The sequence below is a fragment of the Pseudomonas sp. PAMC 26793 genome, from assembly GCF_000313235.1.
Classification (GTDB): domain Bacteria; phylum Pseudomonadota; class Gammaproteobacteria; order Pseudomonadales; family Pseudomonadaceae; genus Aquipseudomonas; species Aquipseudomonas yamanorum.
This window is the reverse complement of sequence record NZ_AMXG01000049.1, coordinates 1-40,911: the sequence shown is the minus strand read 5'-3', so window position 1 is coordinate 40,911 and position 40,911 is coordinate 1. Positions and strand designations below refer to the sequence as shown.

Annotated in this window: 38 protein-coding genes, 1 tRNA gene and 1 pseudogene; 22 read left to right on the top strand and 18 right to left on the bottom strand. The window is 56.8% G+C overall.

The features are described 5' to 3' along the window. Nucleotides 1-96: 96 nt before the first annotated feature. Nucleotides 97-195 (bottom strand): annotated as a pseudogene (locus tag D109_RS1000000135375) (2-oxoadipate dioxygenase/decarboxylase family protein); the annotation flags it as partial. A 31-nt stretch (nt 196-226) separates the two neighbouring features. Between D109_RS1000000135375 and D109_RS0126520 the strand changes: the two are divergent. Next, nucleotides 227-1,048, top strand: a complete 822-nt coding sequence (locus tag D109_RS0126520; protein ID WP_017479540.1) for a DUF6602 domain-containing protein — start codon at nt 227-229, stop codon at nt 1,046-1,048. 86 nt (nt 1,049-1,134) lie between these two features. On the opposite strand, the gene D109_RS0126515 is transcribed toward D109_RS0126520, so the two are convergent. The 3 genes from D109_RS0126515 to D109_RS0126505 form a co-directional block, all read right to left on the bottom strand. Continuing rightward, nucleotides 1,135-1,518 carry a hypothetical protein gene (locus D109_RS0126515; protein ID WP_017479539.1) on the bottom strand — a complete coding sequence of 128 codons (384 nt, stop codon included), beginning with the start codon at nt 1,516-1,518 and terminating at the stop codon, nt 1,135-1,137. A 90-nt stretch (nt 1,519-1,608) separates the two neighbouring features. Next, a complete protein-coding gene (locus D109_RS0126510; protein ID WP_256219587.1) occupies nt 1,609-1,899 on the bottom strand; it encodes a hypothetical protein in 291 nt (96 codons plus the stop codon). Between the two features lie 210 nt (nt 1,900-2,109). Further along, complete coding sequence (locus D109_RS0126505) at nt 2,110-2,505, bottom strand: hypothetical protein (RefSeq protein WP_017479537.1); 396 nt, start codon at nt 2,503-2,505, stop codon at nt 2,110-2,112. Nucleotides 2,506-2,676: 171 nt separating this feature from the next. On the opposite strand from D109_RS0126505, the gene D109_RS0126500 reads away from it, so the two are divergent. Then, entirely contained in the window at nt 2,677-3,141 is a 465-nt protein-coding gene (locus D109_RS0126500; RefSeq protein ID WP_017479536.1) for a helix-turn-helix domain-containing protein, read from the top strand. Nucleotides 3,142-3,277: 136 nt separating this feature from the next. On the opposite strand, the gene D109_RS0126495 is transcribed toward D109_RS0126500, so the two are convergent. The 5 genes from D109_RS0126495 to D109_RS0126470 all read right to left on the bottom strand — a co-directional run bounded on the left by D109_RS0126495 (nt 3,278) and on the right by D109_RS0126470 (nt 9,703). Next, the gene (locus D109_RS0126495) at nt 3,278-3,931 is read right to left on the bottom strand and encodes a hypothetical protein (protein WP_152416409.1); all 654 of its coding nucleotides are present in this window, start codon (nt 3,929-3,931) and stop codon (nt 3,278-3,280) included. 4 nt (nt 3,932-3,935) lie between these two features. Further along, entirely contained in the window at nt 3,936-5,345 is a 1,410-nt protein-coding gene (locus tag D109_RS0126490; RefSeq protein WP_152416408.1) for a hypothetical protein, read from the bottom strand. 33 nt (nt 5,346-5,378) lie between these two features. Next, nucleotides 5,379-6,800 (bottom strand): hypothetical protein, encoded by a 1,422-nt coding sequence (locus tag D109_RS0126485; RefSeq protein ID WP_152416407.1) that lies wholly within the window; start codon nt 6,798-6,800, stop codon nt 5,379-5,381. A 540-nt stretch (nt 6,801-7,340) separates the two neighbouring features. After that, nucleotides 7,341-8,753 carry a site-specific integrase gene (locus D109_RS01000000132165; protein ID WP_032869068.1) on the bottom strand — a complete coding sequence of 471 codons (1,413 nt, stop codon included), beginning with the start codon at nt 8,751-8,753 and terminating at the stop codon, nt 7,341-7,343. A gap of 862 nt (nt 8,754-9,615) precedes the next feature. Continuing rightward, nucleotides 9,616-9,703: transfer RNA gene (locus D109_RS0126470), tRNA-Ser, on the bottom strand. 275 nt (nt 9,704-9,978) lie between these two features. Between D109_RS0126470 and D109_RS0126465 the strand changes: the two genes are divergently transcribed. The 7 genes from D109_RS0126465 to D109_RS0126430 all read left to right on the top strand — a co-directional run bounded on the left by D109_RS0126465 (nt 9,979) and on the right by D109_RS0126430 (nt 14,191). After that, complete coding sequence (locus D109_RS0126465) at nt 9,979-10,650, top strand: Bax inhibitor-1/YccA family protein (RefSeq protein WP_003219636.1); 672 nt, start codon at nt 9,979-9,981, stop codon at nt 10,648-10,650. An 89-nt stretch (nt 10,651-10,739) separates the two neighbouring features. Beyond that, complete coding sequence (gene tusD / locus D109_RS0126455; protein ID WP_017479530.1) at nt 10,740-11,132, top strand: sulfurtransferase complex subunit TusD; 393 nt, start codon at nt 10,740-10,742, stop codon at nt 11,130-11,132. 1 nt (nt 11,133) lies between these two features. Continuing rightward, nucleotides 11,134-11,484: a sulfurtransferase complex subunit TusC gene (gene tusC / locus D109_RS0126450; protein ID WP_017479529.1), complete on the top strand. Its 351-nt coding sequence runs from the start codon at nt 11,134-11,136 to the stop codon at nt 11,482-11,484. Continuing rightward, nucleotides 11,484-11,777 (top strand): sulfurtransferase complex subunit TusB, encoded by a 294-nt coding sequence (gene tusB / locus D109_RS0126445; protein WP_017479528.1) that lies wholly within the window; start codon nt 11,484-11,486, stop codon nt 11,775-11,777. Before tusC ends, tusB begins: the two co-directional genes overlap by 1 nt. Then, nucleotides 11,774-12,109, top strand: a complete 336-nt coding sequence (locus D109_RS0126440) for a TusE/DsrC/DsvC family sulfur relay protein (protein ID WP_017479527.1) — start codon at nt 11,774-11,776, stop codon at nt 12,107-12,109. The genes tusB and D109_RS0126440 overlap by 4 nt, the downstream gene beginning before the upstream one ends. Then, a complete protein-coding gene (locus tag D109_RS0126435) occupies nt 12,106-13,107 on the top strand; it encodes a glycosyl transferase family protein (protein WP_017479526.1) in 1,002 nt (333 codons plus the stop codon). The genes D109_RS0126440 and D109_RS0126435 overlap by 4 nt, the downstream gene beginning before the upstream one ends. A gap of 88 nt (nt 13,108-13,195) precedes the next feature. Continuing rightward, entirely contained in the window at nt 13,196-14,191 is a 996-nt protein-coding gene (locus D109_RS0126430) for a glutathione S-transferase family protein (protein ID WP_017479525.1), read from the top strand. A gap of 110 nt (nt 14,192-14,301) precedes the next feature. Here the strand turns inward: D109_RS0126430 and cysG are convergent, their stop codons facing one another. From cysG to D109_RS0126400, 6 genes are read right to left on the bottom strand one after another with little or no spacing between them, the layout of a single operon-like run. Continuing rightward, the gene (gene cysG / locus D109_RS0126425) at nt 14,302-15,696 is read right to left on the bottom strand and encodes a siroheme synthase CysG (protein WP_017479524.1); all 1,395 of its coding nucleotides are present in this window, start codon (nt 15,694-15,696) and stop codon (nt 14,302-14,304) included. After that, entirely contained in the window at nt 15,697-16,977 is a 1,281-nt protein-coding gene (gene serS / locus D109_RS0126420) for a serine--tRNA ligase (RefSeq protein WP_017479523.1), read from the bottom strand. It abuts the gene before it with no gap. A gap of 16 nt (nt 16,978-16,993) precedes the next feature. Further along, nucleotides 16,994-17,368 (bottom strand): fluoride efflux transporter CrcB, encoded by a 375-nt coding sequence (crcB, locus tag D109_RS0126415; protein ID WP_010172479.1) that lies wholly within the window; start codon nt 17,366-17,368, stop codon nt 16,994-16,996. Beyond that, nucleotides 17,368-18,690: a replication-associated recombination protein A gene (locus D109_RS0126410; protein WP_010172481.1), complete on the bottom strand. Its 1,323-nt coding sequence runs from the start codon at nt 18,688-18,690 to the stop codon at nt 17,368-17,370. Before D109_RS0126410 ends, crcB begins: the two co-directional genes overlap by 1 nt. A gap of 27 nt (nt 18,691-18,717) precedes the next feature. After that, nucleotides 18,718-19,341, bottom strand: a complete 624-nt coding sequence (gene lolA, locus D109_RS0126405) for an outer membrane lipoprotein chaperone LolA (RefSeq protein ID WP_026078226.1) — start codon at nt 19,339-19,341, stop codon at nt 18,718-18,720. Between the two features lie 57 nt (nt 19,342-19,398). Beyond that, nucleotides 19,399-21,807 (bottom strand): DNA translocase FtsK, encoded by a 2,409-nt coding sequence (locus D109_RS0126400; protein ID WP_017479520.1) that lies wholly within the window; start codon nt 21,805-21,807, stop codon nt 19,399-19,401. 487 nt (nt 21,808-22,294) lie between these two features. Here D109_RS0126400 and aat point away from each other — a divergent pair, with 487 nt between their 5' ends. The 3 genes from aat (at nt 22,295) to infA (ending at nt 24,057) form a co-directional block, all read left to right on the top strand. Further along, the gene (gene aat / locus D109_RS0126390) at nt 22,295-22,975 is read left to right on the top strand and encodes a leucyl/phenylalanyl-tRNA--protein transferase (RefSeq protein WP_017479518.1); all 681 of its coding nucleotides are present in this window, start codon (nt 22,295-22,297) and stop codon (nt 22,973-22,975) included. A 55-nt stretch (nt 22,976-23,030) separates the two neighbouring features. Continuing rightward, nucleotides 23,031-23,738, top strand: coding sequence for an arginyltransferase (locus D109_RS0126385; protein ID WP_017479517.1), 708 nt, complete (start codon nt 23,031-23,033; stop codon nt 23,736-23,738). A gap of 100 nt (nt 23,739-23,838) precedes the next feature. Next, nucleotides 23,839-24,057 carry a translation initiation factor IF-1 gene (gene infA / locus D109_RS0126380; protein WP_002553999.1) on the top strand — a complete coding sequence of 73 codons (219 nt, stop codon included), beginning with the start codon at nt 23,839-23,841 and terminating at the stop codon, nt 24,055-24,057. A gap of 154 nt (nt 24,058-24,211) precedes the next feature. On the opposite strand, the gene clpA is transcribed toward infA, so the two are convergent. Both clpA and clpS read right to left on the bottom strand, forming a co-directional pair. Next, nucleotides 24,212-26,482: an ATP-dependent Clp protease ATP-binding subunit ClpA gene (gene clpA, locus D109_RS0126375; protein ID WP_010172706.1), complete on the bottom strand. Its 2,271-nt coding sequence runs from the start codon at nt 26,480-26,482 to the stop codon at nt 24,212-24,214. A 29-nt stretch (nt 26,483-26,511) separates the two neighbouring features. Continuing rightward, on the bottom strand, nt 26,512-26,880 hold the full coding sequence (clpS, locus tag D109_RS0126370; protein ID WP_003219604.1) for an ATP-dependent Clp protease adapter ClpS: 369 nt from the start codon (nt 26,878-26,880) through the stop codon (nt 26,512-26,514). A 219-nt stretch (nt 26,881-27,099) separates the two neighbouring features. Here clpS and cspD point away from each other — a divergent pair, with 219 nt between their 5' ends. After that, nucleotides 27,100-27,366, top strand: coding sequence for a cold shock domain-containing protein CspD (gene cspD / locus D109_RS0126365; RefSeq protein WP_017479516.1), 267 nt, complete (start codon nt 27,100-27,102; stop codon nt 27,364-27,366). A gap of 71 nt (nt 27,367-27,437) precedes the next feature. On the opposite strand, the gene icd is transcribed toward cspD, so the two are convergent. Continuing rightward, nucleotides 27,438-28,694 (bottom strand): NADP-dependent isocitrate dehydrogenase, encoded by a 1,257-nt coding sequence (gene icd / locus D109_RS0126360; RefSeq protein WP_026078225.1) that lies wholly within the window; start codon nt 28,692-28,694, stop codon nt 27,438-27,440. Between the two features lie 495 nt (nt 28,695-29,189). Here icd and D109_RS0126355 point away from each other — a divergent pair, with 495 nt between their 5' ends. The 9 genes from D109_RS0126355 (at nt 29,190) to aceA (ending at nt 39,850) form a co-directional block, all read left to right on the top strand. Beyond that, a complete protein-coding gene (locus tag D109_RS0126355) occupies nt 29,190-31,415 on the top strand; it encodes an NADP-dependent isocitrate dehydrogenase (RefSeq protein WP_017479514.1) in 2,226 nt (741 codons plus the stop codon). 229 nt (nt 31,416-31,644) lie between these two features. Continuing rightward, entirely contained in the window at nt 31,645-32,091 is a 447-nt protein-coding gene (locus tag D109_RS0126350) for an NUDIX hydrolase (RefSeq protein WP_017479513.1), read from the top strand. Between the two features lie 59 nt (nt 32,092-32,150). After that, on the top strand, nt 32,151-33,275 hold the full coding sequence (mnmA, locus tag D109_RS0126345) for a tRNA 2-thiouridine(34) synthase MnmA (RefSeq protein WP_026078224.1): 1,125 nt from the start codon (nt 32,151-32,153) through the stop codon (nt 33,273-33,275). Further along, nucleotides 33,272-33,895, top strand: coding sequence for a high frequency lysogenization protein HflD (hflD, locus tag D109_RS0126340; protein WP_010172715.1), 624 nt, complete (start codon nt 33,272-33,274; stop codon nt 33,893-33,895). Before mnmA ends, hflD begins: the two co-directional genes overlap by 4 nt. A 123-nt stretch (nt 33,896-34,018) precedes the next feature. Continuing rightward, entirely contained in the window at nt 34,019-35,389 is a 1,371-nt protein-coding gene (gene purB, locus D109_RS0126335; RefSeq protein ID WP_017479511.1) for an adenylosuccinate lyase, read from the top strand. Nucleotides 35,390-35,473: 84 nt separating this feature from the next. Beyond that, nucleotides 35,474-36,640: a cupin domain-containing protein gene (locus D109_RS0126330; protein ID WP_017479510.1), complete on the top strand. Its 1,167-nt coding sequence runs from the start codon at nt 35,474-35,476 to the stop codon at nt 36,638-36,640. Beyond that, nucleotides 36,633-37,055, top strand: coding sequence for a GNAT family N-acetyltransferase (locus tag D109_RS0126325; protein WP_017479509.1), 423 nt, complete (start codon nt 36,633-36,635; stop codon nt 37,053-37,055). The genes D109_RS0126330 and D109_RS0126325 overlap by 8 nt, the downstream gene beginning before the upstream one ends. 237 nt (nt 37,056-37,292) lie before the next feature. Continuing rightward, entirely contained in the window at nt 37,293-38,030 is a 738-nt protein-coding gene (locus D109_RS0126320; RefSeq protein WP_017479508.1) for a secretin N-terminal domain-containing protein, read from the top strand. Nucleotides 38,031-38,524: 494 nt separating this feature from the next. Then, the gene (aceA, locus tag D109_RS0126315) at nt 38,525-39,850 is read left to right on the top strand and encodes an isocitrate lyase (RefSeq protein ID WP_003219577.1); all 1,326 of its coding nucleotides are present in this window, start codon (nt 38,525-38,527) and stop codon (nt 39,848-39,850) included. The last annotated feature ends 1,061 nt before the right edge of the window (nt 39,851-40,911 follow it).

Genomic DNA, 40,911 nt, shown 5'->3' with positions numbered 1-40,911 from the left:
TAAGCTTATCCACAATTGCTGGGACAAAAATCAGCAATCCGCCCTGGGTCAATTTTCAATCGGCAGGGTGGGTCAGTTTTCAATCAGCGCCAACACATCGCGGTTCGCCATCTCTGCATAACGTGCTTGAGCGTTGTCGACTAGATTGGACTGGAAGATGCCAGCCGCGCTCACGGGCAGAAAGTCTTCGTATACCTACAGACATCGAGCAACTGGAGGAGGATCAATGAGCTCATACGGTGGATACATCGAGAGATTGGCCAGGAAAGTCGAAGCGAGGCTGCAGGACATCGAGGCGATCTACAACTTTGACCTTGGGGATGAATTTGAGGTCGCCATATGCGCTTTGCTGGAGGATATTCTGCCAGCCAAGTACGGCGTGTGCCGGGGTTTTGTTGTAGCTGAAAATGGCGAAAAGGCCGGGGATGACGTCATTATTTACGACAAGATGTCCAGCCCCACCCTGCGCTCCGGTATGAGCCGCCAGTATCCGGTAAAAGAACAAATCCCTGTTGACGCGGTGTACGCCTACATCGAATGCAAGCACTCGATCTCGGATTCAGCGGTATTGGCAAAGGCGGTCAGCCAAGCCGAAGCGGTAAAGAAATTGCTGCTCACACGTCGAGGTCGTACCAACCCTGAGTATCAGGTGGATGGGCCGATCTACAACGGTAGGGTCAGAGATTGGCCCCGCACTTACCCTCCACTCAAAAACCAGCCCTTTTGTGCAGTTTTTGCACGCAAATACTCACCGGACATTTCAGTTCACAACGTCCAGGGTGAGCACGCGCCTGATTTGATGATTCTGGGTAATGATCACATCGCGACTCCTACTGTATACATGGGGGCAGACGGTATCCAATCGTCCCTCTTTTACGACACTAAGTTCGGTGCGCCGCTGTGCGTGGAAGCTGCACCTGGCAACGCCTACGGCTTGGGTCTGGTGATCCTTCTTCAGGCGTTGAGCTGGGTTGAACTGCTGCCGATTGATTGGACTGAGGCGCTGAGCACCACGTTCTTCGACAACCTGCTCAACCGCAAAACCTGACATAAGACCGTAGACTTTACGAACAACGAGCCAGTGGCAGCGACTAAGAAATTCAGACCCTTTGCACCGCATTGGACTCCAGAATATTACTGCAGCACGCGCGGAGTGAAATGGTGCTGCCCCTTTGAGACTCGCAGATAATCACGCAGGGAGGCTCGCCCATTGCCCCTCTGAAACGTTGCCAGTACGTACCGCGAGTTCTCCGTCGTCATCACCCAAAATCGCCCTTCACGTTCGACTTTCAGAACATCAGAAGTACGGATCAAGTGGCCGTCACCAAACCGCCCATACTGGTCTTTACGCTTGTGGCCAAAAACAACACCGATTCCTGCGCGCGACCTGATGGAAACACCGCAAAGGTAGGCGGTCACCGGCACATCAAAGCCTTGCTCCTGGGCTTTAATGATTCGTTTGAGATCGAAATCTGTATGGCGCTTTCCGTGAAAATTGACATCTAGGGTGTCCAGCATCGTTGGGCTCCGGTTGCGTTCTGTATGGAGTTATCAAGAATTGCACACGCAACCAGAGGCGCTGGTTTCGTGGGGAATTACTGGTAAATTTCAGGCTGATCGAATCATGCTTGAGAGAAAGACGGGCCTCAGGTTGGCCAGCCCTTCAATCTTGAAGTCTCGCTGGTGTGAGGTGTGATACACCGCTCCCTTAGCCACTTCCAGCAAGCAAACCTCAGAACCAGACCCGTCCTCCCCAACGGACACTTTGGTTAACCGCTCCATCTGCCAGCCCCCGGACTTATTCATCCAAGATGGCGTCACAGCCATAATCTCGGTGATAGCTAAATCCGCACCTTGGCTTACCAACATTTTTTGAAGCTGGTGGGTGTCGTCAATCATCACCGCGCACTCGCTGGGTCGACCCTCGTTTTCGACGCTAAGGGTTAGGTGATACCAAGGTGTTCGTAGCAGCCTTGACACTCCACGCCAATGGGACACGCCCTCCCCGAACATTCCGGGAACGCCTATCAGGTCGTTGTCTAAGGTTCTGAACATGTGTCGCCTCAAGCTGCTGGAGCACGTCAGTTGCCCAGCAGAACCGGTTGGTAATCAGAAAAGGGAAAATATCGCTTCGATAGAAGCAGACTTACGATGGCCTGGCCCGAGCAGGACGTAGACCGTGTTGCGTGTTTCGAATAGGTAGCCTTCTTTGAAAGCGGTGCCCATGCTTGAGCGCACCCAATGGCCTGGTTCGAAACGCCGCTGCTCGTCGTGCACAACTTTGTGGGCAAAAAGAAAGATTGGCTGGCAGCCTGCGGCGGTAACTTTCGCTCGCTCTTCGTCGGTGACGATGGCGTCTAGGATGATCCATTCCTCGACGGCGCAGAGGGGCATCCATTTGTAGCGCTTTCTGGCTGCATTAAGGGCCTCGTCTATAGAGAGTCTGTAGCCTTCCAGTTCAGTCCCATCATCACCCAGCAGACCATCGTCGATAAAGCTGCCCATCCACTCCTCCCTAAATTGCATGAATTGACAACGCCCCACCGACAGCAGCAGAGATTGATTGCGGCGCAATACTCATATGTCATCTCTGCCAAAGCGCCATCAGTATCAATATATAGATTTGTGTGACGCTAGGCAAACACGGCATACCGTCTACTTTTGCGGGTATGGAAAATGTCGCTGCGTAAATCCTTCGCAGCAGCGCTCAAGCTGCTTCGCACACAACGTGGTTTTTCTCAGGTTGAGATCTCCAAAACCGTTGTGCAATCCCACGTCAGTCAGCTCGAGAGTGCATTGACCACTGCTACAGTCGACGTGAGCTACGAGCTCGCCTGCGCCCTAAGTATTCAACCACTGACGTTGTTCACGCTGACACTCGCTGGACACAAGCAACAGACGGGACGCCAAATTCTTCTAGACTGCTTGGCTGAGCTCGAAAAATTAGATTTAGCGGATACGCTCCTACCAGATGAACCACCCGCAAAAATGACGCCAGCGATGGTAGAAGCTAGAAAGAAGTGGGTCGCAGTACAGGAAATGAAAGCTCAAGGTTTAACCCAAGCAGAGGTGCGCAAGCGACTAGCCCTACCTGAGCCGACAGTACGTAGGCTCTGGCATCGAGAATCGGCGGGAGACTAAGAGGACGGCAGACGAGTGGAACCTTGGATTAGATAGCTATCCATCAACCAGAAAAAGTGCTTTGAGTTGAGATATGCTAAATTGTAAAAGATTTATTTTAAATACGGAGCTACTCCATATTTTCCTGAGGTAAGTTTTATCTATTCAGTTTCTGACGCAAGCCCTCAAGCCGCAATAGGTCATCGTACGTAGCAATCAAGTCCATCGGCCCATGCAAGCCAGCAACCGTGAAATCTTTATCTTCCTCACCTGGCATTTTCGTAACAAACATCCCGCCTGCGCCACTTAATACGTCATCAAGCATACCAATAACGAACTTAAGATCGTCTGATAAGCAAGCATTATCTTTTAGCAATTTCTCGCCATCTAGACTCGATACAGAGTCGCCTGAATAAAGATTTCGGATCGTCAGTTTAAGCTGTTCAATGTGGCCCGCCAGACTAGCATTTCGTATTTTTAGCGCTTCGAAGTCCGAGGAGCTTATCGAGACTGGAACGCAAGATTCCACGTTCTGACCTAGATGCTGCTCAAGGATTTGCCGGTACTTATCATTTCTCAACAGCGTGATGTGACTGATAGGTTTAAAGAATTTAGCTTGCATCTCACTTGGCAAGCCTAAATAGTTCCTTAACTCAATTTCGGCGACGATTTTGGCAACTGCTTTAGCCAAATTAGTTATATTTTCATAGTTAGCAGATGACAAAACATCCAAGGCACTTTGGATACGTGCAATTCGAGCAGCCCTAGCCTCCTCCCTGTGTTCTTCAAATGTATCAACGCGCGATGCCAAGAGATTACCCCTCCGGTAGAATGACCCCAATTTTAGCAGACATGGATTGCACAGGCTTAGCTTCCAAGGACGGATTAGCAGCAGCGTGTCCAATTTTAACCACATCCCTCACATTCAGCACTCCGGCGGTAAGCATGCTCGCAATCTGGGAGGATAGCTGATGGCTCGGAGGCCTGGGGTCGACACGCAACAGTTCTTCAAACTTACCTTGCTGCACAAGCATCATGCCCCGCATGTAAGCAAATTTTTGATCAAGACGCGCACTGTTAACATCGGGAAAGTTTTGAACGTCGATAAGACGCTTCAGCAGGTGCTCACCTTCTGAAAGATGAATTTTCTTATAATGAGCGGTCAACCCTTTCTTGTCCGTGAGAAATAGGCTTTTGACATCCCCATCAGTAGCCATTTTGTAGAGCTGTTGTTCAATTGCTTCAAGTGCACAAGCCTCCCTAGCATGGCGGTCGTATTCGCTATTGAGCGTCTCCTCCACCTGGTGATTCCTAGAGGACGGTTTCAAGTCCTGATATTCCTTCAGCTTGTCCAAGACACCCCGCATCATTTCTTTAGACTTATCCTTCTCGGCACACACAGCTGGCAGATGGTCAACACCTCGAATTGCGTAGGGGCACAGCGCACAAGGCCTACCGAAGCCGATTTGATCCACGACTTCTTTCGGACAGTGGTTACCGAAAGGGCAAATATGACAATTATTATAGGCCAAAGTTGTATATCGCTTGGCGCGCAACACCTCAAGACCATTTTGGCCCTCCCTGACCCCAGTCAGACTCATAAGACCGTGTGTTTCAATAGCCTTAATAGGATCTTGATGAATACTGTCCCGCAACCGGGCATTCAATTGCAGAACTGCCTGCGCCAGCTCGGGTGCTTCTCCACTTTGAAGCTTATCCATATTTTTGATCATATAATCAGCAAGTAATTTCTGGTGATCTGGCATATTTTCATCGTCAAAAATAGTGTAATACCATACAAGCTCTTCGGTTTGCCCTGTCATAAACTGACCGATGATAGAAGGAGGCAAAAAGCGCATTGCATTAGTCACAAATCCAGCACGCAATCCGTGAGGTGTATAAGGGCTACTAAGTCCATCCACTGCAAGCCTGCTCAGAGACAGATCATCGTATTCTGTCATAGGTGCTCTATCATTATCTGCAGACTTAATGAAAACCAAATCTTCACCAGACTCATCTTCCATAATGACTTTGATGAAGTGTTGGAGAATCATCAAGTAAATAGGAAAGTGCCGATTATTTTTCCAGTTACTATCAGTGGTACCCGAGTTACGAAAAAGTGGTTTGTACTTACCAAACTTAGAGCCCTCTGTCATGCCATACCAGAGATCCTCTTTGTAAGATTCAGAGCTGCACGAGTCATACCATTTTTTTTGGCGATCCATAATATGGATCGCATGTCTAGCTACAATAGCCGTCTATTCGCCATGCGACTTATCTGAACTGACAAAAAGTGGAGCTAAAGGACTTTCCCAGTACCGATCCAGCACGCAATCATATTTATCCTTATTAAGCCAAATAAGGTGCTGCTGACGCAGTCCCGTCTCGCACATAAGCTGCGTCAAGCGTACTTCATTAGGAGAGACACACTTTCGCACCTCGCCTTTAATCTCGAAATCAACGACCTTATAGAAGCGAGGCAAGAAATCAAATCTATAGATTTGTTTTTCATGATAAAAAATAGGAGTATAATTTAACAAACCTTGATTTACTTGATCCATCCCCTTGACCTCACGCGAGATTAAACCTGCCCACGCATGGCTGTGCAAAAGTTCGGCCATCGACGGCTGAATCAACGTCCCTTTCATTACTCCATAGTTGATGTCTTTTTCTTCAAGCCACTCAGCCGCAGCCATAAGATTTATATGCTCCACTAGGTATTCAAGACTATAAAGAATACTAAGAAAAGTAGCGAAATATGGCCTTGGAACTGGGCGCTTAACAGTACCCGCACTACTCTGAATTACGGGATAGCAAGCGCTGGTAAAATTACATTTAAATTCATTAGCCTCAGGCAGCACGAGTCTATTCGACTCAACATACTCGCAAAAATGCTGTACGATTAAGACCCTAGAGTAATGCGTCGTATTGACCCATTCATTCGCTTTGGAAAACTCTTCCATATAACCCAAAAAAGTTCTGGGAGGCGTCTTTTCAAATTTAATCACACCATCCAAGAAAACAGATTCGCGCGTAAAATATAGCGCACATGAAAACTCATTAAAATTTGTCGGATAAGCCTCCAATGAACCATCCCGACGAATAAAGAAATTGGGTAAATAAGCCATCAAATAGCTCATAAACAAGCCAATCACAAACATATGATTACCAGATCTTTGCAATCGTTTAGACTTGAGATGAGACTTGAACACCCGATCCATATATCGTGTAAGTCGCTGAACTTCAGGAGCTGACCATTCAAAAAACGGCTGATGATCGTCTTCATCTCTAAAACCGAAAATTGAGCCAATTTTGGATGGTGTTAAATACAAACTGAAAACAATTCCAAAGTTAAAATCCTGCGCCCCCTCCGCTATCTCTTGGGCAATTTTGAATGCAATATCATGCTTTACTTGGGCGGCAGTTTTTACTTTGGGCTTCGGATTGACGCGCCCTTTATAAATCCGTACGGGCTTGGCCTTGCGCTTACACACTTCATATTGCTCAATGATCTGCTCCACCATTTGCTTTTTAGAAGGACTGGCAGCGGAGATGACCATCAAGAAATCATTAATATAATATCGACGGAGCGGGAGCTTTCCAACCCCGTATGCACCATCGAATAACGCTTTGCAGTCACTGTAGTTGACATCTTCTACCGTATAAAAAGTGGTACTCAACAGCATCCTTAGCCAGAAACTTACACGGGTGCTGGCGTTATTGAATTCAGCCCTTTTGTACACACTATTAAGCTTGGACTGTGGATGGGTACCACGAACAATAGTCAGACATTCAACGTCTAGCCTACGACATAAGCTATCAAAGCATTCCGCCTGATTGGTAACTGTCTGTATCCCTAACGGAGCGATAAAAACCTTTCGTGCCCACAGCGTAATAAACACCATGCGAAAAAACTGCGATATCGCGTTATCATATGAAGCTGGGATATGATGGAGTGAGCGATCAATATCCCCGAGACGAAGCTGCCCCCCCCCGAAACGTAGATTGCAGTAACAACTCCACATCAACCTTAGTCCAAGCTCCAAATGTGATACCCCGTATAAACGATGCACTAATCTTATAACCGGAATTGCTTCGATCAACCAAATCATAATAACTACTATACAACATCCGGGTAGTTTCAACCGACTTGCAAAACTCGTACACAACCTGATCATCAGAAACCAGCCACATCGCCTGAACTTTATCTAAATTTACCATTAATTATGCTCTACAAGCTTTAACTTTAGCTGCTCAAGCTCGCACTCCAGGTGTTGAATCTGAACCGCTACAACATTGAAATTTGAAGTAGTCATTCGCAACATATTGATGGCAGCAAACGTTACCTCAAGCATTTTTGCATCCTTACGCGCGTAACGCTCTGTTGACTTAATTGACTTATGTCCCATGAGCGTCTGTACTACCTTTAGCTCCAATCCAAACTTACCTCTACCAGCAGGATTAGGGCAATGATTGACAAGATAATATGCGTACATATGGCGTAAAGAATGAAAGCCATAGCTAGTACCGGTCACAGCGCGTGCTGCATTACTGAACCTCTCCCAGACGGCTTGATACGATAACGGCATTGCACTACCATTTCTGAGGTTACGAAAAAGAAAACGATGTAGAACCGGCCTGCGTCTTATTTTTTCCTTAGCACGCTGCTCTTCATTGTAAAGACCAAAGTTATACCAAAACATAGACGCAAATGGCTCTATAAGAAAAGTCTCAGGTTTATCTCTTCCCTTATGATCGAGCTTATTCAGCTCAGCTTCAGACATATAATCAATAAGAACATCCCGACGCGTGCCAGGGTCTATAATATATATTTTATTTCGCTCGGGATGTTCAATATCAATCTCGATATCATCCATTAGCATGGTAAGCGCTTCTGAAATTCGACAACCTGAAGCTGCGACAAGCGACCAAAGTACCTTGTCCCTAAGGCAAACCGCACTATCAATAAGAGCCTTGCACTTATCAATCGGGAACGCCTTGTCATCCCCACCAAATTCATCTGTGCGCGCCATCGATGACGGTTTAGATTTGGGCGAAAGATTTTGCATTTTGATTTTCTTAGCGCCGCCTGCAATGCACCCTGCCAACCAGCTATTAGCCTTAATGGATGCACTTATAGCTTTAGGAGCGTTAATGTGCCTAGTAATTGTAATAGGCATAATCGAAATTAAAGCTTCAGATACATATCCGCTGCGCTGCATTTGCAAAAGGCCATCTCTCATAGCTTCGCTAGCAGCGATAAATCGATTTACCGCAACAAGATGCACTCCAACTGATGCTCCAGATATGTTTCGGGAGCCCAACGCTTTCGCAGCTTCACGAGCAATCGCCGAATCACTACTCGCCCCAAATACTAAATAGCTCTCGTAGCTATCCAATGCATCATTAAGGAGAGCCGGAGTAAGGCCGCAATTTAGAATGCTAACTTGATGTATGAAGCTGAGGAAATTCTGAACCGCATAGCAGTAAGCTTTAACTGTTCTGAATTTTTTTAATTTGGCTAGTTGGTAAGCCCAGCTATCAAAAAACTCAGACATCGCTTGATCCGGGCAAAGCAAACGGAATGTAGGGATACCGTTGCGAGTAGTTTCATACAGTTCAACGTGCTTCATGACCTGACATCAGCCCTCAGTGTCTTGCTTAAGAGCGAATGGCTCCTAATTTCGGGCGCATCCTTCCACATCAAATCCGTTAACGCAATAAGATGCAATAAATTAGTTGCATCTTAGAGTATGCTCGCGGCATACCCTTTTTTAAACGCTCAATAACGGACGTTTGGAAGGAGTTAAAGTGCTCCCAATAGAGGACTAGCTATATGGGCGTAATGTTTGGTGACAAGCCAAACAGAGGCCTCTGCGCGCATCAGGTCGCGTAAGCAACTCGAACCAGCGTCTGACCTGGCGCTCGGCCTCGCTTGCCAATTTCTGGGCAGGCGCAGGCTTCGGCTAGAATAGGAGTAGGTTTAAATTTACCGCCACAACTGAGCCTTTGATGTCAGCGCAGACCTGGCTCGGATGGACATCGTCATCTCAATGGGGGTTGAACCCTAGACTGATCGCCAAAAAGGAACGGAGGGGGCTGCTCATCTCCTCTGAATGACAATCGGAAAATGAAAAAGCTCTGCGCATTAGTAGGGCATTTTCAAGAAGGCGAATTGGTCAGTCTTCCTCCCTTGAGCAAGATGAGTTCTCTCGCTCGAAACCACCCAGCGACCTCTTTCGCCCATCAAGACTCAGTCAGTGAAGGAAATTTCTGCCATAGCATGTGAACGCTGGCGAAGAACGGTGAGAATGAAAGGCTTCTTCAAACGCGCTCGGCAAGACGCCATCTGACAGCCCCAAAAGGCGCAACAGAAAAGATTGCACCTTAAATATGCAATAGCTGGCACTACCCCGTCACCGACAATTGCTAAAATAGAGAGCAAAAAAAGGGCTTAGATCTTCATCTAAGCCCTTGATTTTATTGAATTCGCGGCGGGAAACCAGGGATTCGAACCCTGGGAACGCTATTAACGTTCGCCGGTTTTCAAGACCGGTGCATTAAACCACTCTGCCAATTTCCCGTATTCCGTGATGCGTGCTACGTAAGGTGCAACTACCACCAGCCTTAGATAAGAACCCTGGAGACGCTATTAACGTCCGCCGGTTTTCAAGACCGGTGCATTCAACCACTCTGCCAATTTCCCTTGTGCAACACAGGATTAGCGTAGCCCATCCTGTGTCAGCGGGCGCCATAATACCCGAATGAAACACACTGTCAAACTCTCGCCATAGCTTGTTACAGAGCGTCTGTTATGATCCTTGCGACTGAATGTTTCAAAACTGAAGGAGTGTCGCCATGCGCGAACAAAATTACGCAGTGAATGGAAACGCGCAGGCTGAGCAGCTAGAAGTTAGCCGCGTCCTGCGCAATACATACGGCTTGCTCGCTCTCACCCTCGCTTTCAGCGGCGTGATGGCCTTCGTGGCCCAGCAAATGCGCGTCGGCTACCCGAATATCTTCGTCGTGTTGATAGGCTTCTATGGTCTGTTCTTCCTGACCAACAAGCTGCGCGACTCGGCCTGGGGCCTGGTGTCGGCGTTTGCCTTGACCGGTTTCATGGGCTTTATCCTCGGCCCGATCCTCAACCGTTACCTCGGCATGGCCGGCGGCGCGGAAGTGGTCAGCTCGGCATTTGCCATGACTGCCCTGGTATTTGGCGGCCTGTCGGCTTACGTGCTGATCTCCCGCAAGGACATGAGCTTCCTGGGTGGTTTCATCACCGCCGGTTTCTTCGTGTTGCTGGCTGCCGTGCTGGCAGGCATGTTCTTCCAGATCAGCGGCCTGCAATTGGCGATCAGCGCCGGTTTCGTGCTGTTCTCCTCGGCGTGCATCCTGTTCCAGACCAGCGCGATCATCCAGGGTGGCGAGCGTAACTACATCATGGCCACCATCAGCCTGTATGTATCGATCTACAACCTGTTTATCAGCCTGTTGCAGATCTTCGGCATCATGGGCCGCGACGACTGATCGCAGCCACATGCAAAAAGCCCGCTTCGGCGGGCTTTTTGTTGTCTGCGGCTTTATCATTGCCACAGGTTTTGCCTTCAGAGTGTTCCATGAAGTTCGCGATTGCGCTTTTTTCCGCCGCCCATGCGCCCTCCTCGCGCCGTGCCTTGCTGTTCGCCCAGGCGGCGCTGGCCGGCGGGCATGAAATTGTGCGGCTGTTTTTTTATCAGGATGGCGTCTACAGCGCATCCACCAACATTGTTGCGCCGCAGGATGAGCAGGATATCGCCCGTCAGTGGCGCGAGTTTGTCAGCGAGCATCAGCTTGATGGCGTGGTGTGCATCGCGGCGGCCCTGCGTCGTGGGGTGCTGAATGCCGAAGAGGCCACCCGCTATCAGCGCAGCGCGGTGAATCTGGAGGCGCCTTGGGCGCTGTCCGGGCTTGGGCAACTGCATGACGCCGCCCAGGCCGCTGACCGTTTGATCTGCTTTGGAGGGCCGTGACATGTCGAAATCCTTGCTGGTGATCAGCCGACAGGCACCGTGGTCCGGCCCCAGTGCCCGTGAAGCGCTGGATATCGTACTGGCTGGCGGCGCGTTTGATTTGCCGATTGGCCTGTTGTTTCTGGACGACGGCGTGTTTCAACTGGCCGCAAGCCAGGACGCCAAGGCCGTGCAGCAGAAAGACCTCAGCGCCAACCTCCAGGCCCTGGAGTTGTTTGGGGTTGAGGATGTGTTTGCCTGCAGCCATAGCCTCACCGAGCGTGGCCTGACCGCATCCGGCAACGCGCAGCCGCTGAGCAGCGAACAGATCTCACAAATGATTGACCGTTACGACCAGGTGATTACCCTCTGATGTCGACTTTGCATGTGGTCTCCCACTCCCCCTTTGCCGATAGCCGGCTGGACAGCTGCCTGCGCCTCTGTGGCGCCTCGGATGCGATCCTGCTGTGTGGCGACGGTGCCTACGCCCTGCAACCCGCCAGCGCACCCTGCCAAGCCCTGCAAGCCAAGGGCATAAAGGTGTTTGTACTGGCCGAAGACAGTCAGGCGCGCAGTCTCGCCGTGCCTGCGTGGGCCGCCAGCGTCGATTACCCGGCCTTCGTCCAGCTGTCGATCGATTACGACAAGGTCAACACCTGGCTATGAACACCCTGACCGTAGGCGAACGCACCCTCGAACTGGACAAGGACGGCTACCTCGTCGACTTGAACGCGTGGTCCAGCGACGTGGCCAACGCCCTCGCCACCGCAGAAGACCTGGAGCTGAGCCCGGAACACTGGGAAATTCTCGAACTGCTGCGAGGCTTCTATAGCGAATTCCAGCTGTCCCCCGCCACTCGCCCGCTGATCAAATACACCGCCTTGAAGCTGGGCCCGGAAAAGGGCAACAGCCTGCACCTCAACCGACTGTTCAAAGGCACTCCCGCCAAACTCGCCGCCAAGCTGGCGGGCCTGCCCAGGCCGACGAATTGCTTATGACTGATTTTGCCCCGTTGATCACTGAAGCCCCTGCCGAACATCCGTTCGCACAGTTCGTGCGCATCCTTGGCAAAGGCAAGCGCGGCGCCCGTAACCTCACCCGTGAGGAAGCCCGGGAAGCCATGGGCATGCTGCTGGACGAGAAGGTCGAAGACACCCAACTCGGCGCCTTCCTGATGCTGTTGCGGCACAAGGAAGAAAGCCCGGAAGAACTCGCCGGTTTCACCGAAGCCGTGCGCGAACGCTTGAATGCACCGTCACTCAATGTGGATGTCGACTGGCCTACCTACGCCGGTAAAAAACGCCACCTGCCGTGGTACCTGCTGGCAGCCAAGTGCCTGGCACAGAACGGCGTGCGCATCTTGATGCACGGCGGCGGCGCACATACCGCAGGCCGGCTCTACACCGAGCAATTGCTGGAAGGCTTGCAGATTCCGTTGTGCCGCAACTGGCAACAGGTCGAGGCCGCCCTTGAGCAGGGCAACCTGGCATTTATTCCCCTGGGAGATTGGGCACCGCAACTGCAGCGCATGATCGACCTGCGCAACACCCTGGGCCTGCGTTCGCCGATCCACTCCCTCGCGCGCATCCTCAACCCGTTGAGCGCCCGCTGCGGCCTGCAAAGCATCTTCCACCCGGGCTACCAGGGCGTGCACCGCGATGCCAGCGGCTTGCTCGGTGACAACACCATCGTGGTCAAGGGCGACGGCGGCGAGATCGAGATCAACCCGGACACCATCAGCCACCTGTACGGCACCACCGGCGGCGAAAGCTGGGATGAAGAGTGGCCTGCCCTCTCCGCCCAGCGCCACGTCAAACCTGCCGCCCTGGAGCCCGAGCACCTCAAGGCGCTATGGCGCGGCGACGTGCAGGACAGCTACCCGCAACTGGCATTGATCGCCACCATGGCCCTGGCCTTGCGCGGCCTCGGCCACCCGCGGGAACAGGCGTTCGAACTGGCCCAGCAGTACTGGGATGCCCGGGACAAATCGATTTAGTCGATCATTAACCCCCAGCCTTTGCGCTTTTTGTTCGAACTCAGACCTTTAGACTGCACTCCTACGCTTATTAGCCAAGGAGTCAGTCATGGGTTTGCTGATCGAAGGACGCTGGCATGACCAGTGGTACGAAAGTAGCGCAGACGGCGCCTTCCAACGGGAGCAGGCGCAACGCCGCAACTGGGTGACCGCCGATGGCGAGCCCGGCCCGACCGGCGAAGGCGGTTTCGCGGCCGAAGCCGGCCGCTACCATCTGTACGTCTCCCTCGCCTGCCCTTGGGCACACCGCACATTGATCCTGCGCAAGCTAAAAGGCCTGGAAAGCCTGATCGATGTGTCCGTGGTCAGTTGGTTAATGCTCGAGAACGGCTGGACCTTCGACAAGGCCCACGGCTCCAGCGGCGACAAACTCGACGACTTCTCCTACATGCACCAACGCTATACCGCCGACACCGCCAACTACACCGGGCGCGTCACGGTGCCGGTGTTGTGGGACAAGAAGCTCAAGCGGATTGTCAGCAATGAATCGGCGGAGATTATCCGCATGTTCAACAGTGCGTTTAATGAACTGACCGGCAATCAACTGGACTTCTATCCCGAGGCCCAGCGTTCAACCATCGATGCACTGAACGACCGGATCTATCCCGCCGTGAACAACGGTGTATACCGCGCAGGTTTTGCCACGTCGCAAAAAGCGTATGAAGCCGCATTTGATGATGCGTTTGCCGAACTGGATCACCTTGAACAGCACTTGGGTAAGCACCGTTACTTAGCGGGGGAGTACCTGACTGAAGCCGATGTAAGGCTTTTCACCACGGCGATTCGGTTTGATGCGGTGTACTACAGCCACTTCAAATGCAACCTGCGACGGATTGCGGACTATCCGAATTTGTCGAATTGGCTAAGGGAGCTGTATCAGTGGCCGGGGATTGCTGAGACGGTGGATTTTGCTCACATCAAGGGGCACTACTACGCCAGTCATCGCACGATTAATCCGACGGGGATTGTGCCGAAGGGGCCGTTGCAGACGTTTGATGTGGAGCATGACCGCGAGCGGTTGAGCGGGAAAGGTATCTTGAACTGAAACACCCTGTGGCGAGGGAGCTTGCTCCCGCTGGAGTGCGAAGCGCTCCCAGGATTTTGGGGCCGCTGCGCAGCCCAGCGGGAGCAAGCTCCCTCGCCACAGAAGATGTGTCAGACTTGCGACTGAGCGCCTTCAAACCACTTCAGCTTCTCACGCAACAGCACCACTTCTCCCACAATCACCAGTGTCGGCGCATGAACTTCATGCTCCGCCACCATGCGTGGCAGGTCAGCCAGGGTGCCGGTAAACACCCGCTGGTTGGACGTGGTGCCCTGCTGGATCAACGCCGCCGGCGTATCCGCTGAACGGCCATGCTGGATCAGCTGTTCGCAGATGATCGGCAACCCGATCAACCCCATGTAGAACACCAGGGTTTGCGACGGCCCCACCAGGTCACTCCATGGCAGGTCCGAAGTCCCGTCCTTCAAGTGCCCGGTAATGAAGCGAACCGATTGCGCATAGTCGCGGTGAGTCAACGGAATACCGGCATACGCCGCACAACCACTGGCAGCCGTAATGCCCGGCACCACCTGGAACGGGATGCCATGGGCTGCCAGTTCTTCAATCTCTTCACCACCACGCCCAAAGATGAACGGATCGCCACCTTTGAGCCGCAGCACGCGTTTGCCTTGCTTGGCCAGGTCCACCAACTGCTGGTTGATCTGGTCTTGCGGCACCGCATGATCAGCACGACGCTTGCCAACATACACCCGCTCGGCATCTCGGCGGCACAGCTCAAGAATCGCCGGCGCCACCAAGCGGTCGTACAGCACCACATCGGCCTGCTGCATCAAGCGCAACGCGCGGAAGGTCAGCAGGTCCGGATCACCCGGGCCTGCACCCACCAGGTAGACTTCGCCCGGTGCGTGAGGCGGCGCGCCGTTGATTTTCTCCACCAGCAAACGCTCGGCTTCATCACCCTGCCCGGCCAGTTGCCGGTCAGCAATCGGACCTTGAAACACGTCTTCCCAGAACGCGCGACGCTGCTGCACATCCGGAAACAAACCTTTGACCTGGCTGCGAAACCGCGCCGCCAACCCGGCCAATTGGCCGTAAGTCGACGGAATCCAGGTTTCCAGCTTGGCGCGGATCAAGCGTGCCAGCACCGGCGCATCGCCACCGCTGGACACCGCGATCACCAAGGGCGAACGGTCGACAATCGCCGGGAAGATCACGCTGCACAAGGCCGGCGCATCCACCACATTGACCGGTACGCAACGACGCCTGGCATCGCTGGACACTTGCGCATTCAACGACTCGTCGTCGGTCGCGGCGATAATCAGGGTGCAACCGTCGAGGTCGGCCTCCTGATAACCGCGCAAAATCAGTTCACCGCCACTGCCCTGTACCAGTTCACGCAACTGGTCTTCAATCTGGGGAGCAACCACCCGCAACAACGCGCCGGCGTCGGCCAGCAGCCGGGATTTGCGCAAGGCAATCTCCCCGCCACCGACGACCAACACACGACTGCCGCGCAGGTTATGAAACAGCGGCAGAAATTCCATTTAGCCGATGACCTCAACGCCCGCCATGTACGGTTTGAGCACGTCGGGTACGCGGATCGAACCATCAGCCTGCTGGTAGTTTTCCAGCACCGCCACCAGGGTACGGCCTACCGCCAGGCCCGAACCGTTGAGGGTGTGGACCAGCTCTGGCTTGCCGGTTTCCGGGTTACGGAAACGCGCCTGCATGCGACGGGCCTGAAAATCACCGCAGTTGGAGCACGACGAAATCTCGCGGTATTTGTCCTGGCTCGGCACCCACACTTCCAGGTCGTAGGTCTTCACGGCACTGAAACCCATGTCGCCGGTGCACAAGGCCAGAACGCGGTACGGCAGCTCCAGCAGTTGCAGGACGCGTTCGGCGTTGGCGGTCAGGCCTTCCAGCGCTTCCATGGAGGTCGACGGCTCGACCACCTGCACCATCTCGACCTTGTCGAACTGGTGTTGGCGGATCATACCGCGGGTGTCGCGGCCCGATGCACCGGCTTCGCTGCGGAAGCACGGCGAGTGGGCGACAAACTTGAGCGGCAGTTGCTTGGCGTCGAGGATTTCCCCGGCCACGATGTTGGTGAGAGACACTTCGGCGGTCGGGATCAGGTACAGGTCGGCTTCGCCATCACGGCTGATCTTGAACAGGTCTTCCTCGAACTTCGGCAGCTGGCTGGTGCCCATCAGCGCCGGCGCCTGAACCAGGTACGGGGTGTAAGCCTCTTCGTAGCCGTGTTCTCCGGTGTGCAGGTTGATCATGAACTGCGCCAGGGCGCGGTGCATGCGCGCGATCGGGCCGCGCAGCAAGGCAAAGCGCGCGCCGGACATTTTGGCCGCTGTCTCGAAGTCCAGGCCACCGGTCAATTCGCCCAGGGCGACGTGGTCCTTGATCTCGAAATCGAACGCTTTTGGCGTACCCCAGCGACGGACTTCGACGTTGCCGTCTTCGTCTTCGCCAATCGGCACGGATTCGTGCGGCAGGTTCGGGATACCCAGCAGGATCGAGTCCAGCTCGGTCTGGATCGCGTCCAGCTCGACTTTGCCGGAAGCCAACTCACCAGCCATACGCTCGACGTCCGCCATCAACGGCGCGATGTCTTCACCGCGCTGCTTGGCCTGACCGATGGATTTGGAACGCGCATTACGCTCAGCCTGCAGTGCTTCGGTGCGGGTCTGGACGGTCTTGCGCTGTTCTTCCAGCGCTTCGATGCGCGCAACATCCAGGCTGAAGCCACGGGATGCCAGGCGGTCCGCTACGTCCTGAAGGTTGCTACGTAACAGTTTGGAATCGAGCATGTCGGTCTCTCGTTTATCAAAGTTTGGTCAAGGACAGGCCAGCCCAGGTGGCGAGCAGCCCCCCGAACACGCTGATGGCCAGGTACCCGAAGGCGACCGGTGCCTGCCCGCTTTCCAGCAGGCGCAGTGTGTCCAGTGAAAAGGATGAAAAGGTCGTCAGACCGCCTACAAAGCCGACAATCAAGCCGGCCCGAATCTCAATCGGCACTTCCGGACGAATCAGAAACCACCCGTACAACAAGCCGATGATCAAACAGCCCACCAGGTTGACCGCCAGGGTCGCCGCATAAAAATGCTTCGGCCAGTTGGCGCTGACCCACGTGCTGGTGGCGAAACGCAATAATGTACCAGCGATGCCGGCCACGGACACGGCAAGAATCGTTCTGAGCACTACTTTCTCCGCTGTTTCGGACTGAGCCGGTCAAGTTGGGCGAGGTGATTGAGCTTTTCGCCAATCTTCAGCTCCAGGCCGCGAGGCACCGGCTGGTAGAACGGCTGCGGCTCAAGGTCATCCGGGAAGTAATCTTCGCCAGCCGCATAGGCGTCCGGCTCATCATGGGCGTAACGGTATTCATCGCCATAACCGAGCTGCTTCATCAGCTTGGTCGGCGCATTGCGCAGGTGTAGCGGCACTTCCAGGGAACCATGCTCGGCGGCGGCACGCAGGGCGGACTTGAAGCCCATGTACACCGCGTTGCTTTTTGGCGCGCAGGCCAGATAAGTGATGGCCTGGGCCACCGCCAACTCGCCTTCCGGGCTGCCCAGGCGCTCCTGCACTTCCCAGGCGGCCAAGCACAGGCTCAACGCACGCGGGTCGGCATTGCCGATGTCTTCACTGGCCATGCGCACCACGCGCCGGGCCAGGTACAGTGGGTCGCAACCGCCGTCGATCATCCGTGCAAACCAATACAGCGCGCCGTCGGGGTTGGAGCCGCGCACTGACTTGTGCAACGCGGAAATCTGGTCGTAGAAGGCTTCGCCGCCCTTGTCGAAACGCCGGCGGGTGTCGCCCAGCAGGCTTTGCAGCAGGTCGACGCCGATTTCGCTGCCGTCTTCTGCCAGGTCGGAAGCGTTCTCCAGCAGATTGAGGAAACGTCTGCCGTCACCGTCAGCAGCGGTCAGCAGAATCTTGAAGCCTTCCTCGCTGACACTCAGTTGGCGCTTGCCCAGGCCCTTGTCTTCGCTCAGCGCGCGCTGCAACAGCTTCTGCATCGCGGCTTCATCGAGGCTTTTGAGCACATAGACACGCGCCCGGGACAGCAAGGCGTTATTCAGTTCAAAAGACGGGTTTTCAGTGGTGGCGCCAATAAAGATCAGCGTGCCGTCTTCGACATACGGCAAGAACGCATCCTGCTGCGACTTGTTGAAGCGATGCACTTCGTCGACAAACAGGATGGTGCGCTTGCCGTATTGCCCGGCCTGCTGCTTGGCGACTTCCACCGCCTGGCGGATTTCCTTGACCCCGGCGAGCACCGCCGAGACCGTTTCGAAGTGGGCATCCGAGACTTTCGCCAGGAGCCGCGCCAGGGTGGTTTTACCCACGCCCGGCGGCCCCCAGAAAATCATCGAGTGCAGCGCACCCTGCTCCAGGGCTTCGCGCAAAGGCTTGCCGCGAGCGAGCAGGTGTTCTTGCCCGACGTACTCGTCCAGGTTGGTCGAGCGCAGGCGCGCCGCCAGAGGCTGAGCAATCGGGTCACTTCGAAACAGATCCATGGGCAGCGTTTGAAACCTCTAGGCAGTTTATTCCTGGATCACGTCGGCACCCTTCGGGATGTCGAACTTGAACTTGGACGCGGCCACCGGCTCGTTGGCCTTGACCCCGGTGAACAGGATATTGGTGCGTTGGCCGACGCTGTCCACCAACTGCATGTCGTTGATCACGCCGTTACGGAACGACAGGCGCAGGCTGTCGAACAGCGTGTCCTTGGATTTCGGCTTCAGCGTGAAGTCGATGACGTTGCTGGCCTGCTTGGAGGTGATATCAAAACTCTGGCTGATCTGCGACACATCGCCCGACAGCAGCAACGCCGGGGTCTGGCTCAGGCGCGGATCGAGCTTCTTGATGGTCGCCTGTTCCAGGTCCGGGTCCCACAGGGTGACTTTCTGGCCGTCGGAAACGATGGTCTGCTCGTTTGGCGCGTCGGTTTTCCAGTAGAACAGTCCAGGACGCTGCACGGCCATTTCGCCGGCGGTTTCCTGCAATTGAGTGCCGCCACCGTCCAGGGTCAACTGGGAGAAGCGCGCGCTCAGGGTCTTGGATTTGTCCAGCAGGTTGGTCAGGCTCGCAACGGAAGCCGGATCAGCGTGAGCCGAAACAGCAGTCAGGGCCAATGCCGGCAACAACAGCATGCGGATAAGACGCATGGGAGTCCTCTTAGATTCGTTTGCAAGGCGTGCCGCGTGTTGCCACGCGGCACGTAATCAGTCACGCATCTGCGCTGGCGCAATCACTTCGCGCGAGCCGTTGGTGTTCATCGAGGTGACCACGCCGGCCATTTCCATGGCTTCGATCATGCGGGCAGCGCGGTTGTAGCCAATCTTCAGCTTGCGCTGTACGGCGGAGATCGAGGCGCGGCGGCTTTCAAGCACGAACTGCACCGCTTCGTCGTAGAGCGCATCGGTCTCGGCATCATCGTCGCCACCGCCGCTGCCACCGTCAAAGCCGCTGCCGGCCTCTTCGACGCCCGCGAGGATGTCGTCGTTGTATTCCGGCGCACCGCGCAGCTTCCAGGCTTCCACCACGCGGTGCACTTCATCGTCGGAGACGAAGGCGCCGTGAACACGGATCGGCAGGCTGGTGCCCGGCGGCATGTAGAGCATGTCACCGTGGCCCAGCAGCTGCTCGGCGCCGCCTTGGTCGATGATGGTCCGGGAGTCAATCTTGCTCGATACCTGGAACGCCATGCGGGTCGGGATGTTGGCCTTGATCAGGCCGGTGATCACGTCCACCGACGGACGCTGGGTCGCCAGGATCAAGTGGATACCGGCAGCCCGTGCCTTCTGGGCGATACGGGCGATCAGCTCTTCGACCTTCTTGCCGACGATCATCATCATGTCGGCAAATTCGTCGACCACCACCACGATGGTCGGCAGCTTGGTCAGCAGCGGTGCTTCGTCGTGAATGCTTTCGCGCTTGTACAGCGGGTCGGTCAGCGGCGTGCCGGCGTCCTGGGCTTCCTTGACCTTGGCGTTGAAGCCCGACAGGTTACGTACGCCCATCTTCGCCATCAGCTTGTAGCGGCGCTCCATCTCGGCGACGCTCCAACGCAGGGCGTTGGCGGCGTCCTTCATGTCGGTCACTACCGGGCACAGCAAGTGCGGAATGCCTTCGTAGATCGACAGCTCAAGCATTTTCGGGTCGATCATGATCAGCTTGGCGTCTTCCGGGCCAGACTTGAACAGGATCGACAGGATCATCGCGTTCACACCCACCGACTTACCGGAACCGGTGGTACCGGCAACCAGCAAATGGGGCATTTTCGCCAGGTCGGTGATCACTGGTTTGCCGCCGATGTCGTGGCCCAGGGCCAATGTCACCGGCGATTTGAAGTTGTCGTATTCCGGGGTCGACAGCACTTCGGAGAAGCGCACGATCTGCCGGTCTTCGTTGGGGATTTCGATACCGACAGTGGTCTTGCCCGGAATCACTTCCACCACCCGCACGCTGGTCACCGCCAGCGAACGCGCGAGATCCTTGGCCAGGTTGGAAATGCGGCTGACCTTCACGCCGGCAGCCGGCTGGATTTCGTAGCGGGTAATCACCGGGCCCGGGTGGATCGAATCCACCGAGACTTCGACGCCGAATTCCTTGAGCTTGATTTCCAGCAGGTGGCCGACGGCCGCCAGGGATTCAGGGGAATAGTTGAGCTGTTTCTTTTCCGCCGGGTCGAGAATCGAGATCGGCGGCAAGGTGCCTTCCACGGCGCTGTCGACAAACAACGGCGCCTGTTTCTCTTTCTGCACACGATGGCTTGGCTCGGGGGCCTTCGGCGGCGCAGGTGCAATCACCGGCGGCACTTGCTTCTCGCGGTCCGACATGTGCTTGGTCAGGGCCTGCTCGCGTTCGATCAGGCGTTCCTTGACCTTGGCTTGCTCACGCCGGTCCGGCGTGCTCGGGGCCACCACCTCGTTGACGCGGGTATCGACCTCACGCAGTTGCGCAACCATGCGCTTGCGGTCAACCCGGGCCGACCACCAGCGATTGGCGGCGCCCTGGAACAGTTCCAGCAGGTCGAGGGTGATCTTGCCGGTCACGTCCATGACCTTGAACCACGACAGGTCGGTAAACACTGTGAGGCCGAACAGGAACAACGCGATAAACATCAGGGTGCTGCCCTGGATGTTCAGGGTCCTGCGGGCCAGGTCGCCGAGGCTTTCGCCCAGTGCGCCGCCGGCACCGGCCGGCAAGCCGGTAGGTGCGTGAAAATGGATATGGGCCAGGGCCGCGCCCGACAGCACCAGGAACACCAGGCCGATCAGGCGCCAGGAGAACAGCCAGCCGCTCCACTGCCACGGTTCATGACGCTGGCGGAAGATCTGCCAGGTCTTGACGGCCAGCAACACCGGGAAGATATAGGCGAAATAACCCAGCACCATGAACAGGATATCGGCGCTGTACGAGCCGGCCGGGCCACCGAAGTTCTGCACATCTTCGATCTTGCTGTTGTGGCTCCAGCCTGGATCGTCCTTGCCATAGGTGAGCAAGGCCATCATCAGGAACAGGCACAGGGCGCCGATGGCGATCAGTGCACCTTCCTTGAGTCGATAGTGCAGGTGCTGGCGCCAGGCGGGCACGACTGCGGCTTTAGGTGTTGCGGCGGATTTCTTCAAAACGGGTCTATTCCTGCGCCTTTAGCGCGTCCATCTATTGAATGACTGCAAAATACTGCTCAATCCGAGCAGGTAAAAAATGAACGAGTGCCAGTGAAGCTACTTTTAACACCCTGCAACTGATTCATGAAACGGCGATAACGCCTGAATGGCCGCATTGTACGGGTTTGTGTGCGCTATGCCACGCACTTGGCCCTACGTTACACAGCATAGCCAATCTTCGGTTTCATAACGTTCAATTTGAGCATGCATTGTCTTTGCTGACAAAGGCTTATGAGCTGTTTTTGCCATTCCAGGCTAGCTTGCCGACCGACGTACGCGATTACGACCACGCCCCCGGCATAGAGTTGCAGAAACACCCATTCATGCTTATCTGCACCGATCCCATGTTCGGGGTAGCCCCAGAGCGTTTCGTCGACAATAATCACAGCTCTTGCAACGGGCAACATCGCCGTTACCGCCCTCCCCTTCCGTAAGCCTGGATGCCATGCTGACCTGGTTACAACGCAATACCCTGACGTTTCCACCGCTGGCCAAGGCCATGCGCGAACCCAATGGCCTGCTCGCCGCCGGTGGCGACCTGTCGGCCGACCGCTTGATCCAGGCCTATCGCCACGGCTGCTTTCCGTGGTTCTCAGAGGGCCAGCCCATCCTGTGGTGGTCGCCCGACCCACGCACCGTGCTGTTCCCCGACGAGCTGCATGTTTCCCGCAGCCTCGGCAAACTGTTGCGCCAGCAGCGTTACACGGTGACGTTCGATCAGGATTTCGCCGCCGTCATTCAGGCATGTGCGGCACCGCGCAGTTATGCCGACGGCACCTGGATCACCGAAGCCATGCAGAGCGCCTACCTGCAATTGCACCAGCGCGGCTATGCGCACTCGGTGGAGGTCTGGGACGAGGGCGAACTGGTCGGCGGCCTGTACGGCCTGGCGATGGGCCAGTTGTTTTTCGGCGAGTCCATGTTCAGCCGCGCCGACAACGCCTCGAAATTCGGCTTTGCGACCCTGGTCAGGCAATTGCAGGCCTGGGGCTTTGTGCTGATCGACTGCCAGATGCCTACCGACCACCTGCACAGCCTCGGCGCCCGCGCCATTCCCCGCAGCGACTTTGCCAACTACCTGCGCGACCATTTGGACCAAACCAGCGCTGCGCCATGGGTTTCCTAGGCGACTTTCCCGCACCTGGCTTACACTTATTTCAAAGCTTATCCGAGGGTTGATCATGACCGAGCTGGCGCGTTTGAAGTTTTATGCCACTCAACCCCACTCATGCAGCTATCTGCCCGATGAGCAGGCCACCACGCTGTTCCTCGACCCCAGCCAGCCGATGGACGTGCATGTGTATGCTGATTTGTCGGAAATGGGCTTCCGGCGCAGCGGCGACCACCTTTACCGGCCGCACTGCCAGAACTGCAACGCCTGCGTACCGGCGCGTATCCCGGTGGCGCAGTTCCTGCCGGACCGTAATCAGAAACGCATCCTCAAGCGCAATGCCGACCTGACCGTCACCGCTGCCAAACCGGGCTTCAGTGAAGAATATTTCGACCTCTACCAACGCTACATCGAACAGCGCCACGCCGACGGCGACATGTTCCCGCCCAGTCGTGACCAGTTTTCCACCTTCCTGGTGCGCGACCTGCCCTTCTCGCGCTTCTACGAGTTCCGCCTTGAGGGGCGCCTGGTCGCCGTAGCCGTCACCGACCTGTTGCCCAATGGCCTGTCCGCGGTCTACACCTTTTATGAGCCCGCCGAAGAGCGTCGCAGCCTGGGACGCTTTGCGATCCTGTGGCAAATCGGCGAAGCCTTGCGCATGGAATTGGAGGCGGTGTACCTCGGATACTGGATAAAAAACTGCAAAAAGATGAACTACAAGACCCAATATCGGCCCATTGAGCTGTTAATTAACCAAAGATGGGTCACCTTGAACTAGAACCTCTTGGCTTAAACACCCTTTTTCGGGCACAATGCACGCCGCTTTTGCCTGGCGCAGTTGCACCGGGCCATTCACTGGATACCGAGGGCTTTACTGCATGTCGAAAGAAGACAGCTTCGAAATGGAAGGCACTGTCGTCGACACCCTGCCCAACACCATGTTTCGTGTGGAGTTGGAAAATGGGCACGTCGTAACCGCGCATATCTCCGGCAAGATGCGCAAGAATTACATCCGCATTCTTACCGGTGACAAAGTGCGCGTCGAACTGACGCCCTATGACCTGAGCAAAGGGCGCATCACTTACCGCGCCCGTTAATCAAGTCAATACAAGACGCCCGGTTATGCCGGGCGTTTTTGTGTGCGCGCGATTTACCTGAAACCAGCAAGCCCGCTCCCACCTTTGATCTCCATCGGTTTCAAGACAGCAAAAAGGCGCCTCTCGGCGCCTTTTTGTTTTGTTGCGTCAGCTATCAGGCCATTTCAGCCGTGGTCTCGAAGTCGAAGGTCAGCTCGCCATCCTTCAGATCGATATGCACCACGCCACCATGGTCTGCCAGTTCGCCGAACAAGATTTCTTCCGCCAGTGGGCGCTTGATCTTGTCCTGGATCAGGCGCGCCATTGGGCGAGCGCCCATTGCCGCGTCGTAGCCACCTTCCGCCAGCCAGTTGCGTGCCGCGTCCGTAACCTCCAACTGCACACGCTTGTCTTCCAATTGCGCCTGAAGCTCGGTGAGGAACTTGTCCACTACGCTTTTGATGACCTCATGGCTGAGGCGACCAAACTGGATAATGGTGTCCAGGCGGTTGCGGAATTCCGGCGTGAAGCTCTTCTTGATCACTTCCATGGCGTCGGAAGAGTGATCCTGATGAGTAAAGCCAATGGAAGCCCGCGCGGCCGTTTCGGCACCGGCGTTGGTGGTCATGATCACGATCACGTTGCGGAAGTCCGCCTTGCGCCCGTTGTTATCGGTCAGCGTACCGTGGTCCATCACCTGCAACAGCAGGTTGAAGACTTCCGGGTGCGCCTTCTCGATCTCATCGAGCAGCAGAACGCAATGCGGCTGCTTGGTGATCGCCTCGGTCAACAGGCCGCCCTGGTCGAAGCCAACATAGCCCGGAGGCGCACCGATCAGGCGCGACACAGTGTGCCGCTCCATGTACTCGGACATGTCGAAACGCACCAGCTCAATGCCCATGGCCTTGGCCAACTGCCGCGCCGCTTCGGTCTTGCCGACACCGGTAGGCCCGGCGAACAGGAACGAACCGACTGGTTTGTCCGGCGACTTGAGCCCCGCACGGGACAGCTTGATCGCGGTGGACAGCGAATCGATGGCCGCATCCTGACCAAACACGGTCAGCTTGAGGTCGCGCTCCAGGTTACGCAGCAGCTCCCTGTCGGACGTGTTGACGTGTTTAGGCGGAATACGCGCAATCTTCGCCACGATGTCCTCGACCTGAGGCACGTCGATGCGTTTCACACGCTTCTCCACCGGCTGCAGGCGCTGGTAGGCACCCGCCTCGTCGATCACGTCGATGGCCTTGTCCGGCATGTGCCGGTCATTGATGTAGCGTGACGCCAGCTCGGCGGCTGCACGCAGCGCTTCATCGGTGTACTCGATGCCATGGTGCGCTTCGAAACGCCCCTTGAGCCCGCGCAGGATGCCGATGGTGTCTTCAACCGACGGCTCGGACACATCCACTTTCTGGAAGCGGCGCGCCAGGGCACGGTCTTTTTCGAAGATCCCGCGGAATTCCTGGAACGTGGTCGAGCCGATGCAACGGATATCGCCCGAAGACAGCAGCGGCTTGAGCAGGTTCGAAGCATCCATCACCCCACCGGAAGCAGCACCGGCACCGATAATGGTGTGGATTTCGTCAATGAACAGGATCGCCTGCGGGCGTTTTTTCAGCTCACCGAGCAGCGCCTTGAAGCGCTTCTCGAAGTCGCCACGGTACTTGGTCCCGGCGAGTAACGCGCCCAGGTCAAGGGAGTAGACGACGCTGTTGGCCAGCAGGTCTGGCACCTGGTTATCAACAATGCGTTTGGCCAGGCCTTCGGCAATTGCGGTTTTACCCACGCCTGCTTCGCCGACCAACAGCGGGTTGTTCTTGCGGCGACGCGCGAGGATCTGCGCCACGCGCTCAACTTCCAGCTCACGCCCTACCAGCGGATCGATCCGCCCCTGGCGCGCCAGCTCGTTGAGGTTGCTGGCATAGGCATCCAGCGGGTTGCTCGAAGAAGAAGACTCACCGCCCTCGTCATCCTGCATATCCTGCTCACCTTCTGAGTGATCGCCATGCCCTGGCACTTTGGAAATGCCATGGGCGATGTAGTTGACGACATCAATACGGGCAACGCTTTGCTGCTTGAGCAGGAATACGGCCTGGCTTTCCTGCTCGCTGAAGATCGCCACCAGCACATTGGCCCCTGTGACTTCGCGCTTGCCGGAGCTCTGTACGTGGAAAACGGCACGCTGCAGTACCCGCTGGAAGCCCAGGGTTGGCTGGGTCTCGCGGTCCTCGTCATGAACGGGGATCAACGGCGTGGTGGAGTCGATAAACTCCTGCAGGTCATGCTTGAGTTTGTCGAGATTGGCACCACACGCACGCAGTACGGTGGCGGCAGCTTCGTTATCCAAAAGTGCCAGCAGCAGGTGCTCGACGGTCATGAATTCATGACGCTTCGAACGAGCCTCCTTGAAGGCAAGATTGAGGGTGACTTCGAGCTCGCGGTTTAACATAGCTTCACCTCATACCCAAGTGGTCGGAGTTAACCGTCCTTCTCGATTTCACAGAGTAGCGGATGCTGGCTTTCCCTGGCGTACTGGTTGACCTGCATGGCCTTTGTCTCGGCGATGTCGCGGGTAAACACTCCACATACTGCCCGTCCTTCTGTGTGAACGGCCAGCATTACCTTGGTCGCCAACTCGCGGTTCAGGTTAAAAAACACCTCGAGCACTTCGACGACGAAATCCATCGGTGTGTAGTCATCATTGAACAAAACCACCTTGTACATCGGCGGCGCCTGTAAAGCAGGCTTGGCCTCCTGAACAGCAATGCCTGCAGAACCGTCGTCGTCTTCTTGATGATCCGGGCGATCCTGATTGAATGTTAGTCGAATCTGGCTGATTGCATGCATGGAAAGAAAGGTTCGTCAGTGGTTCAAATACAGTGGTGGGGGCGGCCTGTCAGAATTTCAACTCTGACCGGCTGGTCGCCTTGACTATCGGCAAATCAGTGTTACAACCAATAGAACCCACAGTGGGTAAAAAAGGTCCGCGCAGTCAACCTTAATTTATTCGGGTTAGGACGGATAAACTGGATGATACTCCAGTGATGGAGTCTGGTGCAGAGGGATATGGGCATGGCGAGCGGTAAGGTCAAGTGGTTCAACAATGCCAAGGGTTACGGCTTCATCAACGAAGACGGCAAGACTGACGACCTATTTGCGCATTACTCCGCTATCCAAATGGATGGCTACAAGACACTAAAGGCAGGGCAATCGGTTTCCTTCGATATCATTCAGGGACCCAAAGGCTTGCATGCGGTGAATATCGGCGCTCCAGTCAGCGCCAGCACAACTAAAGAAGACGTCGCTCAAAAATCACAAAAACAACCGGCCTGATCAGCCGCCGAGCAAACGCTCAAAAAAAACCGGCCATCAACAGGCCGGTTTTTTTATACCTGCTTATAAGCTTACATATGCGAAATCAGCGCATCCCCGAACGCTGACGACGACAGCAACTTGGCACCGTCCATCACCCGATGGAAGTCATAGGTCACCGTCTTGGCCGAAATTGCGCCATTGGTGCCCTTGATGATCAGGTCGGCCGCTTCGGTCCACCCCATGTGACGCAGCATCATTTCCGCCGACAGGATCAGCGAACCCGGGTTGACCTGGTCCTTGCCGGCATACTTTGGCGCAGTACCGTGGGTGGCTTCGAACATTGCCACGGTGTCGGACAGGTTGGCGCCCGGCGCAATACCGATACCGCCCACTTCCGCCGCCAGGGCGTCGGACAGGTAGTCACCGTTAAGGTTAAGCGTAGCGATCACATCATATTCCGCCGGGCGCAGCAGGATCTGCTGGAGCATGGCGTCGGCAATGGCGTCCTTGACCACCACATTCTTGCCGGTGCGCGGGTTCTTGAATTGCATCCACGGCCCGCCATCCAGCAGGGTCGCGCCGAATTCTTCAGCCGCCACTTCGTAGGCCCATTCCTTGAAGGCACCTTCGGTGAACTTCATGATGTTGCCTTTGTGCACGATGGTCAGCGAGTCGCGATCGTTATCCACGACATACTGCAAGGCCTTGCGCGCCAGGCGCTTGGTGCCTTCCAGGGACACCGGCTTGATGCCGATCCCGCAGTTCTGGTCGAAACGGATCTTGGTAACGCCCATCTCTTCTTTCAGGAACTTGATGACCTTGATCGCTTCCGGGGAGCCGGCCTTCCACTCGATACCGGCGTAAATGTCCTCGGAGTTCTCGCGGAAGATGGTCATGTCCACATCGCCGGGCTTCTTGACCGGGCTCGGCACGCCTTCGAACCAGCGCACCGGGCGCAGACACACATAAAGGTCAAGCTGTTGGCGCAGGGCCACGTTCAGCGAACGGATGCCGCCACCGACCGGGGTGGTCAGCGGGCCTTTGATGGAAACCACGTAATCCTTGACCGCATCCAGGGTTTCCTGGGGCAGCCAGGTGTCCTGGTCGTAAACCTGAGTGGCCTTTTCGCCGGCATAAACCTCCATCCAAGAGATCTTGCGTTTGCCGCCATAAGCCTTGTTAACAGCTGCATCGACCACCTTGATCATCACCGGGCTGATGTCGACGCCAATACCGTCACCTTCAATGAAAGGGATGATCGGGTTATCAGGAACATTGAGAGAATGGTCTGCATTGACGGTGATTTTGTCGCCGACTGCCGGAACCTGAATCTTCTTGTATCCCATGCTGAACTCCATCTATGGATTAAACATCTGGCTGCGTTCGAGCCTACTCCAGATAAATGAGGACTGAAACCTCAGGCCCTGCACATTTGCGTCGAAAACAGCACATTTAGTGGCCTACAAGCTTGAAAGCAAAGGGAAAAGCGCCAATCTTGAGCACATCATACGACTTTAGGCGCAACCCGCTGCCTGCGACCTTTAGACCAATGGACGACACACCTTTTGTATGAAGGCTCGGCGTAAGCATAGCGACCTATGTATAATGCCGCCGCTGACCAAAGAGTCACGATGGCCGACAGCTCTACATTGATGCCCTCCGCCTGAAAAAGCCGGGTTGCCACAGCAGCCCACCCGCTTGACGCTCGACTGATGCAACCCAACATCACCGCGAAGAAACTTCGACATTTCGCTCATGGATGACTTTGAACGAACGCGCTTTACCCGGCGCATCTCGAGTTTCTGCGCATGCTTTCAGCAAAGAAGAGAGTTAATCCGAATATGCCCACCCGCTCGAAGATCATCTACACCTTCACCGACGAAGCACCAGCCCTCGCCACCTATTCACTGCTGCCTATCGTAGAGGCCTTCACCGCTTCCGCTGATATTGCCGTGGAAACCCGCGACATTTCCCTGGCCGCGCGCATCCTCGCAAGCTTCCCCGAGCAACTGGGCGCCAAGGCTGTGCCGGACCACCTCGCCGAACTGGGCGGCCTGGCCGTAACCCCTGAAGCCAACATCATCAAGCTGCCGAACATCAGCGCTTCGACCCCTCAGCTGCAGGCTGCCATCAAGGAACTGCAAGCTCAGGGCTTCGACCTGCCGGACTACCCGGAAACCGTAACCACCGACGCGGAAAAAGAAACCCGTGCACGTTACGACAAGGTCAAGGGCAGCGCCGTGAACCCGGTACTGCGCGAAGGCAACTCCGACCGCCGCGCACCGCTGTCGGTCAAGAACTACGCACGCAAGCACCCGCACAAAATGGGCGCCTGGGCTGCCGACTCCAAGTCCCACGTTGCCCACATGAGCAACGGCGACTTCTACGGCAGCGAGAAAGCCGTACAGATCGAAGGCGCTGATGCCGTCAAGATCGAACTGATCGCCAAAGACGGTACCGCTACCGTCCTTAAAGAAAAAACCAGCGTACAAGCTGGCGAGATCATCGACAGCGCCGTGCTGAGCAAGAAAGCCCTGCGCAGCTTCATCGCCGCCGAAATCGAAGACGCCAAGAAACAAGGCGTACTGCTGTCGGTTCACCTGAAAGCCACCATGATGAAGGTCTCCGACCCGATCATGTTCGGCCAGATCGTTGCCGAGTTCTATAAAGATGCACTGGCCAAGCACGCTGTCGTGCTGGAGCAGATCGGCTTCAACCTGAACAACGGCATCGGCGACCTGTACGCTCGCATCAAGGCCCTGCCGGCCGAGCAGCAAGCGCAGATCGAAGCTGACATCCAAGCGGTCTACGCTGCTCGCCCTTCCCTGGCGATGGTCAACTCCGACAAAGGCATCACCAACCTGCACGTGCCGAGCGACGTCATCGTCGACGCCTCGATGCCTGCGATGATCCGTGACTCCGGCAAAATGTGGGGCACCGACGGCCAGCTGCACGACACCAAGGCCGTGATCCCGGATCGCTGCTACGCCACTATCTACCAGGCGGTGATCGAAGATTGCAAGGCCCACGGCGCCTTCGACCCAACCACCATGGGCAGCGTGCCAAACGTTGGCCTGATGGCGAAGAAAGCCGAAGAGTACGGTTCCCACGACAAGACCTTCCAGATCAAGGCTGACGGCGTAGTCCGCGTCACCGACAGCAAGGGCAACCTGCTGATGGAACAGGCTGTTGAAGCCGGCGACATCTTCCGCATGTGCCAGACCAAGGACGCGCCGATCCAGGACTGGGTCAAACTGGCCGTCAACCGTGCCCGCGCCAGCAACACCCCGGCCATTTTCTGGCTGGACCCACAGCGCGCGCACGATGGCGTCGTGGTCGAGAAAGTTCAGGCTTACCTGAAAGACCACAACACCGAAAGCCTGGACATCCGCATCATGGCGCCAGTCGACGCGATGAAGTTCACCCTGGAACGCACCCGCAAGGGCCTGGACACCATCTCGGTGACCGGCAACGTATTGCGCGACTACCTGACTGACCTGTTCCCAATCATGGAACTGGGCACCAGCGCCAAGATGCTGTCGATCGTGCCACTGATGAACGGTGGCGGCCTGTTCGAAACCGGCGCCGGCGGTTCGGCTCCGAAGCACGTACAGCAACTGGTTGAAGAAAACTTCCTGCGCTGGGATTCCCTGGGCGAGTTCCTGGCCCTGGCCGCGTCTCTCGAGCATTTGGGTGTGAACTACAACAACCCGAAAGCCCTGGTGCTGTCCAAGACCCTGGACCAGGCCACCGGCCAGTTCCTCGACAACAACAAGTCGCCATCGCGCAAAGTCGGCAACATCGACAACCGCGGCAGCCACTTCTACCTGGCGCTGTACTGGGCTCAAGCCCTGGCCGCCCAGACCGAAGACACTGCACTGCAAGCGCAGTTTGGCGAACTGGCCAAGACCCTGACCGAGAACGAGGCGACCATCGTTGCCGAGCTCAACGCCGTCCAGGGCAAGCCCGTGGACATCGGTGGCTACTACGCACCGAACGCCGAGCTGACCAGCAAGGCCATGCGCCCAAGCAACACCCTCAACGCGGCGATTGCCAAGTTGAAGTAAGGTTGTAAGGATGCAAAGAAGCCCCGGCCCTGTGCCGGGGTTTCTGTTTCTGGATATCGCGCTTTTATTGAAGAAACCCAATCAAAATGTGGGAGCGGGCTTGCTCGCGAAAGCGGTGGATCAGTCAATATCTCTTTAACTGACACGCCGTATTCGCGAGCAAGCCCGCCCCCCACACTAAATGCAATCGCGCCTGAAGACAGCGTTACTCTTTGAATCGAGGCACTTTATGACCTGGCTCCCCCATATCACCGTCGCCACCATCGTCGAAGACAACGGCCGCTTCCTGATGGTCGAAGAGCTCAAGGGCGGCCGCGCCGTGCTGAACCAGCCCGCCGGCCACCTCGACCCGAATGAAACCCTGACCGAGGCCGCCGTGCGCGAAACCCTCGAAGAAACCGGCTGGGACGTCGAAGCCACCGGGATTGTCGGGATTTACCTGTACACCGCTCCCAGCAATGGCGTGACCTATCAGCGCGTGTGCTTCATCGCCAAAGCCCTGAAACACCACCCGAACTACCCGCTGGACGACGGCATCCTGCGCGCCCGCTGGCTGACTCGCGATGAATTGATGGCCCTGCGCGAAGACTGGCGCAGCGAGCTGATTATCCGCTGTATCGACGATTATCTGGCCGGCCAACGCCACAGCCTCGAATTGATCCGCCCTTCTCTTTAGCCTTGCAGACGCGAGCCTGCTAGAATCGCGTCCTTTTTAAAGACACCCGTTGAAATCCTATGCGTGATCCAGCCCCTTCTGACACACAAAAGAAGCGCGTCATCGTCGGTATGTCCGGCGGCGTGGATTCTTCCGTTTCCGCCGTTCTGCTCATGGAGCAGGGTTATGAGGTGGAAGGCCTGTTCATGAAGAACTGGGAAGAAGACGATGGAACGGAATATTGCACCGCCATGGACGACCTGGCGGATGCCCAGGCCGTCTGCGACAAAATCGGCATCAAGCTGCACACCGCCAACTTCGCCGCCGAGTACTGGGACAACGTGTTCGAGCACTTCCTGGCCGAATACAAAGCCGGCCGCACGCCGAACCCGGACATCCTGTGTAACCGCGAGATCAAGTTCAAGGCGTTCCTCGACTACGCGATGATCCTTGGCGCCGACCTGATCGCCACTGGCCACTACGTGCGCCGTCGCGACATCGATGGCCGCACCGAGCTGCTCAAGGGCCTGGACGCCAACAAGGACCAGAGCTACTTCCTGCATGCCGTCGGCGGCGAACAGATCGCCAAGACCCTGTTCCCGGTGGGCGAGCTGGAAAAGCCCGAAGTTCGTGCAATTGCCGAGAAACACGGCCTGGCCACCGCCAAGAAGAAGGATTCCACCGGGATCTGCTTTATCGGCGAGCGCCGTTTCAGCGACTTCCTCAAGCAGTACCTGCCGGCGCAACCGGGCGAGATCAAGACCACCGAAGGCGATATCATCGGCCGTCACCACGGCTTGATGTACCACACCATCGGCCAGCGCCAGGGCCTGGGCATCGGCGGCCTGAAAGACGCCGGCGAAGAGCCATGGTACGTGCTGGTCAAGGACCTGGAGCACAACGAGTTGATCGTGGGCCAGGGCAATGACCACCCATGGCTGTTCTCCCGCGCCCTGCTCGCTTCGGACATCTACTGGGTCAACCCGGTGGACCTCAGCAGACCGCGCCGCCTGACCGCCAAGGTTCGCTATCGCCAGAGCGACCAGCCCTGCACCCTGGAAAAAACCGCCACCGGCTACCGCGCCACCTTCGACGACCCGCAGCGTGCCGTAACGCCGGGCCAATCGGTAGTGTTCTACGACGGAGAGATTTGCCTGGGGGGCGGCGTGATCGAAGTTGCCGAACCCTGGAGCAGCCAGGCATGAGCCCGACTCAGGAGCAATTGACGGCACTGGGCGGCGTGTTTCTCGCTGCGGTACTGGTGGACAAGATCGCCAAGACCGGCCAGGTCACTGAGGCGGGCCTGACCTGCATGCTCGGCAGCCTGCTGATCCGCGACCCGAAGGACACCCTGGAAGTGTACGGCGGCGACGATCTGGCCCTGCGTGAAGGTTATCGCGCACTGGTCGGCGCCCTCGAGCGCGACCCGAGCACCTTGCAGCGCGAGCCACTGCGCTACGCCCTGTCGATGCTCGGCCTGGAGCGCCAATTGGCCAAGCGTGATGATTTGCTGGAAACCATCGGCAAGCGTTTGCCGCAGATTCAGTCTCAGGTCGAACATTTCGGCCCGGCCCACGAAAACGTGATCGCTGCTTGTGGCGCGCTGTATCAGGACACCCTGAGCACTTTGCGCCAGCGGATCCAGGTGCACGGCGACATGCGCAACCTGCAACAACCGAACAACGCCTCGAAAATCCGCGCCCTGCTCTTGGCCGGTATTCGTTCGGCGCGGTTGTGGCGCCAGTTGGGCGGTCATCGCTGGCAGTTGGTCATTAGCCGTCGCAAATTGCTGAAAGAGCTTTACCCGTTGATGCGCAACGAATAAGTCGCCGCAACTGATTTTTTATAGCCCCACGCGTAATACGCCGGTCAGTTGGCAACGGACCGGCGGATTTTTTCATGTATGATACGCGCCCCATTTCGTTGCCCGACTGTCCGAGAACACCCCATGCAGCTTTCTTCGCTCACTGCGGTTTCCCCTGTTGACGGCCGCTACGCCGGCAAAACCCAGGCCCTGCGCCCTATTTTCAGCGAATACGGCTTGATCCGTGCTCGTGTTCTGGTTGAAGTGCGCTGGCTCCAGCGCCTGGCCGCTCACCCTGGCATCAGCGAAGTGCCGGCGTTCTCCGCCGAAGCCAACGCGGTGCTGAACGCCCTGGCGGAAAACTTCGCTCTGGAGCACGCCGAGCGTGTCAAAGAGATCGAGCGCACCACCAACCACGACGTTAAAGCCATCGAGTACCTGCTCAAAGAGCAAGCGGCCAAGCTGCCGGAACTGGCCAAGGTCAGCGAGTTCATCCACTTTGCCTGCACCAGCGAGGACATCAACAACCTGTCCCACGCCCTGATGCTGCGCGAAGGCCGTGATGACGTCATGCTGCCACTGATGCGCCAGACTGCCGACGCTATCCGCGAGCTGGCCATCCGTTTCGCCGACGTACCAATGCTGTCGCGCACCCACGGCCAGCCGGCTTCGCCGACCACTTTGGGCAAAGAACTGGCCAACGTGGTGTACCGCCTGGAGCGCCAGATCGCTCAAGTGGCCGCCGTGCCACTGCTGGGCAAGATCAACGGCGCCGTAGGCAACTACAACGCCCACCTGTCGGCCTACCCTGAGATCGACTGGGAAGAAAACGCCCGCGCCTTCATCGAAGACGAGCTCGGCCTAGGTTTCAACCCGTACACCACGCAAATCGAACCCCACGACTACATCGCCGAGCTGTTCGACGCGATTGCGCGCTTCAACACCATCCTGATCGACTTTGATCGCGATATCTGGGGTTACATCTCCCTGGGCTACTTCAAGCAGCGCACCATTGCCGGTGAAATCGGTTCGTCGACCATGCCGCACAAGGTCAACCCGATCGACTTCGAAAACTCCGAAGGCAACCTTGGGATCGCTAACGCCCTGTTCCAGCACCTGGCCAGCAAGTTGCCGATCTCCCGCTGGCAGCGCGACCTGACCGACTCCACCGTACTGCGCAACCTCGGTGTGGGCTTTGCCCACAGCGTGATCGCGTACGAAGCCAGCCTCAAAGGCATCAGCAAACTGGAGCTCAACGCGCAGAAGATCGCCGCTGACCTGGACGCTTGCTGGGAAGTCCTGGCCGAGCCGATCCAGACCGTGATGCGCCGCTACAACATCGAAAACCCGTACGAGAAGCTCAAAGAGCTGACCCGCGGCAAGGGCATCACCTCTGAAGCGCTGCAAACTTTCATCGACGGCCTGGATATGCCAGCCGCCGCCAAGGCTGAGCTGAAACTGCTCACCCCGGCTAACTACATCGGCAACGCTGTGGCCCAAGCCAAACGCATCTGATAGAAGCTTGACCCTTTGAGACGCCCGGCAGCGCCGGGCGTTTTTATTCCCGTCTGAAAAGTGCTTTTTTTCAATAGGTTACACATGAATCCTGATATTCCTCTTCAACTTCTGGGCGGCATCACGGCACGGGAATTCCTGCGCGACTACTGGCAGAAAAAACCCCTGCTGATCCGCCAGGCCATTCCTGACTTCGAAAGCCCGATCGACGCCGACGAACTGGCCGGCCTGGCGCTGGAAGAAGAAGTCGAGTCGCGCCTGATCATCGAACACGGTGAACGTCCGTGGGAGCTGCGTCGCGGCCCGTTCGCCGAAGATGCCTTCAGCACCTTGCCCGAGCGTGAATGGACCCTGCTGGTGCAGGCCGTCGACCAGTTTGTGCCGGAAGTAGCCGAGTTGCTGGAGAACTTCCGCTTTCTGCCAAGCTGGCGCATCGACGATGTGATGATCAGTTACGCCGCCCCGGGTGGCAGCGTGGGCCCGCACTTCGACAACTACGACGTGTTCCTGCTGCAAGGTTCCGGCAAGCGCAACTGGAAGATCGGCCAGATGTGCAACTCCGAAAGCTCGCTGCTGCAGCACGCCGACCTGCGCATCCTCGCCGAATTCGAAGAAACCGCCGAATGGGTGCTGGAACCGGGCGACATGCTCTACCTGCCGCCACGCCTGGCGCACTGCGGTGTTGCCGTCGATGACTGCATGACCTACTCCGTAGGCTTCCGCGCCCCGAGCGCGGCTGAAGTGCTGACCCACTTCACCGACTTCCTCAGCCAGTACCTGACGGACGAAGAACGCTACACCGACGCCGATGCCCAGCCGGTCAGCGACCCGCACCAGATCCAGGCCGACGCCCTCGACCGCCTGAAAAGCCTGCTGGCCGAACACATGAGCGACGAGCGCATGCTGCTGACCTGGTTCGGCCAGTTCATGACCGAGCCACGTTACCCGGAACTGGTCGCCGGCCCGGAAGTGGAAGAAGAAGACCTGCTGGGCAGCCTGCAAGACGGCGCCGTGCTGATCCGCAACCCAAGCGCACGCCTGGCCTGGTCCGAAGTGGACGACGACCTGCTGCTGTTCGCCAGCGGCCAGAGCCGCCTGTTGCCGGGCAAGCTGCGGGAACTGCTGAAGCTGGTGTGCGCCGCCGACGCATTGCACATCGACAACCTCGGCCCATGGCTGGCGGACGAAGATGGCTGCGCCCTGCTGTGGGAACTGGTCAAGCAAGGAAGCCTGGGGTTTGCCGATGAATAAGATTCACGTAAGTGTCGCGGACTGGCAAAAGGATATCGCCGAGATACGGCGCATTCGTGAAGCGGTATTTATCGCTGAACAATCGGTTCCACCGGAGCTGGAATGGGATGCTGACGATGCAGGTGCCGTGCACTTCCTGGCATTCGAAGGCGACTTCCCCATCGGCACCGCCCGCCTGCTGCCTACCGGCGAGATCGGGCGCGTGTCGGTCCTCAAGGACTGGCGCGGCCTGAAGGTCGGCGACAAGTTGATGGAAGCCGTGATCGGCGAGGCTGAGAAACGCGGCCAGACCCGGCAGATCCTCAGTGCACAGGTCCATGCGGCGCCGTTTTATGAGCGCCTGGGCTTCAAGATTGTCAGCGATGAGTTCCTGGAAGTCGGGATTCCTCACGTTGATATGGTGCGCGAGGGCTGATCCGAGACCGCGCCGCACCCTTCGCGAGCAAGCCCGCTCCCACATTCGATCCAGTACATCCTTGAAATGCGGTCAAATGTGGGAGCGGGCTTGCTCGCGAAGGCGGTATCAGCAACACCTCAAAAGGCCCTGCCATCCACCGATGCCAGGGCCTTTTGCCGTCCAGGATTCAACTTGCACCCCGCCAGGCCGACAAACTGGCACTATCTAGCCTCATGACTCGCAGAGATAACGGACATGTCCCTACGCACCCTGCTCACTACTTTGCTCCTGGCCACCAGCTTCTCGGTGATGGCCGCCACCGAAGTCGTGCCCCTGAGCAACCGCACCAGCGCCGACCTGCTGCCCGTCGCGCAGAACTTTATCGGCAAGGACGGCACCGTCAGCGCCTACGGCAACCAACTGATCGTGAACGCCGAGCCAGACAAGATCCAGGGCCTGCGCGCCCTGCTCGCGCAACTGGATACGCCTTCCAAGCGCCTGCTGATCACCGTCGACACCAACGAGAACAACCAGCAGAGCAACGGCAACAACCAAACCCAGGTCATCACCTACAGCACCGAGAACCGCGACGGTGGGATCCAGCAAATTCAGGCCAGCGAAGGCGTGCCCGCGTTGATCCAGGTCGGCCAGAGCGTGCCGCTCACCACCACCCAGCCTGATGCCTACGGCCGCCCGCAGAACCAGACGCAGTATCGCAACGTGACCCAGGGCTTCTACGTCACCGCCAGCGTCACCGGAGAGACCGTTCACCTGAGCATCAGTACCAATCGTGACCGCATGAGCCAGGAACGTCCCGATGTAGTGAACGTGCAAAGTAGCGACACAACCGTCAGCGGACGCTTGGGCGAGTGGATCACCCTGGCCGGGATCAACCGCCAGACCCAGGCCGACAAAAGCACTACAACCCGCAGCTACTCTACTCAGGGGCGCGATGACCTGACATTGCGGGTCAAAGTCGACACCCTGAACTGAAGCACCAAAAACTGACTGGCGAGTCGTATTAGACTAAAGATGTAGTGCCAGAAAAAAAGCACTACAAAACATTTGACGATCCAAAAAAGCATGGGCATGATGGCCTCGCTCCCGCTAATCAGGGGCCCTGGCAAGGGCCTTCGGATCGTCGCTCAAAGCCACCCACCTGAGCCGATTCGTGTCTGTACCGCCCACAAGGTGTGTTTGACGAGGTTGCGACTGGAACGAAGTTGTCCCGAGGGACGGAAGCTAACCAGGTAACCCGGCAACACACTGATGGATCGTACAAAGGCCCACGACGCCCGAAGACTGTTCGCAGTTCGCCCTTACCTGCTCAACTCCCCCTCTCGCCACTCGTTCATCCCGTCGCCTTCCCCGCCAAGCCTGACTTGACCGCCTAAGCTTCTGGTCAGCGAGCAGCCATAACCACGCAGTGATTACGTGGCTGGCAAATGGAATTTTCCACCTAGACCTATGCGACGAGGTTTTTCCCCATGGCACTGACACGCGAACAGCAAATTGCAGCCCTTGAAAAAGACTGGGCTGAAAACCCACGCTGGAAAGGCGTGACCCGCGCTTATTCCGCTGCTGACGTCGTCCGCCTGCGTGGCTCGGTTCAACCTGAGCACACCTTTGCAAAACTCGGCGCCGAGAAGCTGTGGAAGCTGGTCACCCAGGGTGCCAAGCCGTCCTTCCGTCCCGAAAAAGATTTCGTCAACTGCATGGGTGCCCTTACTGGCGGCCAAGCGGTTCAACAGGTAAAAGCCGGTATCCAGGCGATCTACCTGTCCGGCTGGCAAGTGGCAGCGGACAACAACTCCGCTGAATCCATGTACCCCGACCAATCGCTGTACCCGGTGGACTCCGTGCCAACCGTGGTCAAGCGCATCAACAACTCGTTCCGCCGCGCCGACCAAATCCAGTGGAAAGCCGGTAAAGGCCCGGGCGACGAAGGCTACATCGATTACTTCGCACCGATCGTTGCAGACGCTGAAGCGGGTTTCGGCGGCGTACTGAACGCTTACGAGCTGATGAAGAGCATGATCGAGGCGGGTGCTGCCGGCGTTCACTTCGAAGACCAGCTTGCATCAGTGAAGAAATGCGGCCACATGGGCGGCAAGGTACTGGTTCCGACCCAGGAAGCCGTTCAGAAGCTGACCGCTGCTCGTTTGGCTGCTGACGTTGCTGGCACTCCGACCATCATCCTGGCCCGCACCGATGCCAACGCGGCAGACTTGCTGACCTCGGATTGCGACCCGTACGACCAGCCGTTCGTGACTGGCGAGCGTACCCAGGAAGGCTTCTATAAAGTGCGCGCCGGTCTCGACCAGGCGATCGCTCGCGGCCTGGCCTACGCGCCGTACGCCGACCTGATCTGGTGCGAAACTGCCAAGCCGGACCTGGACGAAGCTCGTCGCTTTGCTGAAGCGATCAAGAAGGAATACCCGGACCAACTGCTGTCCTACAACTGCTCGCCTTCTTTCAACTGGAAGAAGAACCTGGACGACGCGACCATCGCCAAGTTCCAGCGCGAACTGTCTGCCATGGGCTACAAGCACCAATTCATCACCCTGGCCGGCATTCACAACATGTGGCACAGCATGTTCAACCTGGCGCACGACTACGCCCGCAACGACATGACTGCCTACGTGAAGCTGCAGGAGCAGGAGTTCGCTGATGCTGCCAAGGGTTACACCTTTGTGGCGCACCAGCAGGAAGTGGGCACCGGCTACTTCGACGACATGACCACCGTGATCCAGGGCGGCACCTCGTCCGTGACTGCGCTGACTGGTTCGACTGAAGAAGAGCAGTTCCACTAAGCACTGAGTACACGGCCATTGCGGCCTCAAGGAAGACCTAACCGCAGTGCCGCACGATCTGACGCCCCGACTGGTTCGGGGCGTTTTTTTTGCGTCTCTGAAATGGGGTGTATATCCGTTATTTGGGTGATGGCCGCCTTATGGTTCCGCTCTTACAGCGGCTCACTTTTGAAAAGCGCAAAAGTAAGCAAAACGCTCTTGCCCCACCACTCGGCACCTCGCCTAGGCTCGGTGTGCCACTCCGGCTTTGGACCGTGGGCCGCCGTCATGGGCCATCCTTGGCCCAGGACGGCTAACCCGGCGTCCTGCCGGGTTAGCCACGCTCCAAAGCCTGCGTTCGGCCAGCGTGGTTTAACGGGGCGCCTAAGATCAAGATCAAAAGCAGATCAAGAGCACAGCGGCCTCCCGGCCGGCTTGAGTGTTGTAAATCAAAAGCTAAAGCGGGCACGGTCCAAATGTGGGAGCGGGCTTGCTCGCGAAGGTCGTTAACGATGACGCTGGCATTCTGGATGAACGCGGCGCTCTCAGGTTTTTCGCGAGCAAGCCCGCTCCCACAGAAAAGCAGATTTGTTTTCGCTCTGGTTTTTGTTTTTGCTCTTTAACACTCAAGCCGGCCGGGAGGCCGCTGTGCTCTTGCTTTTGATCTTGATCTTAGGCGCCCCGTTAACCACGATGGCCGCAAGTAGGCACGGTGGAGCGGGTAAACCGGCAGGACGCCGGTTTACCCGCGCCGGAGTGCGGGCATGCCGAGCCTAGGCGAGGCACCGAGTGGTGGGGCAAAGACCTTTTGGTTACTTTTGGCTGCGCCGGCATTCCGGGCGTTTGCCAAAAGTGACCCGCTGTAAGAGCGGAACCATAAGCCGCCGTTACCGCAGCAACGGATATGTACACAGTCCCCCACAACCAAATTTCGACCAAAACATTGATCCAGAGCGGTATCCGCGCCCCCAAAGTCAGTTAAAAGATCCGCCTTACCAACTAGCACCACCCGCACAAGTAACAGCAACTTCCTCCGTTAAACCCCGAACAGCTGTTTAAAACCCACGCAAACAATATTCATT

Excerpts from the sequence above, each read along its gene's own strand:
- D109_RS0126430 (WP_017479525.1), top strand. The coding sequence starts at position 13,196 with ATGGGTTTGCTGATCGAAGGACGCTGGCATGACCAGTGGTACGAAAGT.
- D109_RS0126410 (WP_010172481.1), bottom strand. The coding sequence starts at position 18,690 with ATGGATCTGTTTCGAAGTGACCCGATTGCTCAGCCTCTGGCGGCGCGC.
- D109_RS0126505 (WP_017479537.1), bottom strand. The coding sequence starts at position 2,505 with ATGGGCAGCTTTATCGACGATGGTCTGCTGGGTGATGATGGGACTGAA.
- D109_RS0126435 (WP_017479526.1), top strand. The coding sequence starts at position 12,106 with ATGACTGATTTTGCCCCGTTGATCACTGAAGCCCCTGCCGAACATCCG.
- serS (WP_017479523.1), bottom strand. The coding sequence starts at position 16,977 with ATGCTCGATTCCAAACTGTTACGTAGCAACCTTCAGGACGTAGCGGAC.
- cysG (WP_017479524.1), bottom strand. The coding sequence starts at position 15,696 with ATGGAATTTCTGCCGCTGTTTCATAACCTGCGCGGCAGTCGTGTGTTG.
- D109_RS0126330 (WP_017479510.1), top strand. The coding sequence starts at position 35,474 with ATGAATCCTGATATTCCTCTTCAACTTCTGGGCGGCATCACGGCACGG.
- cspD (WP_017479516.1), top strand. The coding sequence starts at position 27,100 with ATGGGCATGGCGAGCGGTAAGGTCAAGTGGTTCAACAATGCCAAGGGT.
- lolA (WP_026078226.1), bottom strand. The coding sequence starts at position 19,341 with ATGCGTCTTATCCGCATGCTGTTGTTGCCGGCATTGGCCCTGACTGCT.
- infA (WP_002553999.1), top strand. The coding sequence starts at position 23,839 with ATGTCGAAAGAAGACAGCTTCGAAATGGAAGGCACTGTCGTCGACACC.
- D109_RS0126515 (WP_017479539.1), bottom strand. The coding sequence starts at position 1,518 with ATGCTGGACACCCTAGATGTCAATTTTCACGGAAAGCGCCATACAGAT.
- hflD (WP_010172715.1), top strand. The coding sequence starts at position 33,272 with ATGAGCCCGACTCAGGAGCAATTGACGGCACTGGGCGGCGTGTTTCTC.
- D109_RS0126465 (WP_003219636.1), top strand. The coding sequence starts at position 9,979 with ATGCGCGAACAAAATTACGCAGTGAATGGAAACGCGCAGGCTGAGCAG.
- D109_RS0126500 (WP_017479536.1), top strand. The coding sequence starts at position 2,677 with ATGTCGCTGCGTAAATCCTTCGCAGCAGCGCTCAAGCTGCTTCGCACA.
- tusB (WP_017479528.1), top strand. The coding sequence starts at position 11,484 with ATGTCGACTTTGCATGTGGTCTCCCACTCCCCCTTTGCCGATAGCCGG.
- tusD (WP_017479530.1), top strand. The coding sequence starts at position 10,740 with ATGAAGTTCGCGATTGCGCTTTTTTCCGCCGCCCATGCGCCCTCCTCG.
- D109_RS0126325 (WP_017479509.1), top strand. The coding sequence starts at position 36,633 with ATGAATAAGATTCACGTAAGTGTCGCGGACTGGCAAAAGGATATCGCC.
- icd (WP_026078225.1), bottom strand. The coding sequence starts at position 28,694 with ATGGGATACAAGAAGATTCAGGTTCCGGCAGTCGGCGACAAAATCACC.
- tusC (WP_017479529.1), top strand. The coding sequence starts at position 11,134 with ATGTCGAAATCCTTGCTGGTGATCAGCCGACAGGCACCGTGGTCCGGC.
- D109_RS0126510 (WP_256219587.1), bottom strand. The coding sequence starts at position 1,899 with ATGATTGACGACACCCACCAGCTTCAAAAAATGTTGGTAAGCCAAGGT.
- mnmA (WP_026078224.1), top strand. The coding sequence starts at position 32,151 with ATGCGTGATCCAGCCCCTTCTGACACACAAAAGAAGCGCGTCATCGTC.
- clpS (WP_003219604.1), bottom strand. The coding sequence starts at position 26,880 with ATGCATGCAATCAGCCAGATTCGACTAACATTCAATCAGGATCGCCCG.
- clpA (WP_010172706.1), bottom strand. The coding sequence starts at position 26,482 with ATGTTAAACCGCGAGCTCGAAGTCACCCTCAATCTTGCCTTCAAGGAG.
- D109_RS0126520 (WP_017479540.1), top strand. The coding sequence starts at position 227 with ATGAGCTCATACGGTGGATACATCGAGAGATTGGCCAGGAAAGTCGAA.
- D109_RS0126490 (WP_152416408.1), bottom strand. The coding sequence starts at position 5,345 with ATGGATCGCCAAAAAAAATGGTATGACTCGTGCAGCTCTGAATCTTAC.
- purB (WP_017479511.1), top strand. The coding sequence starts at position 34,019 with ATGCAGCTTTCTTCGCTCACTGCGGTTTCCCCTGTTGACGGCCGCTAC.
- D109_RS0126350 (WP_017479513.1), top strand. The coding sequence starts at position 31,645 with ATGACCTGGCTCCCCCATATCACCGTCGCCACCATCGTCGAAGACAAC.
- aceA (WP_003219577.1), top strand. The coding sequence starts at position 38,525 with ATGGCACTGACACGCGAACAGCAAATTGCAGCCCTTGAAAAAGACTGG.
- D109_RS0126385 (WP_017479517.1), top strand. The coding sequence starts at position 23,031 with ATGACCGAGCTGGCGCGTTTGAAGTTTTATGCCACTCAACCCCACTCA.
- D109_RS0126440 (WP_017479527.1), top strand. The coding sequence starts at position 11,774 with ATGAACACCCTGACCGTAGGCGAACGCACCCTCGAACTGGACAAGGAC.
- D109_RS0126320 (WP_017479508.1), top strand. The coding sequence starts at position 37,293 with ATGTCCCTACGCACCCTGCTCACTACTTTGCTCCTGGCCACCAGCTTC.
- D109_RS01000000132165 (WP_032869068.1), bottom strand. The coding sequence starts at position 8,753 with ATGAAGCACGTTGAACTGTATGAAACTACTCGCAACGGTATCCCTACA.
- D109_RS0126355 (WP_017479514.1), top strand. The coding sequence starts at position 29,190 with ATGCCCACCCGCTCGAAGATCATCTACACCTTCACCGACGAAGCACCA.
- aat (WP_017479518.1), top strand. The coding sequence starts at position 22,295 with ATGCTGACCTGGTTACAACGCAATACCCTGACGTTTCCACCGCTGGCC.